This window comes from Ensifer adhaerens, assembly GCF_002940685.1.
Classification (GTDB): domain Bacteria; phylum Pseudomonadota; class Alphaproteobacteria; order Rhizobiales; family Rhizobiaceae; genus Ensifer; species Ensifer adhaerens_E.
This window is the reverse complement of record NZ_PNFP01000013.1, coordinates 1-56,105: the sequence shown is the minus strand read 5'-3', so window position 1 is coordinate 56,105 and position 56,105 is coordinate 1. Positions and strand designations below refer to the sequence as shown.

Here is a 56,105-nt window from a genome sequence, read left to right as displayed (position 1 = left end):
CGCAAGCCTCTGCGAATTCGACGCCTTTGCATCGCTGGAAGAGACAAAAGCGACGGTGCGCGATTGCGTGAAGGAGAGCGAAACCGATTGGGTGGTCGGCTCCGGCGTCAGCATGACCAACCTGCTCGACGAAACCGACGATCCCGTCGGTGTGCTCGACAAGATTTCCAGCGACCAGCCGATCCTGATCCTCGACGATATCGGTCACGGCGCCTGGGCCAACAGCGCAGCACTTGAGGCCGCCGGCTACGACAAGATCGAAGGCAATCCGCCCGGCGGCATCATCCTGCGCGATGAAAAGACCGGTGCGCCCAATGGCATCGTGCTTGAGAACGCCCAGCAGAAACTGCGCAACCTTGCCTTTCCGGATACGCCCGAAAACGTCAAGTTCGCCTATGAAAGCATGCTGCCGACCTTAAAGACGATGGCCGAAAACGGCATCACCACCGTCAGCGATGCCGGCGGTTTTTGGCCGCAAGGGCACCTGAAGGCCTGGCAGATGGCCGAAAAGAACGACACGCTGACGCTGAGAGCCGCCAACGCGCTCTATGTCTATCCCGACCTGCCCTTCGACGAGCAGGTGGAAACGCTCTCGAATTTCTACAGCAACGATCCGAACCGGCTTTTGAAGTTCAACCAGGCGAAGATCTATGTCGACGGCATTCTCGAACAGCGCACCGGCGCTCTGCTCGCGCCCTACAGACAAGGCCCCGGCATCGACCACGGCTTCGACAGCGGATTCCTCTATTTCGACGAGGCGACGCTCGACCGTTACTCCAAGGTGCTCTCTGAGAAGGGCTTCAAGCTGCACTATCATGTGACCGGCGACCGCGGCGCACGCCTTGCGCTCGACGCCATCGCACAGTCGGACCCGGAGCCCGGCCCGCATCGCCTCACACATATCTACCTGCTCGACACATCCGACTATCACAGGTTCAAGGACGAGGGCGTCGTTGCCGATTTTCAGCTGGCGCCGAGTTCGCTCAGCCGCGACTATGACAGCTTCATCCGCAAGTTCATCGGCGAGCGCGCCGACAGCATGATGCCGGCCGGAAGCATCGAGAAGACGGGCGCGACCGTGGTGATGAGCAGCGACTTCGACGCCGACGAGCTCTCGCCGCTGATCAAGATCCAGACAGCGCTTGAGCGGAAGAAGGATGGCGCACCGGACGTGGAAACGGCGGTCAAATGGATGACGATCAACCCGGCGAAACTTCTGAACCAGGAAGACAAGACGGGTACGATCGAGCCCGGCAAGTTCGCCGACCTCGTGGTCATCGACAAGGATATCTTCGACATTCCGGTCAAGGAGATCGGCAAGGCCACGGTCGAGGCGACATTGCTGCAGGGCGATCCGGTTTATGATGCGGAAGGCCTGTTCTCCGGCAACTAAGCTATCCGCTGGCACCTCCGAGCAGGAGCGAGAACAATTCGCCCTGCGAGGAGATCTTGAGCTTGGAATAGATGCGCTTGCGGTGAACCTTCACCGTTTCCGGGCTGTTGCCGAGGATGCGCGCGATGCTCTTGGTCGAATGCCCTTTGAGCATCAGCCGGATGATCTCCCCCTCGCGCGTGCTCACCTTCAACTGCGACAGCGTGGCGAACACCATATCGGCTGCGGGCTCGGTAGCAGTCGATCCGGCAACCGGCTGCGGCCAGTGCTTGCGGCAAAGCTCGGAGACCACCGGCAACAAGCCATCGAGATGGGCGCGGGCCTGCGGACCAGGGCGGCAGTCCTCCGTCCGCTGCCCGAGCGACAACGCGATCGCGGTGCCCTCGGCGCTTGCGACCAGCATGACGATTTCGTCGTAGAGCCCGGTTTCGGCATAGAACATGCGGTAGTATTCGCTCTCGCGAAAATCGTCCGGCGCACAGTCGTCGAGGCTCACCACCCGGTCGCCGGGATCGCTCAGATAGAGGCTGTAGAACGGATCGAGCAGGTAGGCGAAACCGAGATAAGGTCCGATCGTGCGCCTGGTCGCCTCCGGATCAAGGTCGCTGTAGAGCTGTAGCGGTGGCTGGTCGGCGGAAAAGACCGAGACGAACAGGCTGTCGAAGCCGTAGACGTCGAGGCAGAGTTGCCTCAATGCGTCCGGAAAGGCCGGGCTGCCGATCGCAGCCACGGCCTTGCCGATCATTGTCATCTGTTCAAACGGAAATCCCGTCATTCCCCGCCTTGTCGTCAAGTTCCCCTCGACGATCAAAGCGGTTCCTGCTGGGTAATGCAATGGATGCCGCCTCCGCCGATGGCAATGTTGTCGATCCGGACTTCGCGCACCCGTCGATCGGGGAACAGCTCGCGGAACATCTGCCGCACGGCCGTGTCGGTCTCGATGCCATAGCAGGGCATGACCACGCCGCCGTTGACGAGGTAGGAATTGACATAGGAACGGCAGAACTTCGGGTGATCCGACGGCGCGTCGACCGCTTCAGGAACGGTGACGATCCGGATCGGCCGTCCCTTGGCATCGGTCTGGCCCTGCATCGCCTCCAGATTCAGGCGGATGTAGTCGTTCCATTCGTTATCTTCATCGCTTGGGCTCTCCATCAGGACGACGCCGGGCGCGACGAAAACGGCGATGCCATCCACATGGCCGTCGGTTTCGTCTTCGATCGGATTGCCGGGCAGCCAGATCACCTTTTCGCCACCGAGCATGTCGAGAAGCTCGCGCTCGATGTCATCACGGCTCCAGCCGGGATTGCGGTTGCGGTTCGGAAAGCAGGTTTCGGTGGTGATGATCGTGCCCTCACCATCGACGCTGACGCCGCCGCCTTCAGCAATCAGGTTCGACACGAAGCCGGCGACCCCAGCTTTTTCCAGCACCAGACCGGAAAACGCGGCATCGCCGCTGAAGGGGTGATACTTGCCGCCCCAGGCATTGAACTTGAAGCGTGCCCCGGCGCGACGCCCGTCGGCCGCCGTCAGGAAGCAGGGGCCGGCATCGCGCGCCCAGCTGTCGTTGATCTCGGCCTCGACGAGATCGATCGAAGGGTCGAGAATGGCGCGGGCTTCGGCCATGTCTTCCGGCCGCGCAGCCATCGTCACCGGTTCGAACTCGCAGATCGCGTGGGCGACGGCGGCATAGTCGCGGCGGGTGGCGGCAATATCGTCCCAGACCTCGTGACGGCAGGGCCACATCATCCAGGTGCGTTTATGCGGTTCCCATTCGGCCGGCATGCGAAACCCGGCTTCGCGTGGTGTCTGGTTCTTCATGGGTTCGTATCCTTTCACCGGGCTGCACGGCTGTGGCATCGCGGCCGCCGGCAACCGGGCTCTTTCCGTTGTTGTTCGGTTGATAAGATTGGAGACGACAGTCAGGCTATCGCCGTCTGGCCATCGAGGGTGCGGAGGGCGCCGTAGAGATCCGGCCGGCGGTCGCGGTAGATGCCCCAGCTGCGGCGGAATGCGCGGACCGCGTCAAGATCAAAGCGCGCCGTCAAATAGGTCTCGTCCGTCCGGTTGGCCTCGGCAACGATTGCACCCGTATGGTCGGCGATGAAGGACGTGCCGTAGAACAGTGCCTCGTTGCCGCCGGCCGCTTCGCTGCCAACCCGGTTGGAGGCGATGACTGGCACCATGTTGGCGGCCGCATGCCCCTGCATCGTGCGGCGCCAATGGCCGGAACTGTCGATCTCGGCCTTCTGTTCGCTGCCGATCGCCGTCGGGAAGAACAGAAGCTCCGCCCCCTGCAAGGCAAGGGTCCGGGCGGTTTCGGGAAACCACTGGTCCCAGCAGATGCCGCAGCCGATCCGCGCATGTTTCGTGTCGACGGCCCGAAAGCCGGTATCGCCCGGGCTGAAGTAGAACTTCTCCTCGTAGCCCGGCGCCTGCGGGATGTGGGACTTGCGATAATTCCAGACGATCTCGCCGTCAGCATCGATGATCGCGAGCGAGTTGTACTGTGCCGGTCCCGCCTTCTCGTAGTAGGAGATCGGCAGAACCACGCCGATCTCCTTCGCAATCGCCCGGAAATGACGGACCGCTCGATCCTCGCCGAGGCTCGCCGCCAGACCGAGGTGATCGATCGTCTGCTCCAGGCAGAAGTAGGGCGTCTGGAAAAGCTCCTGCAACAGGATGATCTGAGCGCCATCCTCATGGGCAAGCCGCACCAGTTCCTCGGCCTTTTCGATGTTCTCGTCGATGTTCCAGCTGCAGGCCATCTGTGTCGCTGCGACGGTCACTTCGCTCATATCTTGCTCCTCAAGCGCGGGATGCCATGAAGGCGGTGATCGATTCCGACAGGGCGGAAACGATGGTGTCGCACTCGGCCTCCGTGACGATCAAAGGTGGCGATACGATGAGACGATTGCCGACCGGACGGACGATGACGCCGCGAGCGACGCAGCCCTGGAAGATCGTTTCGCTCGCCTTTTCGTGGGCCGGCAGAGGCGTCTTCGTCGCCTTGTCGGCAACGAGATCGATGCCGAGCATCAGGCCGGCGCCGCGCACGTCGCCGACGATGTCGTGGGCGAGAAGGGCTTTTGCCCGGTTCTGCAGATGCGCTCCGGTTTTCGCCGCATGCGGCAACAGCCTTTCCCGTTCCATGATGTCGATGTTGGTCAGCGCCGCCGCGCAGGCGACCGGGTGGCCGAAATAGGTGAGCCCCATCGAGAACACGCCGCCTTCGCATTGCGGACGGCTGATGACCTCGTAGATCTCGTCGGAAATCAGTGTTGCGCCAAGCGGGATGTAGCCGGACGTGATGCCCTTGGCCGAAACCAGGATATCGGGCTGCGTCTCATAGATCGCGTCGGAGGCGAACCATTCACCGAGCCGGCCGAAGCCGGTCACCACCTCGTCCGCGATGTAGAGGATATCGTTGCGGCGGCAGACCGCCTGCATGCGCTTGTGGTAGCCCTTCGGCGCGACCAGCACGCCGCCCGCACCCATGATCGGCTCGGCGATGAAGGCGGCGACATTCTGAGGACCGAGTTGCTCGATGCGCGTTTCGAACTCGCGTACCAAGTGATCGCAATGGGCCTCCTCGTTCATGCCGTCCGGGCGCGCATAACAATCGGCGGCCGAGACGTGATGGATGAAGTCCTCGCCGACCTGGGCAAAGCCGTATTTGGTGCCGTGGATGCCGGTCAGCGCCGCCGCCACGTAGGTGGCGCCATGATAGGCGTTGTTGCGCGAGATGATCTTGCGCTTGCCCGGCTTGCCGCGCATGGCGAAGTAATAGTGCACGATACGAACAGCCGCATCGTTGGCGGTCGAGCCGCCGCAGGTGTAATAGACATGGTTGAGGCTGCCGGGCGCAAGCTCGGCAAGCCGCGCGCCCAACTCGGCCGCAGGTACGTTCCCCGACGCGCCGAAGGGATTGTAGTAGTCCATGTCCATGACCTGGGCGGCGATGGCGTCGGCCATCTCGCGGCGGCCATGGCCAATGTTGACGCACCAGAGGCCGGCAATGCCGTCGAGCAGCCGCCGTCCCGTGCTGTCGACGACATAGGCGCCTTCGGCCTTCTCGATGATCTGGCTGCCGGTCGCAGCAAAGGTCGAGAAATCGGTATAGGGGTGCAGAACGTGATCCCGGTCCTTCTCGAAGGCCGAGCGGTTGTTCGGCCGGTCGGAGCCGACGGCTGCAACGGATTGAACGATGGTCATTTTCTTCTCCAGAATGGCATGAGGCGCGGTTTCCGCGGGGTCAGCGCAGAAGCTTGGTCCAGACGCGGTCATAAAGTTTGGTGACGGCGGGCGTGCAGGCGGTCAGGAACTCCGGCGCCGGCGCACTTTCGGGCGGGCTCAGTTCCGGCGCGCCGGCGAGCGCCTTGTCGACGAAGGCTTCCGAGCCCTTGATGCCGTTGGCGTAGCGGGCGTAGTTGGTGATCATCGCCGCGTTTTCCGGATCCATGATGAAGTTGATCCAGAGCTTGGCGTTCTCGATGTCGGGCGCGCCCTTCGGCACCGCGACATTGTCCATCCAGCCGGTGTAGCCTTCCTTCGGGTAGATGTATTCGATCGACGGCCGCTCGTCGCGGGCGCGCATGGCGTAGCCGTTCCAGCTCATGGAGACGGCGGCCTCGCCCGAAACCAGCAGTTCCTTGGTCTCGGAGTTGTAGCTCTTGACGAACTGCTTTTGCGTCGTGAGCAGGTCGAGCACCGCCTTCAGGTCTTCGGGGTTGTCGTTGCAGCGTGGTTTGCCGAGATAGCGCAGCGCCATGTTGATGACGTCGTTGACGTCGCGCAGCATGTTGATCTTGCCCTTCACCGCGTCATCCGGTTCGAACAGGATCTTCAGCGACGTGTCGTCGCCCTTGACGATGTCGCGATCGACGGCAAGGCCGGTCGAGCCCCAGGCCCAGGGTGCCGAATAGAGGCGCCCTTTGTCCCAGAAGACGTCGCGCCACATCTCGTCGACATGCTGGTAATTCGGCATCGCCGAAACGTTGATCGGCTCGAGCAGCTTCTCGCCGATCAGGATCGTCATCGTATCGTGACCGGGCACGATGATGTCGTAGCCGCCAGCACCGGACTTCAGCTTGGCAAGCATGGTCTCCATGGAATCATAGGTGTCGATATGGACCTTGACCCCATAGGTCTTCTCGAACTTCTCGACCATTTCGGGCGGCGTGTATTCGCCCCAGGTGTAGATGAAGAGGTCGCCGGCTGCGGACGCGGGTACGGCCGAGGTCGAGGCAAGCAGGGCAGCGAAAATGGCACTTTTTTTCATTGTATGTTCCCTTTCTCTTTTTGATTTTCGTAGTTTTTCGCGGGGCTCAGTGCTTGCGGCCCGCCTGTCCAAGCAGCCCGGAAATCAGCACCAGCACGGTCGAAGCGGCGAGCATCAGCGTCGAGATCGCATTGACCTCGGGCGTCATGCCGAGCCTGAGCATGCCGTAGATGTGCAGCGGCAGGGTCGTGGCACCGGGACCGGCGACGAGCGCAGTGATGATGAAATCGTCGAGCGAGATGATGAAGGCGAGCAACCAGCCGGAGACGAGACCGGGCACCAGGAGCGGCAGGGTGATGCGCAGGAATGCCTTTGCCGGAGAGGCGTAGAGGTCGGCCGCGGCCGACGGCAGCGTCCCGTCCATGCTTTCGAGCCGCGCCTTGATCGGCAAATAGGCAAAGGGGATGCAGAAGACGATGTGGGCGATCAGGATAGTGGCGAAGCCGAGGCTGATACCGACGGCGACAAAGAAGACCAGCGAGGCGACGGCCGTGACGATTTCCGGCACCATCAGCGGGAAGGTGAGCACGACATAGGCGCCTTCGCCGCCGCCCTTCTTGCGATTGACCGTCGCGATGGCGGCGCCGAGAGCAAAGACCGTGGCGACGGTCGCCGCGATCACGGCGATCACCACCGAATTGATGGCGGCTGTCTGGATGTTCTGATTGGCAAAGACCGTTTGATACCATCGGAAGGAGAAACCTGCCCAACGGGTGACGGACCGGCCGTCGTTGAAGGAGTAGATCGCCAATACGACGATCGGCGCATAGAGGAAGACGACGCAGCCGACGGAGAGAAGACCGAAGCCTGGAAAGACGCGCAGGTCGCGCAAGCGGGCGGTGGACATGGCGGACCTCTCTCAGTTCATTTGCTGCTGCGCGGCGCGCCGGGCCAGCCAGAAAAGGACGATGAGGGTGATGGTGAGCAGGATCATCGAGAGCGCAGCACCGAACGGCCAGTTGCGCGCCGCCTGGAACTGCGTACCGATCAAATTGCCGATCATCAGCGTCTTGCCGCCGCCGAGAATGTCGGGCGCGAGATAGGAGCCGACGGAGGGGATGAACACGAGCAGGCTGCCGGCGATCAGCCCCGGCCGCATGACCGGCAGCACGATGCGGAAGAAGGCCACCCTGCGGCTGGCATAGAGATCGTAGGCTGCTTCCAGCAGCCGGAAATCGAACCGTTCAAAGGCCGAATAGAGCGGCAGCACCATGAACGGCAGGAAGGAGTAGATCAGCCCGAGCGAGATGGCGAAGCCGTTATAGCTCAGCGCCAGCGGCTGTCCGATGACGCCGACGTCGATCAAGGCGCTGTTGATCGGGCCGTCGTCACGCAGCACGAAGAGCAGCGCGATGGTGCGGATCAGAAGGTTCACCCAGTAGGGGATGGTGATCAGGAACAGCCAGATGTTCTTCACCCGGTCGGGCCGGGTCGCGATGTAATAGGCGGTCGGCACGCTGATCACGAGGCAGAGAAGCGTCGCGACCGTCGCCTGCAACAGCGAGCGCGCGACGATGATCAGATAGTCGGGCGTAAACGTCAGGCTGTCGTCGAGGAAATCACGCTCGAACAGGATCTGCTCGTACGCGGCCGTGGAGAACGTCCACTCGACGCCGCCATAGGCGCCGGGAACAAGGAACGAATAGGTGAGCATGATCGCGATTGGCGCGACCATGAACGCCAGGATGACGCCCAGCGACGGCCACAGCAGGCCGGCATGGGCGACCCTGGCCGGGATGCGCGAGGACAGAGCGAGTGGCCGGGCGCTCATGACAGGAGCACCTTGATGGAGCCGGGTTCGAAACCGACGCTGACGACGTCGCCGGGTGCGAAGTCCTGCCGGCCGCGCAGGCCGCCGCGCGGCGAGCGGGCGGTGAGCGCGTGTTCTCCAACGTGCAGGTGGTATTCGACGGCGTTGCCGAGATAGGTGCGATCCGTGACCTTTGCGCGTTCCTGTCCGTCGCCGGACCCAAGAACCAGCCGTTCCGGGCGGATCGAGAGCCAGACCTTTTGTCCGTCCTCGACGCGCTCGGCAACCGGCGCATGGACCTTACCAAAGCCCTCGATATCGAGCGACGCCTCGCCGCCGGTGACACCCGCGACCTTCGCCTCGATCAGGTTCGATTCGCCGATGAAATCGGCAACGAAGCGGCTCTGGGGCTGCTCGTAGATATCCTCGGGCGTGCCCACTTGCTGCAGATGGCCATTGCTGATGACAGCGACGCGGTCGCTCATCGCCAGCGCTTCTTCCTGGTCATGAGTGACGAAGATGAAGGTGATGCCGGTCTCGCGCTGCAGCGACTTCAGTTCCAGCCGCATCTTCTGCCGGAGCTTCAGGTCGAGCGCCGACAGCGGCTCATCGAGCAAGAGCAGCTTCGGTTGCGGTGCGAGCGCGCGGGCAAGGGCGACGCGCTGGCGCTGGCCGCCCGACATCGTGTCCGGTCGGCGATCGGCGTAGTCGGTCATGTGTACGAGATCGAGCATACGCTCGACGGTGCTTTCGACCTCGGCACGCGGCTTGCCGAGCATCTCCAGCCCGAAAGCGATGTTGCGGCGGACCGTCATGTGCGGAAACAGCGCATATTGCTGGAACACGGTATTGACCGGCCGCGCCTCAGGCGGCAGGCGGCTGACGTCCTCGCCGAAAATGCGGCACGTGCCGGATGTCAGCATCTCGAAGCCGCCGAGAATGCGCAGCAACGTCGTCTTGCCGCAGCCGGAGGGACCGAGCAGCGTGAAGAACTCGTTGGCGCGAATGGAAAGGTCGACGTCCTTAAGCGCTTCGTGGGCATGCGGCGTGCCGGCATTGTAGGTCTTGCGAAGGTTTCGCACCTCGGCAGCCACGCTGTTTGGATGCCGGACCGGATCGGAACCAGCCATCGGCACGATGTTGCTTTCGGCCCGCGGCCTTGGATCGGGGTGTTTGATGGCGCGCTGCATGGTTCTCCTCCACTCGGGCCGGCGGGAGCGACACACCGCTCGGCATGGAGAAACTATGCGTGGCACCGACCAAGGGCGTTAGTCCCCCAGAGGGGGTACCAGTGCCGGGCAACGCGGGACCGCTCTGGAAACGCAAAAAGGCGGCCCTGTGGGCCGCCCTCGCCAAAGCGACACCAACGGGCGCCGCCAGCCTCTGCCGATCAAGGCTCAAGACATTGATTTGGCAAAGTGATCGAGCCGCACCTTGCCGGTTGGCTTCATGTTTCGGACTTGCGCAACAGGATAACCAGGGTGGTCGCCAGGATCATGATCACCGAGATGGCGGCAACCGCCGGATCAAGGTCCAGGCGTAGGTTGTCCCATATGCGCTTCGGCAACGTGATGACGTTGACGCCGCTGACAAACAGGGTGACCGAGCTTTCTTCCCAGGACATGACGAGGCTGACGAACCAGGCAGCAAAGAGACCGAAGCGAATGTTCGGCAGGATGACCATGATGATCGATTGCATCTGGCTCGCTCCGAGATTTCGGGCAGCAAGCTCCAGGTTCCTGTCCAGCCGACTGAGTGCCCCAAGGATGGCGATGACGGCGAACGGCACGATCATCACCACATGGGAAAGCACCAGCCCCGGGACCGTGTCGAGCAAGCCGATCTGCGCCAGGAGGAAGTAGAGCGCGACCGCCGAGGTGACGGGCGGGACGATGATCGGCAACAGGACAAGGCCAATCAGGAAACGCCCGCTTGCCGGTCGGCGCAACCAGATGCCTATGCCGAAGGCCGCGGCGAGCGCCGTTGCAATCACGCTCGACAGCAGCGCGACAAGCGTGCTTGTGCCGATGCTTGCGAGCCAGGTGTCCGGATCGAAGATCGCGACGTAGTGCCGGAGCGAATATTCCCCGTCCGGCATGGACAGAAAGCGCTTGGCGGTGAAGGAAAAGGGAATGACGGCGACGAGCGGCAGGAGCAGGAAGAGCCCGGATGCACCGGCAAGAAAACCGCCAAGACGTGATTTGCCAAACATATCTGCCCTACCGCGACATGAGTTGTTCGATGCGCATGACGCGCTGCGACAGCCAGAGGATGGCAAAGACGGCGACGAGCAGCACGACGCCGAGCGCGGCGCCAAGCCCCCAGTTTGCCGTCTGGAACATCTGCACGAAGACGGTTTCCGCCGTCAGCACCACCCGTCCGCCGCCGAGGATCATCGGGGTGACGAAGAAGCCGAGTGAGAAGATGAAGGTCATCGCCAGGGCCGAAAAGACGCCGGGCAGCGACATCGGCAGGTAGATCCGCCAGAAGACGCCGAGCGGCCGGCAACCGAGCCCCAGCGCTGCCAAGAGCACGCGCCTGTCGATCTTGCGCATGACCGACGCCATCGGCAGGACCGCGAAAGGCACCATGAAATGCACCATGCCTGTTATGACCGACCAGACGTTCCGGCCCGTCGAAAGTCCGCCGAGGCCGAAGGCATTGGCGACATCGCTCGCAAGCCCGTTGTTGCGCAGGATGACCACCCAGCCGAAGGCGCGCACCAGCACCGAAATCCAGAACGGGATGAAGATGCAGATTTCGACCAGGCGGCTGCGACGCCCGCTGCCCATCACCCAGTAATAGGCGAGCAGATAGGCGATCGGAATGGTGATCGCGGTGCTCACCAGGCACACCCATGCGGTTCTGAAGAAAATCGCCTGGAAGTCCGCGCCGGTGAAGATGCGGACGTAGTTTTGAAGGCCGAGCTCCGGCCGGGTGACGCTCCAGAGCGTCACACCGGCAAAGGGCAGCACATAGGCAAGCGTCAGGATGACTGGCAATGCCCAGAGCATTGCCAACGATCCGGTTGCGGCGTAGCGCCTGACAGGGGTCGACTGCGCCCGCATCATGACGCGGTCATCGCCAGGTATTTTTCGAGCGCCTGGTCGCCGCGGGCCGAGTACCAGTCCATGTCCATCAGCACCTGCTGCGACATGTTTTCGGCCGAACTGCAGTCAAGCCGCTTCAGCTCCGCCGGCACGAGATCGTGAGCAAGCGGGTTGGTCGGTCCGCAGCCGAGCGTTCGCAGCAGATCGACCTGGCGCGCCGGATCCTGACAATAGCGGATGAAGTCCATCGCCCGGGCGGATCCGGCCGGATTGCCCTTGATCACCGCCCAGCCCGACGGCGCAAGAACACCTTGAGCATAGGTCCAGCTGACGGCGCCACCGGTATCCTTTTCCACGAGATTGGCGCGCGTGTGCCACATCAGCGCCATCGAGGCCTCGCCGTCGCGCATCAGTTGCTGGCTCTCGGCACCCGAATCCCAGAAGCTGACGATATGCGGCTTGATCTCGTTGAGCTTGCGGATCGCCCGTTCCTCGTCGAGCGGGTAGAGCTGATCCATCGGCACGCCGTCGGCAAGAAGTGCCGCCTCCATGCAGCCCGACATCCACTTGTAGAGCGAGCGCTTGCCTGGATATTTCTCGACGTTCCAGAAATCCGCCCAGGATTTCGGCGGATTGTCGCCGAACTGCTTGGCGTCATAGGCGATGACGTAGCTCAGGAAATAGTTGGCGACGCTGTATTCGTAGGCAAAGCCCGCCTGCACCTTCTCGCGGTCGACCACCTTGTAGTCGATCGGCTCGATCATGCCGGCCTCGCCCAAGGACTTCGTCGCGCCCGGATCGGCATCGCAAACGTCCCAGGAGACAGCGCCGCTCTCGAACTGCGCCTTCATCGCGCCCTTGGTCGGGCCGGAGCCGTCGATCTTGACCGCAATGCCCTGCTGTTCGGCGTAGCTGCCGGTCAGCGCCGTCTCGAAGGCGCCGACGGCGTCGCCACCCCAGTTGGTGACGACAAGCTGACCATCCGCAGCGCGCGCCGATCGGGGCCCAAGATGTGGCGCGACGCCGAGCAGGACGAGGCCCGTCAGGAACGTCCTCCGGTCGATGCGGCCGGCAAGGTGACTATCCTTCAGGAGTTCGAGGCATTCCGTCTTCAGGTCATTATTCACAGCATTTCCCCTTTTTGTTGTTTGGTTCTCATGCATTTGAAACGTCGTCAGCCGGCGAGCACCCGCCCGTCGAGGTGACCCCAGCGCACCCAGAGCTGTTCGCCGCGCGAGGGTGGATTTCCGAGCGCATCGCGCGCCGTCGTCAGCGTCAGGCTGGCGCCCTCGGGCGCGCTGCCTTTGACGATGGTGGTCCCGCCCTGGAAGATGACGCCGTCGATGGTCATCGGCAAAAGATTGTAGTCGGCCTTCGGTCGCTCGCGGCAAAGCGTCAGCTTTTCCGGGCGGATCGCCAGCACGGCTGGCTTACCCGCCAACTGCTCGGCGTCAGGCAGCATTGCCCGCACACCGAACTCGCCGACATGCGCATGCAGCTCGCCTGCGACCGCCCGTTGCCGAGAGACCGGCAACGTGTTCATCGTGCCGAGAAACTCGGCGACGAAACGTGAGTTGGGCTCGTCGTAGAGCACGTTCGGCCGGTCGAGCTGAACGATGCGGCCGCGATCGAAGATCGCGATGCGATCGGACATGGCCATCGCTTCCATCTGGTCGTGGGTGACGAACAGGAAGGTCGTGCCGGTCTTGCGGTGGATATCAACCAGTTCGTCCTGTAACTGCTCGCGCAGGTTCTTGTCGAGCGCCGACAGCGGCTCGTCGAGGAGCAAAAGCTCCGGCTCGAACACCAGCGCGCGGGCGAGTGCGACGCGCTGCTGCTGTCCGCCTGACAGCGCCGAGGGGCGTTTGTGCTCATGTCCCCTCAGGCCCACGAGGTCGACCATGCGGGCCACACGCCCTTCCACTTCGGTCCGCGCCACCTTCCGCACGCGGAGCGAAAAGCCGATGTTTTCGACAACGGTCAGATGCGGGAAGAGCGCATAGCCCTGAAACACCATGCCGAAGTTGCGCCTGTCGGCCGGCGTCGCGCCGATGTCCTCGCCATTTTTCAAGATCGCGCCCGACGACAGTGGTTCGAAGCCGGCAATCGCGTTCAGAAGCGTCGACTTGCCCGATCCGGACGGGCCGAGAAAGGTGAGGAACTCCCCCTTCTCGATGTCGAGCGAGACGTTTCTCAGAGCCTCGAAACTCCCGAAGGACTTGCAGGCTTTGCGAATGGAAATATGGGCTGGCATGGCTGCCTCCGATCAATCGACGCTGTCGCGGATTAGCGGACTCGTCGAGCAATGGATACCGCCGCCGTTAAGTTGCACCTTGTCGTAGTCGATCTCGATCACGGTGACATTGTTGCGGGCCAGCGCCTCGCGGGTGCGGTCCGAAAGCCCGCGAGGCATGATCACCCGGCCGGGCGCGATCGCCAGGCCATTGACGATCCACGGGTTGTCGTCCTCGTTCATCTCGATCGTGCGGATGCCGAGCTGGCGCAGCTTTTCGAGGAAGACGAAGGAGAGGCCGCGCGGCCAGATCAGCGCAAGGTCGACGTCGATCATCAGGAAATGCCCGTCGATATGGATGTCGTAGCCGCAGAGGTCGACCACCAGCAGTTCGACGCCCTGATAGCGCAGGACCTCGGCGATCTGGCTGATGCCATCGTCGTTGATGCGGATGCCGCGGCCGATGACGGCGGTGCGGCTGTTGAGCCAGGCAAAGCTTCCCCCTTCGGCCATGGCGGTTCCATGCAGGGTGCGAAGCACGGGCATGCCGAGCTTTGCCAGCGTCCGCGTCACCGGCAACTCCTCGCCGTGGCGCATGCGCGGCGCCAGCCGCGGAACGATCGCGCCGCCCTTGACGGCGATGCAGGAGTCACGGGTATAGACGGACTTGAACCGGCCGCGATCGACGCCCTCGACATAGACGACCTCGACGCCTTCGGCGCGCAGCAAATCGGCAAGACCGTCATGCTGGGCCTGCAGCTCTTCGAGCGTCGGAATGCTGTCGCTCTGCCAGTACCAGCCGGTTTCGAGGTCGCCGTAGGTGCCGATCTCCTCAATGCGCTTGCTGCGGTCGATGATTGAGAACTCGTCGCCGGGACGGTGCATCAAGACGCTGCGCAGCGTCCCGACATCGTTGTCGCATCCCCAGTTGCGCCCCCAAAGGCGGGCGAGCCGCTCCGGCGCTTCGAAGGCCGGATCGGGAACGGAGCCGAAATACTTGATCGTCGCGGAATAGAGATCCTTTTTCTTGGGCGGTGCGGCGTTCACGTCTGGTCCCCCTATGCGAGCCGGTAGCGGCAATCGGCCCGGCCTGTTTCGATAAAGGAGATGCTAACGTATCGTTTTCCTCCCTCATATCGAATTGATTTCCAGTCATACTTGAGGTTTTCTCAAGAAGGAGGTTCGATCGGAGGGGACCAGATGTCGAGATTGCCGCCACTCAATGCCCTACGCGCCTTCGAGGCGAGCGCTCGCAACAGAAGCCTGACAAAGGCTGCCAACGAATTGCACGTGACGCCCGGCGCGGTCAGCAAGCAGTTCCGGCAGTTGGAGGAACATTTTGGTTTCGCCCTGGCGACGAAATCGCGCGACAGCTTCGTGCTCACGCCGCAGGGGCAAGAGCTTTTTGCGAAGCTCACCCAATCGTTCGAGACGCTCAACGACGCCGTGCTCGGGCTGCAACGGAACCCGATCGCAGGAAGGCTTGCCGTACGCTGCATGCCCGCCTTCGCGACACGCTGGCTGGTGCCGCGACTGGGGAGGTTCTACGAGCGCTACGAGCGCGTCGAACTGCAGGTTTTGTCCATGCCGGAATGGGGCGAGCCGTTTCCTGACAGCCAGGCGGATCTCGCCATTATGTTCGGCGATCCTGCTGCCGCCAAAGGCGATGCGACGCCGCTCAAGCAGATGGAGTTCTTTCCGGTCTGCAGCCCCATCCTCCTCAACCGCGACGGCGACATCAAACGCACCAGGGACCTGACGCGCCACGTCCTTCTTGACGGCGTTGGCTCGACGCACTGGAACGACTGGTTTCGCCATCACGGTCAGGAGATCCCGGCAACGGTGCGGCGCCTGAGCTTCGAGGACTTCAACCAGAATCTGGCGGCCGCGCGCTGCGGCATCGGAATTGCCATGGGCGACAACATCACGGCGGGTGAAGAGCTTGCTCAGGGCGCACTGGTGCGCCTCCTCAAAGGCGCCATCAAGTCGGAGACCAAGGGCTACTACGTCATAACGCAGAGACACCGCGAACGCTCGCCGCTCGCCAAAGTGTTCATCGACTGGGTCGTCAACGAGGCAAAGGCAACCGTCGAATTCGTTTGATGCAGCGCCGGCCTCAGGGACCAGATACTTTACCTCAAACTTCTGATCGTCGGGCGCTGAGGTTCAAGTCTTTGCGCTGTGGTCACCAGCCCGCAAACTGCGCGATGGCCGTGTCCGGAACCGTCGGGACTTCGGCAAAGGCTTGCTCCAGAACGTTCAGTGCCTGGTGGATTTCGGCGTCCGAGATGGTCAAGGGCGGGGTCATTTCCAGAACGTTTGCGTTCATCCCGACATAGTAGAGGACGAGGCCGAGTTCATAGGCGCGATAGATGAGCTTCGCCGTCTCCGCGCGTGCGGGAGCCCGTGTCTGTCGATCCAGCACGAGCTCGACACCGCAGGCAAGGCCTCGGCCACGGATATCGCCAATCAGCTGGTATCGTTCGGCGAGCATTGCCAGGCCGTCGCGCAGAATTTTGCCCTTGCGATCCGCCTCCTGCGCAAGTTCTTCGCGCTCGATCGTGTCGAGAACGGCAAGACCGGCAGAGGCGCAGATCGGGTTGCCATGCAGCGTCTGCATGGCAAAGGCGCTGGCGCAATCCAATATGCGGGTTGGACCGATCGCGGCGGAGAGCGGCAGGCCGCCGCCGAGGCCCTTGCCAATGGTCAGGATGTCGGGGACGAAATCCTCATGTTCGAAACAATGCAGCCGCCCGCTGCGGCCAAGCCCGACCTTCACCTCGTCGCAGACGACGAGCACGCCGTATTCACGGCAGATCTCGGCAAAGGCCCTGAAGAAGCCGGCTGGCGGCACGATCACGCCGCCGTCGGACTGGATCGGCTCGATGAAGGCGGCGGCGAACCGTTCCGGCGCCGCTTCCAGGTGTTGGCGCAGTTCGGCGAGGATCGCGCCCCCGGTCGGGTCCTCGCGGTAGGGTCGGTAGGGATCGGGGTAGGGGAGCAGGAGCAGGCCGTCGGCCTTGGCAGCGCCGGCCTGGACGCTATGACCTGAAAAGGCCATCGAACCGGTGGTGCAGCCGTGATAGGCGCCGACGAAGGCGATGACGCCGCTGCGGCCCGTCGCCCTGGTGACGGCGCGAAAGACGGCCTCGTTGGCGTCGGAACCGGAATGACCGAACCAGACCCTGTTGTCGCCCGACCCCGGAAAGGCCGCGAGCAGTTTTTCGGCAAGGGCCGTCGCCGGGCCATTGGCGGCAGACAGTACGCTCGCACCCGCGGGGTTCGTTGCAGCCGCTGAGATCGCCTCGACAAGCGCCGGGTGGCCATAGCCGAGGCTCGCTGCACCCCAGGCACCGGAGAGGTCGATCAACTCTCGGCCATCTTCCTCCACGAGCCGCGCGCCGCGTCCACCGACAACGGCGAGCGGGAAGAAGCGCAGCTTCTGCAGGTTGGCGATCGCCGCCTTGTCTCGCTCATAGAGCCCGCTCACGGTTGCTGCCCCCCGATGCTGGCCTTCAGGCACCGGGTGAGCCTCTTGCCCCACGCGGCGACGCCCGCATCCGTGTCGATCAGATCATGCCGCACCTCGACCAGCACGCCCGGAAGGCCGCGGGCGTCGGCATGCACGGGCACGGTGTAGTCCTCATCCGGATGGATGTTGTAGGGCTCGTTGTCGCCGATCGTCAGCTGCGTTTCGCTTGCCAGCTCCCGGATCAGCGAATGGGCGAAATCGACCGCATCGCCATAGAGAATGCCAGCCTGCCAGGGCCGCGGCTTGCCGAAGTAGACGGGCGTGAAGCTGTGGATGCCGACAACGAAGGGTCGTTTGCCTTGGTCCTGAAGACGGTCGAGGCGGCGGGAGACAGCATTTGCAAAGGGCGAAAACAGCGTGTCGACCCGCTGCTGCCGCTCCGCTTCGCTCAAGCCTCGGTTGGCCGGGATTTCCGTCGTCTCGCTGATCTCGGGGATCATCGAAGGCGCGGAAAGCGGCCGGTTGCAATCGATCACCAGCCGCGAGTAGTTGGTGAAGAACAGGGGCGCGTCGAGGCTGAGGCTCACGTGCTGGGCGAGCGCCATGGCGCCGATATCCCAGGCGATGTGGCGCTGACGCTCCTGATCGGGCAGCCCCATGTCGCCAAGCGCGCGTGGCATGCGGTTGGACGCATGCTCGCACAGAAGCAGGACCGGCGAAGCGCCATCCGGATTGAACACCGCATAGGGCGGCAGTTCGTCGATGGAAAGCAGCGGCGCGCTCGCGTCGTGTCGCGCGCCCTGCTGTGGGCTCTTGATGGCGGTTGTCGAGGTCATGGGTTGCCCATCCGTCAATCAGTAGACCGCCGCATAGCGGGTGCAGAGTTCGTCCGGCGAAAGCCCGTCGACGATCTCGATCTCCTTGCGCTTCATCGCCATGTAGCAGGCAAGGAAATCCTTCGAGAACCAGCCGGTGACGACGGGGTCGGCTGCGAGCGTGTCGAGTGCTTCCGGCAGGCTTGCGGGCAGGCGGCGGATTCCGAGTTTCTTCTGGTCTTCGTCCGAAAAATCGGACGGATCGGTGTTGATCAGCGGCGGCTGCTCGAGCCCGGTCCTGATGCCTTCGAGCCCGGCCTTCAGGAGCACGGCCAGTGACAGATGCGGGCTGGCGCAGGCGTCGGCGGCGCGATATTCCATGTTGAACTGCCTGGCCGGATTGCTGCCGGGCAGGTCGAGCGTCGGGCAGATCCGGAGCGTCGCCTCTCGGTTCTTTTCGCCGAGGCAGGTGTAGGCGGCGCTCCAGTGGTGCGGCACGAGCCGCCTATAGGAGAGCACCGAAGGCGCGGTGAAGGCGGTTAGCGCCGGCAGATGCCTGATGACGCCAGCGGCAAACGAGCCGGCAACCTTGGAAAGCCTGCCCGGGCGAGACGCGTCGAACGTGACCGGATTTCCGTCGAGGTCTGTGAAGCTCACATGCAGATGCACGCCGTTGCCGACACCATTGGCGGATGTCTTCGGGGCAAAGCTGGCGTTCCAGCCGAAGAGGGCGGCGACTTCCTTGGTGATCGCCCGGATCGTCGCGCCGCGGTCGGCCGCCGTCAGCGCGTCGGCGGGCCGGCAGGTGATCTCGAACTGGTCCTTGCCATATTCCGGCAGGAACATTTCCGGTTCGGCACCCGCTTCCTTCAGCGCGGTCATCAAGAGCGAGCCGAAGGGCTCGGCGCGACGCTGAGCACGCAGGCCGAAGGAGGGGGCGTCCGGCCAATCGACGCCGAGAAGCTGGAACTCCTGTTCGACGGCCGAGATCACCTTGAGGCCGACGTCCTCATATTCCTTCAGCGTCCGCTTCAGGAAACTGCGCACGCAGCAGTCCCAGGCATTGCCCTGAAGATCGGTGATGTCGGAATGGTAGAAATGCAGCGGCGTTTCGTCCGGCAGGCAGGTGACACGTGCCTTGCTGTCGGGGTCGGCCATCAGCCGGAGGTCGCCCGCCGAACCCCAGGGATTGTTCTCGGCAATCAGGTCGAAAGGCGTCAGCGCCAGGTTGGCCGGCACCCAGCCGACACCCTTGCGCAGGTAGCTGTCGATCTCGGTCGCGGCGAAGCTGCGGCCACGGGTGATGCCGGCGATATCGGTCGTGACGAAGGTGGCGAGTTCCGTCAGTTCGGCGGCCGCCTTGCCATTGTTGGTTTCGGTCATGGGTTCCCCTCCAATCTTGTTCTTTTCAGGCGGACTAGGCCTGGCTGAGGCCGTTCAGGCGGCTGACGACGGTGTCCGTGCCGGTTGTCCAGCAATAGCCGGCGTAGGCGCGAAGGGCCGCCTCATGGCGCTCCTGGCTGTAAGTGGCGCAAGCATCGTTGACGACGGTGACGAGGTAGCCGCGGTCGGCCGCATCCCGCACGGCCATGTCGACGCACTGGTCGGTGATGACGCCGGCGATGATCAGGTAGCGGGTGTTGAGGTTGCGCAGGATGTAGTCGATGTTGGTCGAGTTGAAGACGCCCGACGACGTCTTCGGCAGCACGATCTCGTTGTCGATGGGGGCGAGTTCCGGAATGACCTGGCCTTCGGGTGAGCCCTTCGGCACGTGCATGTCGGAGAGCTTGTGGTCGAGCGAGCGGTCGCGGCCGTCGAGCGTCAGGCTCTCGATGATCGTGTGCAGTACTTCGCAGCCGGCCTTGCGCGCCGCTTCCAGGATGCGGACCTGATTGGGGATGACCGTCTGGCGCAGGCGCCTGTGATAGTAGCTGTCGGCATCCTGCGGATGGGTCGGGTCGAGGTTGGGCTCGCACCAGATGCGCTGCATGTCGACGAACAGCAACGAGGTGCGGCCCGCCTCATAGGCGCTGTCGCGCCGCAAGAGATCGTCGCCAACCTTTACAGTGACTGCACTCATTCGAATTCTCCTCGGTTTGACTGGCTCGCCGTGACGGCAAAAGGGTTTAACGGTCGTCCTCGACCTGTGGATTGAAGGCGTCCTCGGTAATCGCGTAGCCGCGGCGCAGTTCCTCCATGCGCTCGATGCGGCCGCGCGACTGGGTGGCAAGACGGGCGGTGAGGGCTGCGATCACCGCCTCCGTCTGCGCGATCGCCGGCACCATCGTGTCGTAAGGCGAAACGGTATCGACGGGCGCCGTCAGCGTGACGGTCGCAAAATCGGCGATCGGCGACAGCCAGCGGTCGGTGAAAAGCACGATGCGCGCACCCTGCGCGGCGGCCTGCCGGGCAAAGCGGATCGTGTCGTTCTGGTAACGGCGATAGTCGTAGACGAAGAGCACGTCGCGCTTGCCGAGATCGACGAGCTGGTCGACCTGGTCGGCCTGGCTGCCGTTGATCCAGCGGGTGTCGCCGCGCAGCTGCTTCATGTGCGACCAGAGCAGGCCTGCAAGAAAGCCGCTGAAACGGCCGCCCAGGCAATGGATGCGAGCGCCCATGTCGGCGGCCGCATCGACGGCGGCCTCGAAATCCTCCGAAGGCAGCATCTGCATCGAGGATTCCAGCGCATGGATGCTGGCGCGCAGGAAGTACTGGTAGAAGTTTTCCTGCTCCAGCGACGGGCGCCTCTCGTCGAGCATAGACAGAGGCGAGCTCATGCGCTCCTGCACCTCGCTGAGCAGCGCCTTCTGGAACTCCGGATAGCCCTCGAAGCCCAGCGTGTTGGCAAAGCGCACCACAGTCGGATTGCTGACGCCGGCGGCGGCGGCGAGATGCGCGACGGTGTTCAGCCCCGCTGCCGGATAGTTCGACAGCAGTTGCCTGACGATCTTCAGTTCAGAGCGCGTGAAGGTGATGGCGCCGTCGGTCAGTCGGTCCCGGATTGCCACGATTTCTGCCTCCCAAAAATGATGGCGTGAATCCCGTTTTCTAATTTTTGTTACATAATTGCTAGCAGAGAATGTTTTTTGAAACAAGATTGACATTTGGTCGATCTGCGTTAACGTTCATTTCGGGAACGGGCCCGAGCCAAAAACACGAGGCGGGCTAAAATCTGGGGGAATGCGGATGGTTCGCGTCAGGCGAGAAACCGTCGTTGGTATCCTTGTGACGTCGCTGCCGCTTCTGGCAGCCGCTGCCGTCGCCGCGTTGTTCTTTCCGGGCAGCGGCGAGCGTCTGGTGACGCTCTACATGATCAACGTCATCGCCGTGCTCGGCATCGGCATCTACGCCGGCAATTCCGGCATCGTTTCCTTCGGTCATGTCGGCTTCATGGCGATCGGCGCCTATGCGTCCGGCCTGTTGACGCTGAACCCGATCATCCAGAAGACGGCGCTGCCGCACCTGCCGGAATGGTTGGCGGGCATCGGCATGCCCTTCCTGCCGGCGCTTGCCATCGCCCTTGTTGTCGTTGCTCTGGTGGCGGTGCTGATCGGCATTCCGGTCGCGCGTCTCGGCGGCTCGTCGGCGTCGATCGCGACCCTCGGCTTTCTCGTGATCGTGCACGTCGTGCTTGTCGCCTCGACCGACATTACCCGCGGCAGCCAGACGTTCTTCGGCATTCCGCGCGCCGTCAATCTCTGGGTGGCGTTGCCTTTTGCCATTGCGGCCGTGGCGGTCGCCCGCCTCTACCGGGATTCGAGCGCCGGTCTGAAGCTCCGCGCCTCGCGCGAGGACGAGATCGCGTCCACCGCCGTTGGCGTCAACGTCAAGCTGCACCGCTTCTTCGGTTGGGTTCTCGGCGCGGTGCTTGCCGGTGCTGCGGGTGCGCTGCTTGCGCATTTCCTTGGCGCCTTTTCGCCCAAGGACTTCTATTTCAACCTGACCTTCATGCTCCTGGCCATGTTGATCCTCGGCGGCATCACCACGGTCTCGGGCGCCGTCGGTGGCGCTGCCGTGATCATGCTGATCGTCGAACTCCTGCGGAAGCTCGAAGGCGGCGTCGATCTCGGGTTCCTGAAACTGCCGACGGTATTCGGTCTCACCGACATCGGCATTGGCGTTGCAATTCTGGTGGTGATGTACCGCCTGCAGGACGGCCTCTTCGGCGTGCGCGAACTCGACGAACGCTTCGGCTGGTTCAAGCGCATTGCGGGGAAGGGCGACGCTGCAGGGCGCGCCGCGCCGGCAGCCGCCGGCACCTCGTCCGGTCAAGGTACGCTCCGGGTGGAAAATCTCGGAAAGAAGTTTGCCGGTCTCGTCGCGCTCGAAAATGCCAACTTCGAAATCAAGCCCGGCCTCGTCACCGGTCTCATCGGCCCGAATGGGGCTGGCAAGTCGACGCTGATCAACAGCGTGTCCGGCGTTGTGCCGCCGTCGACGGGCCGTGTGCTGATCGACGGCCAGGACGTGGCCGATCTGCCGGTTTACGCCGTTCCGGTTGCGGGGCTTGCCCGCACCTTCCAGAACATTCGCCTGTTCAAGAACCTCACGGTTCTTGAAAATGTCACGGTCGCGGCAAGCGCGTTGAAGGCCAGTGGTGAGGATCCGGCGGCCCGCGCTCTGAGCGTGCTGGCCGAAGTCGGGCTTGCGGAGTTTGCCGACCGGCTGGCCGGCACGCTTTCCTACGGCGCACAGCGACGGCTCGAAATCGCCCGCGCACTGGCGCTGAAGCCGCGCTACCTGTTGCTCGACGAACCGGCCGCCGGCATGAATCCGGCCGAGACCGAGGAACTGATGCATGTGCTCGACCGCATCCGCTTGAAACACCGGCTCGGCCTGCTCGTCGTCGAGCACGACCTGAAGCTGATCATGCGGCTCTGCGACGTCGTCGTCGTGCTCAACAAGGGCCAACAGATTGCGATCGGCACCCCGGCGGAGATTCAAGCCAATCCCGCCGTCATCGAGGCCTATATCGGTCGCCGCCGGTCAACGACTCAGGCGCAGACCGAGACTGCCGCAACGTCCGAATTTCCGTCCGGTGCGCCGGGCCTGCACAAACCTGCATAATCAAAAGAGGGAGCTTTCCGGATGAAAAACAACGTCAAGGCCCTGTGCCTTACCACCATTCTTTCTGGCATCGCGCTGTCGCCGTTGCCGGCTCTGGCCGAGGATCTGGTCATCGGCCTTGCCACCGCGCAGACCGGCGGGCTTGCGCCCTATGACCAGCCGTCGCTGAAGGGCCTGGAAATGGCCGTCGAGGAAATCAACGCAGCCGGCGGTGCGGCCGGCAAGTTCCCGATCAAGCTCGTTGCCAAGGACACCCGCTCGGATGCGGCCCAGACGGCGTTGGTGGCGCAGGAACTGGTCGACGAGGGCGTCAAGATCGTGATTACGCCCTGCGACGCCGATCCGTCGATCGCCGCCGGCCAGGTAACCCAGGCCGCCCAGATCCCGGCCTTTTCCTTCTGCGCCACGACCCCGACGATGCCGCTCGCCGTCGGCGATTACATGTTCGGCAACTATCCGGCCGACAACGTCCAGGCGTCCGTACTTGCGACCTACGCCACCGAGAAGGGTTACAAGAAGGCCTATATCCTGAAGTCGCCGGATAGCGCCTATACCCTGAAGCTGCCGGAGTATTTCGCCATCGCCTTCAAGGCCAAGGGCGGCGAGCTCTTGGGCGAAGGCACCTACAGCATGGGCCAGCAGGACTTCGGCGCCGAGGTTACGAAGATCAAGGCGATGAACCCGGCGCCCGACGTGATCATGACCGCAGCCTACGAGCCCGACTTCCCGGCCTTCATCCGCCAGCTGCGCGGCGCCGGCGTCACCATCCCGATCCTCGGCAGCGACGGCATCGACTCGCCGACGACCTTCGGCCTGGGAGCAACGGTCGACGGCGTCGTCTTCACCACAGCCGGCTTTGCCAGCGAAGGCAGCCCGCTCGCCGATTTCAACGTGAAGTACAAGGAGAAGTTCGGCCAGGTGCCGGACACGGTCTACATCGCCAACGGCTATGATCTTGGCAAGGTGATCGATGCGGCGGTAACCGAAGCCAACAGCATCGACCCGGTCGCCATCCGCAACGCGATCGCCTCGCTCGAAAACGTCAAGGGTGTCACCGGCCCGATCACCTATGCCGGTACGCAAGGCATGCCGCTGCGCTCGGTGTCGCTGGTGCAGATCGAAGGCGGCAATCGCCAGCTGATCAGCCAGGGCGTTCCGGCAGCCGCCGACATCCCTGCACCCTGATCGACCCGATGTGGCGGTCCTCGGCTTTGCCGGGGATCGCTTCCGCGGCTGCTCAATTGCAATCCACGGCAAGGACTTTGCCCCGATGATGATGCGTGAAACTCCCGTTCCGAAGCCGCTTTTGGAAGTGAGCGGCCTGAAGGTCGCCTATGGCGCGGTCGAGGCGCTGAAGGGCGTCGACCTCACCGTCGGCAAGGGGCAGATCGTGACCCTTCTCGGTGCCAACGGTGCCGGCAAGAGTTCGACCCTGAATTCGCTTGTCGGCCTCGCACCGAAAAAGGCGGGACGTGTCGCGTTCAACGGTCAGGACATTTCGGGGCTCGCACCTGAACAGATCGTCCGGCTCGGCATGACGCTGACGCCGGAGGGGCGTCGGATCTTTCCAAGTCTCACGGTCGACGAACACCTGCTGCTCGGCGGCGCCATGCATAAAGCGCGCGGCGTGATATCGGACGTGCGCGAGGACATGCTGTCGCGCTTCCCGATCCTGAAGGAGCGTCTCACCCAGAGGGCCGGTTCGCTCTCCGGCGGCGAACAGCAGATGCTGGCGATCGCCCGCTCGATGATGTCGTCGCCGGACCTGCTTCTGCTCGACGAGCCTTCGCTCGGCCTTGCGCCGCAGATCGTCGACCTGATCTTCGATCTCATCGCCGGCCTCAGGCAAAAGGGCCTGACGATCCTGCTTGTCGAACAGAACGTGTCGCTGTCGCTCGAGATCGCCGATGCCGGCTATGTCATGGCCAATGGCCGGATCGTGCTTTCGGGCACGGCTGCCGAATTGCGCAATTCAACTGAAATCCAGGGCGCTTATCTCGGTGCTTGAGGCCGGGGCGTAGAGGTCAAAACGATGGACATGTTCCTGCAGCAGCTCGTCAACGCGCTCAGCCTCGGCGGCACCTATGCGCTTCTGGCGCTCGGCCTTGCGGTCGTCTTCTCGATCATGGGGCTCATCAATTTCGCCCATGGCGAGCTGATGACGGCGGCGGGCTACGGTCTCTGCTTCGCGCTTCTCCTCGGCCTGCCGTTTCCGCTTGCCGTCTGCGCGGCGCTGATGATCGCGATCGTGCTCGCCATGCTAATGGAACGCATCGCCTTCAGGCCGGTACGCGGTGCCAGCGGCACGACGCTGCTTCTGACGAGTTTCGCCGTCAGCGCCATCCTGCGCGTCATCTTCCAGAACTTCATTTCGGCAAGGCCCAAGCCGGTTCCAATGCCCGAGAGTTTCTCCGGCACGATCGAGATCGGCGGCCTGCATCTCGGCCTCATCCAGGGCACCTCGATCCTCGTGACGATCATCATGCTCGTCGGCCTCAACCTCTTCCTGCGCACGACCGTGCTTGGCCGCGCCATGCGCGCGGCTTCGGAAGATTTCGCCATCGTGCGGCTGATGGGCATCCGCGCCAATGCGGTCGTCGCCACCGCCTTTGCGATCTCCGGCCTGCTGGCCGGTGTCGCCGGTATCCTCTGGGTGGCGCAACGCGGCAGCGTCGATCCGCTGATGGGCTTCCTGCCCGTGCTCAAGGCCTTCATCGCCGCGATCATCGGCGGTCTCGGCAGCCTGTCGGGCGCGGTCGCCGGCGGCTTCCTGCTCGGTTTCATCGAGGTGTTCCTGCAGGCCTATCTGCCGGAAAGCCTGCTCAGCTATCGCGACGCCTTCACTATCCTGCTCGTCATCGGCGTGCTGCTGTTTGCGCCGCAGGGCCTGCTTGCAAAGAAGACCGTCATCAAGCTTTGAGAGCGGCGAAGAGCGCTGGATGTCGGGACGATTTGCTGTCTTGTCGGCTTGGCGGATCATCTCGTCAGATTGACTAATGTGCTACTGAGTAGCAAATTGGGCTCAAAGGAGCTAAACCGATGAGTGTCAAATCCTCGATCTCGCTGACCGACCAGCAGGATGCGTTTGCCCGTTCGCTGGTGGAGAGCGGTCGGTACTCCAGCATGAGTTCCGTTCTCCAGCAGGGCCTGGAACTGCTTCGTCAGAAGACGGAAACTGAGGACGTCGAAACGGCAGCGCTTCGCGAATTGGTTCAGCGGCGATTGAACGGACCGACAATTTCTGCAACCGAGATGGAAAGCCGCGTTGCGGCAATGATTGAGCGGAAGCGACGGGGGGTTCGTGTGGACCCTTGAATACTCTGAGGATGCCGCGCGCGATATCGAGCTGATCTTCGATCATCTGTTCGGCGTCTATGTCGAACTTGGGGACACGCCCGACGAGGCTGTGGAGCGTACCGCCGAGCGGATCCGCAAACTGCGTGTCGAAATCGATCGTCTCGTCGATACGCCCTATATCGGGACCCTGCGTCCCGATGTTCACCCCGGAATCCGGTTTCTTCGGCGGGACAAGGCGGCTATCTGGTTTCTGTCGATAGAACATAGCCGCACGATCATTGTCGCGGCAATTTTCTACGGCGCGCAGGACCACATCAGAAACATGCTCGCACGGATGCTGGCGGGGTAAGATCTACAGCCCCGGGGCCTTCGTCCCCAGCTTGCGCCTTCGCCTGTACCAGAACCCTGAAACGGACGGGCGGGCACACGAGTTCGCCGAGAGCATGGCAGACGGCGCAGTTAACGGTGCTGAGACAGCCTGAAGATGTTGTTGGTTGCCGCCCTCGCAAACCGTCCAGGAACCGGCTGTCGTTCCGGTTCCTGGACCAAGGGGTTAATCCGCGAAATGCGTGAGCCAGTGGCGCGGCTTGTTGTCCGCCAGCTGCGCGACTTTGTCGATCTTGTTGGTCATCACCCAGGCCATGGGCTGCTGGTGCAATGGCAGCATGATCATCTCGTCCTTGACCATCTGGAGCGCCTTGGTCTGCAGCTCGAGCCGCTTCGCGCGATCCATTTCGGTCGATGCCTGGGTGATCAGCTTGTCAATGTCCGGATAGCTCCAGCCACCCCAGTTGAAGACGCCTGCCTTGTCGCTCCGCGTCGCGATCATCTGGAGCAGGATCGAGTAGCTGTCGAGCATGGGCTCGTTGGCCCAGCCGATGATGTAGACGTCAGACAGGCCACCGGTGCGCTTGGGCGCCTGCGCGGCCGTCGGGCCGATGTCGAGCTGCGGCTTGAAACCGGCGCGGCTCAGCATGTTGACGATGCTCTGGCAAAGCTCCTCCTCGTTGACATAGGCCTCGTTCGTGCAGACGAGGGTGAACGGAAGATCGCTTGCGCCGGCTTCGGCGAGCAGCTTCTTCGAGAGTTCGGGATCGAACGGAACCACCGTGTCCAGCGCCTCGACATAGCCCGGAATCTCCGGCGCAATGATCGCGCCCGCCATCCGCGACTTGCCGCGCATGACCCGCTTCTGGATGAGGTCCTTGTCGAGCGCGTGGGCGACCGCCTGGCGGACACGCAGGTCGTTGAACTTGTTGTCGACGCCGTCGGCCAGCTTCGGTTTGCGGTTGAAGCCCATCATGATGGTGCGCAGGTCGGTACGCTCCATGACCTTCAGGTCCGGCTGCGCAAGAAGGCGCGGGAGATCCTGAGCGGGCGCATTCTCGGTGAAGTCGATCTCGCCCGACAACAGGGCGGCCACGCGCGTCGCGGCCGAGACGATCGGCGTGAACTCGATGCGGTCTATGTTGGACTGCGCTTTGTCCCACCACTGGGCGTTCTTGACGAGAATGGTCTTGCTGTCGGGCGTGCGGCTCTCCAGCTTGAACGGGCCCGTGCCGTTGGTGTGGTAGGTCGCGTATCCTTCGATCTTCTTGCCGACGTCCGTCGGCTTCAGCGAGTTGTTGTCGGCAAGCCAGGTCGCGTCGAAAATGTGGATGTTCGTCAGGTCGTTCAGGAGCAGCGGATAGGGTCCGACAAGTTCGATATCGACGGTGTGGTCGTCGACCTTCTTTGCCGACTTGTAGGCCGGAAGATTGCCGCGCAACGGAGACGCCGGATCGCTGACGCGGGTGAGGGAGGCGATCACGTCGTCTGCAGTGAAATCGGCGCCATCGTGGAACTTGACGTCCTTGCGCAGGTGGAAGCGCCAGACCGTATCCGATACGGTTTCCCAGGAGGATGCCAGCGCCGGCTCGATCTTCAGTTCGGCGTCGTAGCGCACCAGGCCTTCGTAGACGTGGTTCAGGAAAGAGAGGGTATAGCTGTCGCCATAGGAATAGGGGTCAAGCGAATAGATGTCGCGCGAAGCGCCCCATTTGAGCGTTTCGGCATGCCCCGCCGCGGAAAGCACAGCCGCGATGGCGGCCGCGAGGGTCAATTTCTTGAGCATTCTGCAGTTCTCCCTGGTTGAGGTTACCTATCCCGTCGAACGGGAATCTTCTTCTTGAAGGCTCACAGGCCTTCCGCCTGGTCGTCGATACGGGTGAGCCAGTGGCGCGCCTGTTCTGCGCGCACACGACGTGCCCGATCTTTTCGTTCAGTGCACCACATGCCGGCCGCCGTTGCGGCGGGGTTCATGGTCGGCGCGTCGTTCCAATCGCGGACGCCTCAAGACGTCAGCGTGGAAACGCAGGCGTGCGAAACGGACGTCTTGCGTCAACGCCGGATCGTGTTGCTGCCTGTCGGTCGCCCGCGGGCGTCTGCCTCGAACGCGGCGCGCGAGGTCAGATGCGGGCGTGGCAATGGTGGATGTCGTGAGAAACTGTCTCGCTCGACGGACTGGGTACCGGCGCGGATGACCACCGCCGGGAATCCCGGCAACAGGGTCTTTCAAAGACTTGCATCACACTGCTCCTCCCCAGGTCGTGTCTGCTGATCGGGAGCATTGCATATCGACGAAGTTTGTCAACGTATTTGTCGACAATAGTGAATACGATAATTTGCGAGTTTGTTGACAACATATCGTTGGCGCAAGACGGCAGCGGTTCAGCGGGGTACCCAAGCGTTCTGGAAAGCTCGATCACCCTCGCAGGCACGGCCGAGACAGGCGCCCCAGATGCCGATTGTGGATTGAAGGCGATGCGGTGATCAGATGATCGGGGGGAAACGTCCGCTTCGCGGCGGTCCGTGGCCGGCGCTGCGACCCGGCTTAGCAGCGTGACCGTCGATCACGCCTTGTGCTCCGAATGTGCGATGAGTTCATCGGTGTTTGCCAGAAGTCGCCGCACCGCATTGCGGGCCGCGTTCGGACGTCGGAGGCGAATACTCTTTTCGATGTTCTCGTGAAGCTTCAGTGCATAGACGAAACTGTCGTCGTTGCGGGTCACCAGCAGGAAGAGGTGGTTGAGTGCAGATTCGATCAATGTCCCGAGCGGAACCAAGAGATCGTTTCCGGAAGCATGCAGGATTGCGAGATGAAAGCGGGTGTCAGCCTGGGTGCGGCCCTGCAGCGTTGTCGCTTGCCCCATGTCTCTCAATGCCGCGCTGATTTCGACCATCTGTTCTTCGCTGCGGCGGGTCGCAGCAAGAGCCGTGGCTTCCGGCTCTATGATGTGGCGAAATTCCTGCACGGTCTTCAGAAACTGGAGCCGGTCCGGTGAGAGCGCGTACCAGCTGAGCACGTCGCGATCGAGCAGGTTCCAGCGCTCCTTCGGCTCCACCCAGCTGCCGATTTTCGGACGCGAGGCGAGCAACCCCTTGGCCATCAGTATCTTGATCGCTTCTCGCACCGCGGTGCGACTGACGTCGAAGATTTCCGTCCATTTCGCCTCGTTCGGCAGGATCGTTCCGGGCGGGTAGTCGCCCCGCACGATCCTGAGTCCGATGTCATCGGCAACCGACATGTGAACGCTCGGCCCCGACATGCGCGGTGCATCGAGCCGGCGGGTCGCACGCGCCCCTTCCGCCGTGGCTGGCCCGGCGGTACCTTTTCCTGATCGTTGTTCAGTCATTTCCTTATTTCTCGCAATCTGTGCCGCTCATCCGCGCTTTGCGTCAGCTGATGTCGACATACTTCCGCCAGCTGTGCTCAGGCTGAAAACCGAGCATCGCGCGCGCTTTGCGATTGGATAAAAGCGTCTCGTATTCGCCGAGTTGCCCCTTGACCGGAACGCCGGGGTAGAAGCGGTCGATCAGTTCTCGCGTCGGAATGTCGGCGGAGGTGTCGTCGCTCGCAGCGTTGAAGACCTGGAACCCGAGGCCATCCGTCTCCACGGCGCGCAACGTGATCTGGCCGAGGTCGCGCGCATCGATGTAACTCCAGGCGATGCGCTTGCGGAACCCCGGATCGGCAAACCAGCCGGGGAAGAGATGGTATTCACTGGGCTCGATGACATTGCCGATGCGCAAGGCATAGATGTCGGCGCCGCTTCTGAGCGCAAAGGCGCGCGCCGTCTTTTCATTGACGACCTTGGAGAGCGCATAGCTGTCCATCGGGTCGACGTCATAGTCCTCGTCGAGCGGGAAATAGCTGGGATTGCGGGGCTCGTTTGCGAAGACGAGGCCGTAGGTCGTCTCGCTCGACGCGATGACGATCTTGCGGATGCCAAGCTTCACCGCCGCTTCGATGACATTGTAGGTACCCATCGCGTTGACGCGGAAGAGTTCGTTGTCTGGTGCGATCAGGATGCGCGGAATTGCGGCAAAGTGGACGACTGCATCGATCGGCTGGGGCGCAAGCGACGGGTCGAATTCGTGCAGGCCCGTGTAGCTCGAAAGCGCGTTGAACACCTGGCCGCTGTCCGTGATGTCGGTAATGAGCGTGCGCACCTTCGGGTTGTCGAGCGGCCTTGTGTCCAGGTTGAGGACCTGGTGGCCGTGCTCGACGAGGTATTCAACGACATGGCGGCCCGCCTTGCCGCTGCCTCCGGTGAAGATGATCCGCTTGGTCATTGCGTTCTCCATGTCTGCAAATCAGGGGATGATTCCCATCGATGATAGTTCGTCGGAGGGATCTTCCAAGCAGGGTCGTCACGAGGATGCCGCGGCCAGCCCGCAAAACTGCTTGCTGACCACGGTCGCTGGAAACAGCGGCGGGGCCGCCGGGATACGCGTCAAGGCGCGGCCACTGGCTTACTTCTGGATGCAGGTGTCCGCTGTGTCCTTCGTGCATTCGTCGAGACCCGTGAACACCGGATCGTCCACCGGTTTGCCGGCGATCAGGTCCAGCATGACCGAAGGCGCCTTGTAGCCCATTTCGAAGGGGCGCTGGCCGACGAGCGCGGTGACCAGGCCTTCCTTGGCAATCGCCACCTCTTCACCGATCGTGTCTGCCGCACCGATGACGAACTCGTTCTTGGCAATCTTGTCGGCCATCGGCTTGAACAGATCGCGATAGGGTTGCGGTGCGCCGAAGAGCGGCCAGCCGCCCATGATGCCGAAGGCGTCGAGATCGGGATTGGCGGCGAGAATATCCGTCATCGCCTGTACGCCTTTGGCCCCGTCGTCATTGGTGAAGACCGGGCAGCCCGCAACCTCGGTCCAGCCGCCTTCACCCTTCAGTTCGGCCAGCCCCTCCTTCCCGGTCAGCACGTCGCGCATGCCCTGCGCACGCCTTAAGATGTTGTCGGCACCGGGGTTGCCCTCGATCGTGCAGATCTTGCCGCCATTCGGCTTGGCCTTCTTGATGTAATCTGCGATCCGCGCGCCCATCGTATAGTTGTCTGTGCCGAGATAGGTCTTGCGCAGCCCCGCATCCTCCTTGGCAAGATCGGCATCGAGCGTCATGACCGGGACCGTCGGGTTGGCGGTCTTCAGCGTCTGGGCAATGAGCTTGGCGTTGGATGGCGAAATGGCGATCGCAGCCGTGCTGGGTTTGCCGAGCATGTCCTGGACGATCTGCGCCTCGCCGGCTTCGTCCGAGGTCGACGCCGGGCCGGTGTAGAAGCACTCATATTCCGAGCTGGTGTTTTCCTTGTTCCACTTCTGACAGCCCTGGTTGATGGCTTCGAAGAACGGATTGTCGAGGCCCTTGACGACAATGACGAGCTGCTTCTTCTCCTGGGCGTTGGCGGGGCCGGTGGCCAGCGCGAGCGCCGCGACTGCAAGCACCAATGCTTTCCTCATTTTTTCCTCCCGTTAGACAAGCGGACAGCCTTTGTCCGCGGCACAAATCAACCGGGGTACCAGACGATGCGAGGATCACTTGGTGGACGCTCGTATTGCCAGGCCTGGTCGATAAGCTTTTCGAGGTCGTATTCTGGCTGCCAATCCAGCAGGTATTTTGCCTTGCTGTTGTCCAACCAGGTTGAGTGGAAATGGCTTGGAACGTCGACGGACGGCAGGCCGCGCGTGCGCTTGAGATAGCTTGCGACCTCGCCATAGTCGACCGGGCGGTCCATGGAAATGTTGAAGCGCTGGCGCTCCGCACGCGGATTGTCGATCGTGCTCAGAATTGCCGACACGAGGTCGCTGACATGAACGAAATTACGCTTGACCGGCCTGCCGCCGCCATCGCGTAGCAGAGGCACGGCTTGCGCTTCCGCATAGCGCCTCGCTTCGTCGGGAGCGAAGAACGTTTTCCAGTCGGGCCCGCCGAAGACGTCATCGCCGAAGGAAAGCGAGTGCTTGAAGTCGTCCTTTTCCATGATCCATGGCGCGCGCAGGCAACAGGCGTTCATCCCGTACTGGATTGCGTATTGCTCGATCATTACTTCCTCGAGCACCTTCGAGAGCGCGTAGCAGCCAGGATAGGCGCGATGCGGTGTCGCCTCTGTTATCGGTTCCTCGCGGGGATAGAAGAAATGGCCGACCGCGGCGTCGCCGCCGATCAGAATGAACTGCCGGGCAGTCGGGCTCGTTCTGAAGGCTTCGAGCAGCCAGAACAGGCCCTTGACGGTCACATCCATGACGTCGGCCGGCGTTTCCTTGCAGGTCGCGAGATGCACGACGTGGCTCACGCCGGCTATCGCGCTTTCTGCCACGGTGCGATCGGCGATGGACCCCTTGAGGATGGTCAGCCGTTCGGTCGGATCGAGCACACGGTTGTGGCAGAGCGCGCGTATGCGCGCTTGCGAAAAACGTGGCCGGTCAAGCAGCGCTGTAATGAGGTGCCGCCCGACCTTGCCCGTTGCCCCGGTGACAAGGATAAGCATGCTTATCTCCCAGCAATAGCTAATATGCGATCGCGTCTCCCGTCAACGGTTAATTGTCATACAAAACAGGTTTATCGGACGAGAGATTGTTGACGGATTCGCGGAGATTTGCGTAAATAAGCCGTCGCTCACTTATGGGGCGAACTTGCCGTATCACGCCTTGGCGAGGCGGATTGCGCGTCTTGGGAAGGCTGGTCGTGCTGCTAGAGCTCAGCAATATTTCCAAGCACTTCGGGGCCATACAGGCGGTCAACGATATTTCGCTGTCGTTTGAGGCCGGCCAGGTTGTTGGGCTGATGGGTGACAACGGCGCCGGCAAGTCGACGCTCGTCAAAATGATTGCCGGAAATTACCGCCCAAGCCACGGCACCATGCGCATCAACGGCAACGATATCGTGCTGCATCGCCCCATTGAGGCGCGGCAGTTCGGTATCGAGATCGTGCACCAGGATCTGGCTCTTTGTGACAATCTCTCCGCAGCGGCGAATGTCTTTCTCGGCAGAGAGCTGAGGCGCGGCATCGGCCCCTTCCGCGTCCTGGATTACAAGGCCATGTACCGAAGGGCGGGAGAGATCTTCAAGGAGCTTCGCTCCGAGACCAGGGCACGCGATCTGGTAAAACAGATGTCGGGCGGGCAGCGACAGGCGGTGGCGATTGCGCGCACGATGATTTCAGAGGCGAAGATCGTGCTGATGGACGAGCCCACAGCCGCCATATCCGTGCGTCAGGTCGCCGAGGTGCTGCACCTGATCCGGGAGCTTCGTGCCCGCGGCATCCTCGTCGTCCTCATCAGTCATCGCATGCCCGACGTCTTCGATGTCGCCGATCGTGTCGTCGTCATGCGCCGGGGCCGCAAGGTGGCGGACAAACCTATTGCTCAGACCTCGCCGGAGGAGGTGACGGGGCTTATTACTGGTGCCATCGAGGGTGGATGAGGGGCGCGCAAACTCAATCTTCTGCACAGGAGGGAATGGGAGGAACGATGGCAACCACGCTGGACCAGACGATCGCCCGCAGGCAGCGTACGCTTGGAGGAGCTATCCTGGGTAGCCAGACCTTCTGGGTTCTGGTCGCCGTCATCCTCGCATGCCTTTTCTTGTCCTTCGCCACTGACAGCTTCGCCACGGCAAAGAACCTTTACAACATTACCCGCAACGTTACCTTCGTCGCGATCATCGCGCTCGGCATGACGCTCGTCATCATCACCGGTGGGATCGACCTCTCGGTGGGTTCGGTACTTTGCCTGTGCAGCATGGTGCTCGCGGTCACGATGCACGCGGGATACGGCATCGGGACAGGCATTGCCGTCTCGGTCGCAACCGCGCTGGTGATCGGCGCGTTCAATGGCATCCTGATTGCCTATCTCGGCTTTCCGCCCTTCGTCGTGACACTTGGCATGCTCTCGGTTGCCCGAAGCCTGGCGATGGTCGCGTCCAACAACACGGTGGTCTTCGAGTTTGGCCCCGATCACGACAAGCTGCTGGCGCTCGGCGGCGGGTCGACCTTTGGCGTCGCCAACCCTGTGATCTACATGGTCGTCCTCGCGCTCCTGACCGGTTTCGTGCTGCGGTGGACGCGCATCGGCCGCTACATCTACGCCATCGGCGGTAACGAGCAGGCGGCCATGGCCACTGGCCTCCCCGTGCGCCCCATCAAGGTCTGCGTCTACATGATCTCGGCGCTTTCGGCTGGCGTTGCCGGCATCATCCAGACCGGCTGGCTGGGTGCGGTGACGACCAATATCGGCGCCGGCATGGAGTTGCAGGTCATCGCCGCGGCAGTGATCGGCGGTGCCAATCTCGCGGGCGGCGCAGGCACGGCCTTCGGGGCACTGGTCGGTGCGGCGCTGATCGAAGTCATCCGCAACAGCCTCGGCTTGCTTGGCATCAATGCCTTCTGGCAGGGCACGTTTATCGGCAGCGCGACGATTCTCGCGGTTCTTTTTGATCGCATTCGCAATTTCCGCCGAAGCGAATAGCCTCAAGCTCCATGTCCGGTTCGCTGATCGCAAGGCAACGGCCTTGGCTGACGCCGCGCGCCGTGTGTCTTGGTAGGCGGCAGACTGAATTTGCATTCGGCATGCCCAACACGATGCCGAGATACGGGCGCTGCAAGCCATCGAGGAAAACAAGTCGCATAGGATATCGTCGGGAATGTCGAGGATGCTCGCAGTCGATAGGCTGCGAACGCCCGACGGCTCGATCGAAACGACGAAGAACCCATCGCGCCATACAATTACGCAAGTGGTGCGGCATGGCGCCGGCCCGCGGCTCGTGATCCAAGTTGGAACGCGATGAAGTCCGCGAAGGGCCCGCAGTCGCGAAGCGTTAAGGTTTCGACCACTGCACCCGGTTTCCCCCCTTTTTTGTCCTATAGCAAAAGTCGCGCAGCACCCTCTAATGCAATCATAGAGGGCGTTGTGGTCTGATTGAAAAAGTATCTGACGGTTTAGTGCGTCTAACGGATGGGCAACGCGCAAATTGCTAGTTTCCACTTTTCAACAACGGGGGTCGATTCCCCCTTTGACGCGTGGCAATCCCTTCTGAATGTTCTCTTCGACAGCCTGCCCCCGAAAGCGTCTCCAGCGCGTGCGTTTGAAGCCAATCTTAAAGTCTATCACTTCGACACATTTCTCTTGTGCCGAAGCGTCGCCGTCGGCGGCCGGTATCGACGCACCGAAGCGCGGCTTGCCAGGGATGATCTCGACCATATCGTCATTTCGTGCCTCCTGCGCGGCGGCATAGCGCTGCCCAGCCCGGCCGCCCGACGATTGCGGGCAGGAGACGTGGTGGTGCTCGATCTGTCGGCCCCGACGGCTTTCGCCATGTCGGCTGCGGACGGCATGCACCTCATCATGCCGCGCACCTTGCTGCCGGCCGCGATGGCGCCGGTGCAGCCCATGACCGGTCGCATCCTGGCCCAGGATAGCGCGATGGCGATTTTTATCCGCGGCATTCTCGAGGCGCTGAGCGAGGCGGCGATGCGCCTCAGCCCGGGCGAGGTGATCGCGCTCGGGTCGTCGGTCCCCGATCTGCTCGCTTCCTGCCTCGGACCCGCGGGTGAGCCCCCTTCGGCAGGGGCCAGGGGCGACCTCGGACGGCGCCTGCGGCGGCATATCGAGGAGAACCTGCATCGCAGCGATCTCACTCCGTCCCGGCTGACACACGATCTCCGCGTTTCTCGCAGTCAGCTCTACCGCCAGTTCGAGAGCAGCGGCGGCGTCGAAGCCTACATTCGTCGTCGCCGTCTCCGGCGCTGCCTGCTCACCCTCTGCGACTCGCGTCACGCAGACCGACGTATCGGTGACATCGCCTACGAGATGGGCTTTTCCGACGAGGCCCACTTCAGCCGATTGTTCCGGCGCGCTTTCGGGGTCTCGCCCAGGGGCGCCCGTGCGGGTGTCCGCCAGGACGGCATCGACCTGGGTGGCCTGTTCCGACCCTCCCTCGATGGCGCCTCGTTCGGCGACTGGCTGACTGCGCTCTACACCAACTGAAGCCGCCATCTTGGGACGGTCGTCCAAGTTTTTGAAACGCTGGCCCAGAGACAACCATAGGGGGCAAACGTATCCTTCACTACACATAAGGCGAGAAATTCAAGCCGGACCTCGAAAGGAAAGATGGATGCCGACCTCCACGAAGACCAGCCCCGAGCCCGCGACCAGCAGCCCGCCGCCAGCAGCCGCTGTGCCTTTCGAATTGGCCGTCACGAATGGTTCGACCGTGGCCGGACGGCAGTGTTTCAACATCTTCCCCCCTCCGTTGAACAAGCCGTCTCAAAATCAGCAGACAATCACCGCCCTGGTGTCGGATCCGATGGGACAGGGCGACACGAAACCGCTGACATGGAATGGCGGAAGCGGCGCGCTGGCCTTGTTTGCGTTCGTCAAAGGCGCGAGCCTCGATGCGGCCGAAAGGACGCCGGTCGCGCTGGGAGATACTGTTGCCGTCGCCTGGGCCGACGGGGCGTTCACCGTCACCCCCGCAGCCGGTGGGCCTGCCGGCGCGATCGAGGCAACCTTCGCAGGCGGCGTCCCGGCGGGCAGCCAGATCGGGCTGGTGGTCGGCCCTGCACCGATCCTCGTCCCTGTCCCGGCGGGATTATCGTCGCTAACGCTCGAGCCTGACCTTTCGCAGACCGTGACGGTCGTCTTCGGCACGGCGTTCCAGTTTCCCGAACCCGACGAATGGGACCGCAGCCAGGCGGCAACCGTAACTTTCAAACAGGACACGGCCGCGACCAGCCCAACCGCCGTCGCAAAGATCGTAGCCAACCTGGACAACAAGATCGTCCAGACCGGCTGATCCTTCAACAAGCTTGCCCGGCACCCGCCTTCCCTGGCCGGGCATTCCCTCGCCGTTAGACACCTCCCATGGACGGCGAGGGCGGCCCGGCACCGTTTCAGCCCCGGAGGCGGTGCCGGCCATCATTTCGCAATTCCGGGTGCGATCCCCCAACGAAAGGCACGCTAAGATGACGACCTACTCCCTGACATGCCTCAACAACTCTCAACTGCACGGCAGCTTTGCCGTGTTCCAGAAGGCCCCGCCGATGACCGTTCCCGGAAACGTGTTTTCACTGGCCTGGTTTGCCCGGCCGGCAGCACCGGGAAGTCGTGTGACCTTCACCTGGAACCTCGACTACAGCTTCGTCTGGTCGGAGACCGGATTGCTTCAGCCCGGCATCAACTTCTCGGCGACGCAGGTGATCGGGGCAGATCCGAACGGCCAGAACCTCGTCCAGCTCACGCAGGACAGCTGGGGTGCGACGACCTTTGCCAATCCGAGCGTCACCGGCGCCCTGGGCTCGCTGACCATCCAGCAGCTGTCCAATGTCGTGCCCAACCGTACCTCCGTCGGTATCGGCATGGCCGGTTCGGGAACTTTCGCCGTGCAGGCAGCACCGAACATGACTGCCGTCTTCACGCCGCATCCGAACTACTGGGTGCTGTTCGGCAATCTGGAGACGGGTGACGTCATCGACGTCGAGGATGTGACCGGCTCCGTCGAGGTCACCTATGGCGGCGCACTGACGTCGCGGACCGCAACACTCGGCCTCGACAACCTGATCTCGGTCGCCTGACGTCGCGGACGGCGGCGACAGCCGCCGCCGTCCCCCTCTCTCCAACACGACAGGAGACTGCAATGCCGGAGTACAGACTGACCTGCGTCAACAACTCAAAGCTGCATGGCAATTTTGCACTTTTCCAAGTTCCGCCCCAGGCGCCAGCGCCGACGCGCCTGACCAGCGTCGCCTGGCTCGCCCGGCCGGCTGCGCCCGGCACCCAGGTACGCTTCTCCTGGTCCACGGAAGTCGGCTTTATCTGGGGCGAACGCGGCACCTTCGGCGGGCGCTCGACGTTCACGGCATACCAGTACGTCCCCGCCGACGCCGACCGCGAAAATCTCATCGACTTCACAGCCGACAGTTTCGGAGCGCCGGCGCTCCAGAATCTGCGCACGGGCGGTGCGCAAGGAAGCCTAAGCATCCGGCAGCTCAGCGGCACGTTCGATTTTCCGATTCATCTCGGTATCGCGATCGGTAGATCGCCAATCTACACCGTTGATTTCACTCCGAATGTCTTGAGCATCTTCACCCCGCATTGTCATCGCTGCTGGGTCGTGTTCGGTAACTACGCCGTCGGCGAGACGATCGACGTGGAAGCGCTCACCAACACGCAGGTCGTTGATTTCAGCACGACCTCACCCTCGCAACGCGTCGCGCTGACACCGGAAAACATCCTGCAGCAGGTCGCGGGGCAGCAGGGCGATCCGCCTTTCTGTTGAAAGCCGGGGGCGGTCTGCAGGACGCCCACACCGCACCACAGACATGGCGGGCGGCGTGATTTCGTCCACCGCCAAGACAGGTCCGGCGACATGCGTCACCGGTCAGCGCTCCTTGCATGCGCGGGAAAGCGCTCCCCCAATGAGAAAGGAAATCATCATGGAAGAAGACGTTGCCAATCCTCCGGTCTTGGTCGCACAGGAAACCGGCGCGTGGTGTTTCGCCGCCGCCGAGGTCATGGTTCGCGCCTATCGCAACCTCTCGGCGATGTCACAATATGCCATTGCCCGCCGCAACACACTGTCGCTTGCGGCGCTGGACCCCAACGTGCAGGAAGAATGGGCGTTGGCGCAAACCCTCGACGCCTCGGTGACACCGCCGCAGCGGGAAGACGACGGAGCCAATCTGGCCAGCCAGGCCGTACAAATGGTGCGAACGCAGTGGAATGCGTTCGACATGGTTTCGACGGGCGGTCGGTTCGTCGAAAATCTCACAGCAGATCTCGTGCGTGGCGAGATCGACCACGACCGGATCTTCGTCATCGGCACGGCGATCCACTACTACGTCGTCTACGGATACTCCGACAATGGCAACACCATGAAGCTCCTCGATCCCTGGCCAGTCGGCAAGGGTGGGCTGACCGGTACGAAGACGTTGCAGAGCTTTCTAGCTCTGGACGGACACGTCACGATTTTCTTCTAGCCGAGACCAGCGCCGGTTGCCGTCGATCGCTCGGATCCTTGCGATATCCCTGAGCGCTGACGACTGCGAAGGCAAGTTCAGACGCAACTGACTTGATCCGCCGCAGGACTGGCCCGGGCGAGACGGCCTGAATGGCCGCGGCGTCCACCTTCCAACACTCCCAACACGGCACACGGCGCGACTACGCCGAGCCACAGCAGGTCCGGCGGCATGCGCCTCCGGTCACCGCTCTCCGCTTGTCGCGAGAGACGTTCCCCCATAGCGAAAGGAAAGCCATCATGCAGTTTCCCAAACTTCACTCAGGCATCCATGCGGCAAAGCTCGCTATCGTTGCGATCTTCGTCGCCATAGGTCCCGCGCATGCCTATTCGGTCTATCGCGCTGTCGACGCGGACCCCAGCGGGGTGGTGGTATGGACCAAAGTCAACTTCGGTGTAAGCGGAAAGCCGATTTCGACCCTCTCTTTCTTCCACTACGCCAGCGACGAAGAGGCAGCCAAGAATGCGAAGACGGGTAAAGGCTTACCCGCACAATGCCTCGTCAAGGTCGACCTCGGCGAAATTGACCCGTCCAAGGGAGACGAGGCGCAAGTTGGCAATGCCGATGTCAAATTCGAGGCTGCTTCCACCGATCTGCCAAAGCCCTTCCCCTGGACGATCGTTTTCGACGACAACCCGCCAGGCCATTGGAGCATCGCACGGGCAGAGATGACGTCTTCGAGTTCCAACACTGCGGCAAGCAGAGTGGCTGCTGCTGGGTTCAAGGCTCTCGCGATCACGGCCGACACCGGCGTTACCGTCATCAACGGCACGCTCAACAACTGCCGAGCGCAATAGACGGTCGGTAGTAAAGCCCTTAAATTGACGAGCAGAAACAGCTTCCGCCGCCGGTCTCCATGTCCGGCGGCTTTTCGTGGGAGAATGACATGGCGGTGCTTCATCACGCCTTTCGCTGCCCTATCACACCCGCCTTCGAGGAGGCGGTGCAGGATGTGCTGTCAGCCTGGGAGGCAGGCCATCCGGAAACCCTTTCGGCGATAGCGCTTGACCGATATGGGGCGCTCGGTGAGCGGGAAGACCTCCACGCCGCCTTCCACCTCGGGCCCGAGGGTGCCGCGCTCTCCTGGCTGCAGCCGCAGTTCATCAGCCCGGGGTTCGCCGCCCTTGTCGTGCTCGCCGAACACTTCGTACCCCTGCCGACATTGAGCGCCAGCAATGATACGAACCACTACCGGCTCTCCACGCACCTCCCGACCCTTGGCTGGACGACCGTCGAGATAGACAGCCTGATCCACGGGCAGCCGATCGAGGCGATGCTGCAGGAATATGCTGACCCTGCAGTTCACTTGGCGCAAGGAGGCTTCCGCCACACCGGCGGATGGACCGCCGGGCGGATTGGGCGAACACTGGCCCCGCGTCTCGATCAGCTTGCCCTCAATCCACCTCCCCAGGCCGACGGCGTGGCACACGAAGCGTGGCGCTTGCTCAACGAAACCGATGCATTCAACGATGCGCGCGCGATGCTGGCCGCGGTGCGTGAAGACGACTGGCTCGTCATGGCGATCACCCATTGACGATGAAGCCGGATCTCGATGAATTTGGGTCGGATCGACACAAAGCAAATAGATGAGTGGCGCCAAGTCCGCAGACCGGCTTCGCGACTCGAAAATGTCGGATCTGTCCGAGGTCCACCGGTGGCACACCGGGGCCTCGCAGAATTTCCGATTTTCCACCAAGCGGAAGATGGTCGCAACGAAGCCGACACTGGGCCGCACCGCAGGTGCGCTGACGTCGCCTTCGTTGTTACATCCTACTCATAGTGATAATCCCCGAGCAGCCGCTGCCCGCCCCGGTCCCTCTAAACCGGCCGGAGCCTTTGCCTCCTTTTATCATTCCCGTCACGGTGTTACCGCCTTTTCTTCCCTTATGGATGAAGGTGTGGGCAATGTTGACGGTTCCGTTGCTGGAGATTTTTCCGGAGAAACCAGAACTCGACGACACAACGCCATTTCTTATGTAGAGGGTCGTCGAGAGTTCGCGCCAGTCGCCGCAATCCGTCTTTGCGCGCCGTATCAGGTTCCATCTGCCGTCGAAGGCACTCAGGCCGGGCGCCACGCAGCGGTTGTCGCGAGCCTCCATCCCGTTGCCGCAGACGAGCGGGCAGACACGATTGCCGATCGCTCTCAACCCGTTCAAAAGCTCCTCGGTCGGTGCGAGCGAGGCAAGCTTGAGTCCCTTGTGCGCGGCATATGTTTGCAGGGCTTTCCGGCTGCTGTCGCCCCATTTGCCGTCGACCCGGGCAAGGCATCCGATGCGCGCGAGTTCCCTTTGGGTGGCGAGTGCAAGTTCGCCGGCAGGCATGTTGCCGGCTGTCGAACCTGATGCCTGTGCCCTGTTGGCCGGTTCAAGCGCCGCGACATCGGTTTGGCTGGCGCTGCCTTCGCCGGTTACGGCCTGCTGGGCATCCGGCTTCTGCTGCAGCGCTGGCTTGCTTTGCTTCTCGCGCTCCGCGATTGCCGCGATTTTCAACTTCGCGAGCGTTCCGAACGCCCCATTGGGGTATTCCTGGAGGTAGGCCTCAAAGAAGCTACTTGCGGTCAAATCCTTGATCGAGTTCCAGTACGCAAGCTCCACGGTTCTGTCCGTATCTGCCGTCGCCGCCGGGCTCGCTGCGGTTTCCGCAGCGAGCGATGGATTTAGAACGACGGGACCCGTGAGGGATGAGCTGTCCCAGGGAACCTGCTTGCCGTCCGTGGCCTTCAAGACGGTGCGGCGCACTGCAATCAGGTCATCCGTTATGCTCTGCCCAGGTGTGCCGAGGTGTCTCAGCAACGCCGTCGTGAACGGCGAGTTTCTGTCGGCTCCGTCAAGCGCAACGTTTCCGGGCTGGGTTGCGAACGCTATCAGCGAACCTACGCCGGTATCGAGTTTCGCCAACCCCCGACCAACGACCACGGATCGGGTTCCCATGGAGCGGGCCAATGTCGCAGCAAGTGGATTGTCGCGACAGGCGTCCAGGAACACCAGGTTGACCTTGGCGTTGCGCTCCATGGCGGAAAGCACAAGCTCGACCGGCAAAGCCTCGAAATCCAAGTCGTTGTTTGAACGAAGCTGCGCGTCGACGGGGATCATGTAGTTGCCGCCGTTTACCTGCAACCCGTGACCGGCATAGAAAAAGAGCGCCACGTCTGCGCCTTCGACCTTGCCGACAAACTCACGGATCGACCGACGCATTCCCGTGAGGTCGAGGTCCCGGCCCGTTACAACAACGAACCCCAGGCCCGTCAATTTCGACGCCATGTCGCTGGCATCATTCTGAGGATTGGCAAGCTGCGGCGCATGCTGATAGGCCGCGTTTCCGATGACCAGCGCGACGCGCTTTTCAGCCCAGGCGTAGGAGCTTAGAAAAAGGAGCGAGAGCACAACGGCCGCACGAAGGTAATGCATGGGAACCAGCCCGTTACCGCCATTTCGGTGTGCGCTGCGCATTGTTCAGGAGTTCGCGGGCCGTGGCGAACATACCAAACAGGCTTGTGAGGCGACGTTCCTCATCCTCGCAAAGGCGGTACCGTTGGCAGAAGTCATGGACGGACCAGACTTTCATGGCAGCGTCGGTTTCGAGCTTTTCGGCGAAGCGTTCCATGCTTACCTCCCTGCGCGCTCTCATGTTACTAAAGTCTAATGTAATTGAAAATAAACTGGGACATAGCCCAATCCGGCTAAAGCCATCCGCGGCGCTCATCCCTCGCGACGGTTGATCGTGGGTAAGGCATGGAGTCGAGCTGGGCCGAAATCGCTGTCCAGTTCTCTTTCGCTTGAGACTTTGGGATGTCTCGACGTCGTTCTCACCCGACCCTGGCTGATCGGCTGCCTTCGCCACGATATCGGCAGCGCACGAATGGCGACGCTTCGGCGAAAGCTTGCGCGGGAGGACTTCGGGACTGCCAAAATTGCCACAAGCAATCCGGCGGCACGGGCTTCGTGAGGGGAGGCGGCGGCCGCCAACGTCCTTTGGCGGTTCGCGCAGTTTTGACTTTACAATATACATACGTATGTATATTTATATTGGGGACCTGATACCCCACCGCGAGGCGAGATGAAGACGAACGACAAGAGGAAAGAGCGCGGCGACCGCGCCCGGGCGAACATTCTGCATCATGCCACCCAGATCGCCTCGGTGGAGGGGCTGGAAGGGCTGACTTTCGGACGGGTCGCTGCCGATGCCGGGGTGGCGAAAGGCAACGTTCAGGTGCTTTTTGGCGATCGGGAGGCCCTGCAACTGGCGACGATCGAGAACGGTGTCGCGCTCTATTTCGAAACGGTTGTCGGCCCCGCCATGGCGCGGCCGGCGGCGATCGAGCGGCTGATCGCGCTGGTCGAGGGATGGTACACATTCGTGGAGCAAAGAACATTGCCCGGCGGTTGCCTGGTTCATGCGCTCAGCAGTGAATACCGAACCCGTCCTGGCGAGATCCGCGACCGGGTCGAGCATCACCGGGCCGAGGCGAGGCAACGTATCGTCGACGTGGCGAGCGAGGCCGTGGGAGCAGGCGACCTTCAAGCCGGCATCGATGTCGAGCTGCTGGCTTTCGAGCTTACCTCCTACCAGGCGTCGGCCAATGTGGCGGCGCTCATGGGGGATGAAGCGCAGTTCGAACTGGCGCGCCGTGCGTCGAGGCAGCGCCTTGCTGCGGCGCGGGGTCTGTGATGGACGCTGACCCTTTTCACGCTGGAGAACAGGAGCTCCAACGCCTGTTTGCCGTTCGTGACCAGCTGGCGGGATCGCGAGCGATACAGGCAAGCCTGCCGCCCGGCTTTGCGGCCTTCCTTGAGGAGCTGCACTATGTCGTGCTGGCCGTGCCCGACCGGAAGGGACGCATCTGGGTCACGCTGGTCTTCGGCCGCCCCGGTTTCCTGAGCGCGCCAAATGGCCTGCAAATGCGCGTCGATGCACTCCCGGACCCCGCAGACCCGGTGGCCCCCGGCATTGTCGAAGGTGCTCCGATCGCAGTCCTTGCGATCGACCTCGCGACCAGGCGCCGCATCCGGATCAACGGTCGCATAGGCTCCGTGAGTTCAGGTGACTTCGTCGTCGATGTGCGGCAAGCCTTTGGAAACTGCCCGCAATACATTCGTCCAAGGGACGTCGAAAAGACAACCGTAACGACCGGCGCCACGGTCCGCACGGTGGTTGACACGCGCGCGGCCCAGCGCGTCGTCGCGGACGCCGATACGTTCTTCGTCGCCACCCGCTCCTCGTCCGGTGCAGGCGGCGACATGGATGTTTCCCATCGCGGCGGGCCGGCGGGCTTTGTACGGTGGGACGGCGACTGTCTACTGTGGCCGGAGTACCGTGGAAATTTCTACTTCAACACGCTCGGCAACCTTCTCGTGGATCCTGCCTGTGGTCTGTTGTTTCCGGATTTTACGACCGGCGAATTGCTGTTGCTGACCGGGCAGGCCGTGCTCGAAGGTTTCGACGGTCGGCTGAGGCGCTCCCATGACGGCATCCCGATGAACGGATTTGTTCGCTTCAGGCCAGATGTGCTGATGAGCCGCGCCGCGCTGTTGCGCCCGTAGATCGACAAGATCCCAATTCTTCAATCACAACTTGGCGCCGATGAAGACATCGTCGCGCCGGAAAGGTGCCGCTATGGTCAATGCCACGGTGCAAATGCCGCATGAGGTCGACCAGCCGCAGGCCACAAATCAATGGCTTTCGGTGTCGATGCTTGCCTTCGGTGTCTTCGTTGTTGGAACCGGCGAGTTCGTTCTGGCGGGTCTGCTGCCACTCCTCAGCAATTCCCTGCGCATTTCACCATCCGTCGCAGGGCAGGTCATCACGATCTTCGCTCTGACCTGCGCGATTGCGGGCCCGGCGCTGGTCGCCTTGACCGGCCATTGGCGGCGCCGAACCGTTCTCGTCGTCGCGGCCATTGTCTATCTCGCCGGAAGTGCCTGGACCGCGCTTGCGCCGAGCTACGTGCAGGTATTGATCGGCCAGGTCGTGGCCGCGCTTGGCGTAGGCTTGTTCGTGCCGACCGCCACCGTGACAGCGGCCGCGCTGGTCTCGCCCGCGCACAGGGGGCGGGCCATCGCCGTGGTCGTAAGCGGCTTTACTGCAGCGACCGCGCTTGGAGCGCCTCTCGGCACGGCCTTTGGCGGGGTGTTCGGCTGGCGATCGACCATGTGGCTTGCAACCGGGCTGGCCGCGATTGGCGTCATCGGCAGCTTCGTCTTCATCCCAGGGAAAACCAGCGTCGCGGCAGCAACGGGAATAAGGCAGCAGCTGCGGCTGCTGCGCGAGCCGCAGATCGTCGCGGCCCTGGGGGTGACCCTCCTGGCTTTTACGGCCGTCTACATGCCCTACACGTATATGGGCGTCATCTTCGAGAAGGCCACGGAAGGAAACAGCGTCTATCTTGCCGGCCTCATGACGACGCTCGGCGTGGTCGGTACGATCGGCAACCTGGGCGCCGGCATGCTCGCGGATCGGATTGGTGGTCCCAAGGTCGTGGCAATCGCCTTGCTTTGGTTGATTATCAGCATGCTGCTCCTGCCCCTGACGACCGGGAACCTGACCTGGGCGTTTGCAATGATTGCCTTCTACGGGATCGCCGCCTTTGCGATCACGACGCCGCAACAACACCGGTTGATCTCGCTGAAGCCCGATGCAGCCGGCGTTCTGGTCTCGCTCAATCAGGCAATCCTCTACCTTGGCATCGCACTGTCGGGCTCGATCGGCGGCCTTGGAATCGAGTGGGTTGGCTCGGGCAATCTTGGTTTCGTGGCGGCTGCCCTGGCGGCTATGGCGTTTCTGTTGTCGATTGCGAGCGCGTTTCGAGTCGCAAGCAGGCGGCGCTGAGGAGCAGGTTCCAATTGCACGGCAGCCGCGTTCAATCCGGTCGCCGATCCTGTCAGCCTGATTGCAAAACGCAATCAGAATTGATAGATACCGATTGCGTTATGCAATCGGTTATGGGCATTTGAAGTGCGCGAGGATGATCAAATGGAGCAAGTGGTGGACTATGAAATCGGGCATAAGACGCTCGTGTTCGAACGGCATTGCGCGGCTCCGGTGAAGCGGGTGTTCGCAGCCTTTGCGGATCCGGTCATCCGTGCCGGATGGAGCGCACCGTCCGACGGCGCCGTATTTATCTATGACGCGGCCGACTTTCGCGAGGGCGGCGAAGACCGGTTCCGCTGCGGCTCGAAGGAGAACCCGCAATACACCGGACGCACGACCTACATTGCGATTGTTCCGGATGTCCTCCTGGTCAGCAGCGAGGTCGTCGAAGCAGGCGGACGAAAGCTGATGTCGAGCCTGATTACAACCGAGCTTGCGGCCGAAGGCGACGTGACGACAATCAGGATGACGGTGCAGGTGACCTCCCTGTTCGGCGACCAGATGATCGTGGGGACCGAGATCGGAAACAATGCCGCCCTTGATAACTTGGTTGAGCATCTGGTCTGACCGCCTGGTCGATAGGCGCATCCTTCCATCTTCCAGGATTGGCCGCGGGAAGCCGCGGCACGGTTCCGTCTGTCGTTGCTGGAATTAGGTCAAACGCATACTGGACAGTCCACATTAACTTGACTAGTACACTCATGATATTTCATGGCCATTGCCGCTGGATCGGCGGCGTGGCCGGTCAAAGGAGTGATCTATGTCGAGCCGCCTCGGGACCCCTATTGCCTTGGCATTGTCCCTTTCGATATTCGCGCCGGCAGCGGCGCATGCGGAATCCTCGTTCCTCGACCACCGCGGCAAGACGATCACTTTCGCCAAACCGCCGGAGCGCGTCGTCACCATCGTCCGCTCGGCGCCGATCATCTATCGCGCCGTCGATCAGAAGGCCGACAGCATCGTCGGCATGAACAAGGATTCGCTGACGCGCTATTTCACCAAGGGCATCTACGCCGAGATGCTGCCGGAAATGGCCAAGATCAACGCCAGTGCGGCGCAGGACGGCTTCGTGCCGAACGTGGAGGCGATCCTGGCCGAAAAGCCCGATGTGGTGATCCAGTGGGCCCATGACGAAAAGCTGATCGAGCCGCTGGAACGCGTCGGCCTGACCGTCGTCGGCTGGCAATGCTGCTCGGAGCAGGATCGCCTCGACTACGTCACGCTCAGCGGCTACATGACCGGGCGCAACGATCGCGCCCAGGCGATTCTCAAGGCCCAGTCCGAGACCTTGAAGGCGCTCGACGAAAAGGTCGGCAAGCTCGACAAGTCGACGCTTCCCTCGGTCCTTCACATCGACAAGGTGGGCGACCAGATCCAGGTGATCGCCAACGGCTCGCAGGATCTGTCGCTGAGCGGCGTCACCAACCCGGCGGCCGACAATACCGGCGAGTGGTGGCGCACGGTCGACTTCGAGCAGTTGCTCGTCTGGAACCCGGATATCATCATTATCCCGGCCTATGCCACCGACCTCGAGCCCAAGACCTTCTTCGACAATCCGGTCCTTGCCAGCCTGAAGGCGGTGAAGGAAAAACGGGTCTACAAGCAGCCGGTGTTCGCCCGCACCCCCGATGCACCGGAAATCTTCCTGACGTCCGAATGGCTCGCCGCCATCGCCCACGGCGCCGACTTCGCACCGGAATTTTCCAAGCAGATCCTCGACACCTACAAGCTGATCTATGGCGCCGAGCTGACGGCCGACCAGCTCAAGACCATTCTCGAAACCGAAAGCAATGCGCCGGCGAACAAATATGTCGAGCTCTTCCGCTAAGGTTACGGCAAGCAGAACGACGACAGCGGCGGCCGGGCGGAAGCTCGGCTCCGGCTTCGTCCTGCCCGCCCTGATCTGTCTTCTCGTCGCCGTGACCCTCTATTCGGTGACGATCGGGCGATACGATCTGTCGGTCGCAGACGTCACCTATATCCTCATCGACAACATCCATCCGGTCGTCACGCCCAATTGGGACCCGGTGCAGGAGGTCGTGGTCGAGCAGGTCCGGGTGCCGCGCATCCTCGCCGCCATCATCATTGGCTTCGGTCTCTCGATTTCAGGCGCGGCGCTGCAGGGGCTCTTCCGTAATCCGCTGGTCGATCCCGGCATCATCGGCGTTACATCCGGCGCGGGGTTCGGCGGCACGCTGGCGATCCTCCTGGGATTGCAGGGCTATCTGCTTTTGACGATGGCTTTCCTCTTCGGCATTGGCAGCGTCTTTCTCGTCAAGCTGCTATCGACGGTGCGCGGCCGCACGAGCATGTTGACGCTGGTGCTCGCCGGTGTGGTCATATCCGCCTTTTTCTCTGCCGCCATTTCGATTGCAAAGCTGCTCGCCGATCCCTTTCAGAAACTGCCCGCGATCACCTACTGGCTGATGGGCAGCATTGCCTCCAGCAACTATCTGGACGTCCTGCTCGTGGCGGCAGCGGTGATCCCTTCGGCCGTCGCGATCTACCTCCTGCGTTTCCAGATCAACATTCTGTCGCTCGGCGAGGAAAAGGCACGGGCGCTCGGCACCAGGGTGGTTCTGGTGCAATGGATCGTGCTCGTCGCCTCCGCTCTGATTTCGGCCGGCGTTGTCGCGACCTCGGGCATCATCGGCTGGGTCGGCCTGGTGATCCCGCATGTCGCCCGCGCCCTTGTCGGCGCCGATCACCGGCGGCTCCTGCCCGTATCGGGCGTGATGGGCGCCATCTACCTGTTGCTCGTCGACGACCTGGCACGCACGGTGACCACGGCCGAGATCCCGCTCGGCATCATCACCGCACTGATCGGCGTTCCGGTCTTTGCCGTCATCCTGCGACGGCTGCATGCGAAAGGAGGCTGGTCCAGTGATTGAGGCAAGCGACCTCACCGTCGAGCGCGGCGGCAAGACTATCCTTGAGAGCTACAGCCTCAGCCTGGAGCGTGCCCGCATCCTTGCGGTGCTCGGGGCAAACGGCGTCGGCAAGACCACGCTGATCAACACATTGATCGGCATCCTCAAACCGAAATCAGGACGCCTTTCGATCGACGGCCCCGTGGGTTTCGTGCCCCAACTGTTCGAGGTACCGTTCGCCTACTCCGCCCTCGACATCGCCCTGATGGGACGGGCCCGCCATCTCGGGCTTTTTGGCGCACCGGGCCGAAAAGACTATGAGATCGTGCGCCACTACTTCCACCTTCTCGGCATTGAGCATTTCGAGCCGCAAGCCTTCAACGCGTTGAGCGGCGGTCAGCGCCAACTGGTGATGATCGCCCAGGCGCTGGCGTCTGAATGCGAGTTGCTGGTGCTCGACGAGCCGTGCGCGGCCCTCGATTACAAGAACCAGGACAAGGTTCTGGCCCTTCTCGAACACCTCAGGGACGAACACGCCATGACGATCGTGTTTTCAACCCACATGCCGCAGCACGCCGTGGAAATTGCGACCGACGCGCTGCTGATGCTGAGCGGATCGGATTATGTCTGCGGACCGACGGCCGATGCGCTCAGCGCCGAAAATCTGTCGGCACTCTACGATCTGCCGATCGCGCGGGCGGATTTCAAGGGGCTGTCGAAGCACACCTATGCACCGGTGTTCCGCCACGAGGGAGGCCGTCTCATTGGCTGATGCAAAGACATCCCGAAGGGGCATCGCCTATATTCATTGGGGCAACAGCTGGCAGCTCAGAAGCTTCCAGGATTTCCGCCATTACATCGACGACCTCATCTACATCCACGATCTGCCGAAGGTCGATCTCACGTCCTACGCCGCCGTCGTCATGCCGGATGCCATGGACGCAGCCGCAGTCCTTCCGCATGCACCGCAGTTGAATGCCTACTTGAAGCAGGGCGGCTTTCTCATCGTCTTCCTGCAGGGCCATGCCGACTGGCTCGACATTCCCGGCCTTGAATGGTCGCCCGGCAACTGCCGTGACTGGCTGTGGTGGACGAAGGGCGAGAAGCTGGAGATCAGCCTCACCACGCCTGCTCACCCGATTGCGCAGAGCATCCCGCTGTCGCACATGAGCTGGCATTGGGGTGGCTCCTACAACGTTCCGCAGGGCGCTCGCTCCATCGTCGAGATCGATGGCGGGGGCGGCAGCCTATTTCTCGACTTTCCGTCTCTGGCGAACGGCGGGCGGCTGCTGCTGGCAACGCTCGACCCACATTCGCACAACGGCCAGCGCTTCATGCCGGCGACGACCCGCTTTCTGCGGTCCTTCTATCCCTGGCTCAATCGCGAGCTCGACCTAAAAAGGCCCGAAAGAAACCGCTTCACCTATCTGCAGTGCTCGCATGTGCCGTCGGAGTGGCGCCCGGAATGGATCGAGGAGAGCATTGGCGCGGCCGACTTCGAAATCGAGTTCGCCCCCTTGCACGAACTTGGCGCGGAACTGCTCGAGCGCACGGATACGCTCTATATTCCGAGCAGCCACGACGAGTTTTTCCTGAAGAGCAGGGCCGGGGAACTCCTAGCGTTTCTGGCGCGCGGCGGAAACCTGATCATCTGCGCGGAACCGTGCCAGCCGTGGCTCCCCTTCATGACGCCGTTTCACGCCGTCGTTCCGCGTCCCTTCTCAAACATCAAGGTTCGCATCCGCGACGACCGCTTCCAGATCTTCTCCGACCTCGGCGAAGGCTTCGACGGATGGCAGGGAATCTTCGGCCAGTATGCGCGGGGGTGGAGCGATCCGCCACCCGGGGCAATCTGGCTGACCGACGTTGGTCCTGAGAACGATCCGAAACCGGCCGACTGGCTCTGGCAATACCCGACGCCTAATGGACGAGGCGGCTACGTCTTCATGCACAATGGCGACAACATGACCCGCTATCCGGACCATGGTCCGAAAAAGGAGGCGCTCGTCGCCAACATCGCGACAGCACTCAGAAAGCTCTCGACCGGCGAGCTGCTGTTCTAGACGGCGGCATGCCGGAGGCGCCGTTCCATCACGATCACTTCTCGCGCTCCGGCGCTGCCTGATCCAGGCGCATCTGGCGCAGCATGTTCCGCCCGGCGATCAGCACCTCGAACATGAATGCCACGAGCGATCCGATGAGCGAAAGGATCGCACTGCCGAAGAACCAGAAGAGATTGTCTTCGCGAAAGCCGAACTCGAGCGCGCTGGCGAGCAGGTTGATAATGGCGCAGCCGGTGCAGATGGCGGCCAGTGTCCCCAGGGCGACCGCAATCTCCAGGGCGAGCGTGCGCCGGCGCAGGTATTCGAGCTGCATGCGTCTTGCTTCGCTCTGTTCTTCCTTCTCCCCGATCTCGTTCACCCGATCCGAGACCCTGCCCAGACGCGTCGCGTAGACGCTGACGAAGCCTGCCGTACCGGCAAGCAGGAAGACGGGCGCCAGGGAGGTCTGGATGATCGAGGCAAGATCAACGACGTTTGACGGCGGTTCCATGGATACCCTGACCAGCTTCGGTTGTGCGATTGCGGTGGCATTGTAGTAATTTTGGCCGACGCGGGAACAGAGAATTCAGGCCGCTGCTATGACGGGCGCCGCTTTCGGATGCCGTCTCAATGCCAGCCTTTCTTCTAGGACCGAATGGCATCGAGGACGGCCTGTATGAGCCGGCCAGAGGGCAGGTTTTGAGGTCTGAGCAGCCCGATCTCGCGGCACGGGGCGTTGCGCAATGGAAGGCGCGCAACGCGCAGGTTGTCGAACAGGGACGAACGCCAGTCCGGCATCAGCGATACGCCCAGCCCGGCCTCGACCATCACCGATATGGCTTCGAGCGCGTCAAGCTCCAGCCATTCGCGCGGAAGAATGCGCTGGGATTGAAGATAGGTATCGGCGAGCCGACCGCCCCAGTTGCTCCTGTCGTACCGAATGAAGGGTTGTTCGCGAAGCAGGCGATCGGCGGGAATGTGCGCGAGGTCAAGCGGCGCCAGCAGCACGAACGGCTCCGATCGGATCAGCTCCCAGCTCAGCGTCTTGGGAATGGGGAAGGGCGGTTTGACCAGGATCGCCGCGTCGATCTTCTCCTCGACGACGCTGTTATAAAGTTCGGCCGATGTGCCCGGCAGCAGGAAGATGTCGACGCCCGGCGTCCTGTCGAAGACCCGCCGCAAGGCATTCGGAAGCAGGCCGGTCAGAACTGTCGAGATGGCGCCGAGCCGCAGCTCTCCGAACGCCTGGTCATCGTGCGCCAGGCTTTTGAGCTGCCTGACCTCCGCCAGGACGCGCCTGCTCTTTTCCAGGATCGCGACGCCGGCTTCTGTCGGTTTTACCCGCCGTCCCGACCGCGCGAGAAGAGGCAGGCCAACTTCGATCTCCAACGCCTGGATACGCTGTACGATCGCCGCCGGCGTGACGCCGAGGCGCCGTGACGCCTCAGCCAGGGAGCCGTGCTGAACCACGGTCAGGAAAGTTTCGAGAAAGCGCGTTTCCATCGTTAGTTTTACTATCGTTTGAAGGGACAAAAAGGAAGGTTTTTCTTCCGTTTCCGCCTTGCCATAGTGGGCGAAAGCAAAAGGAGGAAGAGTTGGATCTTCAGTTGAACAGCAAGACCGCGCTCGTGTTTGGTGCCGGCGGTGGCCTTGGAGGCGCAATCGCGAGATCGCTTGCGGCCGAAGGCGTTTCCGTCGTCGTTGCCGACATCCATGAAGAAAGCGCCAGGGCGACCGCGGACAAAATCAGGGCCGAGGGTGGCAAGGCCATGCCGCTCACCTGGGATATCGGCGACCTCTCCCTGATTGGCCAGAAGCTTGACGCCATAGAAACCGCCTTCGGACCGGTCGACATCCTCGTCAACAACACCGGCGGGCCGCCGCCGACGCCGGCCGCGGGACAGTCGCCCGACGACTGGTCGAAGTATTTCGACCTCATGGTCCGATCGGTGATCGCGGTCACCGACGCCGTGCTCCCGGGCATGCGCGAGCGTGGATGGGGACGCATCATTACCTCCACGTCTTCGGGCGTCGTCGCGCCGATTGCAAATCTCGGGATATCCAACAGCCTGCGCCTGGCGTTGGTCGGCTGGTCGAAAACCTTGGCGCGCGAGGTCGGGCGCAACGGCATCACTGCAAACATCGTGCTGCCCGGGCGCATCGCCACGGGGCGGATCGTCTTTCTGGACGAGCAGAAGGCCAAGCGCGAAAACCGGCCGGTCGCCGATGTTACCGCTGAGAGCACCGGGTCGATCCCGGTCGGCCGCTACGGCGACCCGAAGGAATATGGCGACACCGTCACCTTCCTTGCGAGCCCCCGCGCATCCTACATCACCGGCTCCGTCATTCGCGTCGATGGCGGCCTGATCAACAGCATCTGATCGGTGCGGGGTCTCCATGACACTTGAGCCTCAAGTTATTGAAATCCTGAAGGGCGTATCGACTGCGACGCTCACGACGGTTCTCCTGAAAAAAGGACTTCGCAATGTCTGGCTGCGTGGCACGAAGCCGCTGAAGCCCGGCCAGGGACGGGTTGTCGGCAAGGCGTTCACGCTGCGCTTCATCCCCGCTCGCGAGGACCTCGCCACGCCGGCGAGCTGGGCATCGCCGATCTCCACCCGGGCGGCGATCGAAGCGATGCCGGAGGGCTGCGTCGCGGTCGCAGATGCGATGGGCGTCAGCGATGCCGGCATCTTCGGCGACATCCTGTGTGCCCGGATGGCGAAACGCAAAGTCGCGGCCCTCGTCACCGACGGCGTCATGCGAGATGCCGAAGGCGTGCTGGCGAGCGGCATGAAGGTGTGGTGCAATGGCGTCGCAGCGCCACCTTCAGTCGCAGGCTTGACCTTCGTTGGATGGCAGGAGCCGATCAATTGCGGCGGCGTTGCCGTTCTTCCTGATGATATTGTCGTCGTCGACGACGACGGCGCAGTCCTTATCCCGGCCGCGCTTCTCGAAGAGGTGCTCGCTGAGGCACCCGAGCAGGAGCGTATGGAAGCCTGGATCATGACCGAAGTGGATCGGGGCGTGCCGCTTCCCGGTCTTTACCCGATGAACGCTGAAACGAAGGCCCGGTACGAGGCCTGGAAGGAAAGCCAGAAATGACGTTCAGCACGCAATCCAAGGGCGTCTACGCCATTGCGACGACACCGTTCTTCGAGGACGGCTCGATCGATTTCAATTCGATCGACAAGTTGACAGACTTTTATGAGGAGAGCGGTTGCACCGGCGTCACGATCCTTGGGATCATGGGCGAAGCCCCGAAGCTCGAACCGGAGGAAAGCCGGGCCATCGTCAAGCGTGTGGTCGCCCGATCCAAGATCCCGGTCATCGTCGGGGTCTCCGCGCCGGGGTTTGCCAGCATGCGCTCCCTGGCGCGCGCCTCGATGGACATGGGCGCTGCCGGCGTGATGATCGCTCCGCCGCCGGCGTTGCGCACCGATGATCAGATCGTCAACTATTTTGCCGGCGCCGTCGAAGCGGTTGGTGAAGATGTGCCGTGGGTTCTGCAGGACTACCCGCTGACCCTTACGGTCGTCATGACACCCGGCGTCATCGCGAAGATCATCAGCAATCATCCGTCCTGCCTGATGCTGAAGCACGAGGACTGGCCCGGTCTGGAGAAAATCTCGAAGCTCAGGGCCATGCAGAAATCGGGTGAGCTTCGCGACTTTTCCGTCCTCTGCGGCAATGGCGGCATGTTCCTCGACTTCGAGCCGGAACGAGGCGCCGATGGTGCGATGACCGGCTATGGTTTCCCGGACATGTTGACCGAACTGATGGATCTGTTTGCGGCCGGGAAGAGGGATGAGGCGCACGATCTCTTCGACGCGCACCTGCCGTTGATCCGCTACGAGCAACAGCTTGGGATCGGCCTTGCTATTCGCAAGCACGTTCTGAAACGTCGCGGCGTCATCAGTTCCGACGCACAGCGCAAGCCCGCCCAGATGCTGACCCCGACAGCGCGGGCGGAAGTGGACTATCTGCTTGCCCGTCTCGCAAAGCATGACAAGCGCGCGGCTCTCTAGGCCGCTTCTTCCGCCTGGGCCCGTCCGTCCCTGATCTACAGCGCCGCGCGTCTATCCGACGCGCAAAGGTCGCTGTAGAACTTTGAATTCCTGCATGTTTTTGTCCTTTAATCGGCTGCGATTAAAGGAAACGTGCAGTAGAGCGGCGGACGGGTTTGCAAGGTCGCCCCCGTTCTGCGACTTTTCATTGCGGTCTGTGCGCGCGCTCGCGCGCCTGATACTCTGGCCTTGCCGATTGTCGAATACGCCTGTTGCAGAACGAGGTTTGACGATGCAGGGCCAGGAAACCTTCCTTGAAAGAACCTTGCGTATCGGCGTGATCGTTGCGGTCGCGATCCTCTTTGCGGTGATCCAGTACGTGGTGTCTTCGCGAGGCCTCGATCCCGTTCTCTGAGAGAAACCCGCAACCTCCTGAGCCGGCGGCTTGGGCAGTTATCCCTGCGGACCTGAGCTATCTATCGAAAAGCCCCGCCGCCCACACCGACATGGATGCTGGACGCCGGGGCGCTTGTCTCACACTTAAGCGAGCGTGTAGGCCGTCTTGACGGTTGTGTAGAATTCGGCGGCGTAGCGTCCCTGCTCGCGTGAGCCGTGGGACGA

56 protein-coding genes (1 of these 56 running past the window's edge) are annotated in these 56,105 nt (G+C 62.4%); 29 read left to right on the top strand and 27 right to left on the bottom strand.

Annotated features, from left to right (window positions below; all coding sequences use genetic code 11):
• A protein-coding gene (locus C1A35_RS23790; protein ID WP_158665139.1) for an amidohydrolase crosses the window boundary here: on the top strand, positions 1–1,393 show its 3' portion. It extends 314 nt beyond the left edge of the window; 1,393 of the gene's 1,707 nt are visible here — the last part of the coding sequence; the start codon falls outside the window, past its left edge; the stop codon is at positions 1,391–1,393.
• A 1-nt stretch (position 1,394) separates the two neighbouring features.
• Here the strand turns inward: C1A35_RS23790 and C1A35_RS23785 are convergent, their stop codons facing one another.
• From C1A35_RS23785 to C1A35_RS23725, 13 genes are all read right to left on the bottom strand, one after another.
• On the bottom strand, positions 1,395–2,168 hold the full coding sequence (locus tag C1A35_RS23785; protein WP_104666743.1) for a helix-turn-helix transcriptional regulator: 774 nt from the start codon (positions 2,166–2,168) through the stop codon (positions 1,395–1,397).
• Between the two features lie 32 nt (positions 2,169–2,200).
• Positions 2,201–3,214, bottom strand: a complete 1,014-nt coding sequence (locus tag C1A35_RS23780) for an agmatine deiminase family protein (protein ID WP_199773008.1) — start codon at positions 3,212–3,214, stop codon at positions 2,201–2,203.
• A gap of 101 nt (positions 3,215–3,315) precedes the next feature.
• Entirely contained in the window at positions 3,316–4,191 is an 876-nt protein-coding gene (aguB, locus tag C1A35_RS23775; protein WP_104666742.1) for an N-carbamoylputrescine amidase, read from the bottom strand.
• 10 nt (positions 4,192–4,201) lie between these two features.
• A complete protein-coding gene (locus C1A35_RS23770; RefSeq protein WP_104666741.1) occupies positions 4,202–5,608 on the bottom strand; it encodes an aminotransferase in 1,407 nt (468 codons plus the stop codon).
• Between the two features lie 40 nt (positions 5,609–5,648).
• A complete protein-coding gene (locus tag C1A35_RS23765; RefSeq protein ID WP_104666740.1) occupies positions 5,649–6,674 on the bottom strand; it encodes an extracellular solute-binding protein in 1,026 nt (341 codons plus the stop codon).
• A 46-nt stretch (positions 6,675–6,720) separates the two neighbouring features.
• Positions 6,721–7,521 (bottom strand): ABC transporter permease, encoded by an 801-nt coding sequence (locus C1A35_RS23760; protein WP_104666739.1) that lies wholly within the window; start codon positions 7,519–7,521, stop codon positions 6,721–6,723.
• A gap of 12 nt (positions 7,522–7,533) precedes the next feature.
• On the bottom strand, positions 7,534–8,445 hold the full coding sequence (locus C1A35_RS23755) for an ABC transporter permease (RefSeq protein WP_104666738.1): 912 nt from the start codon (positions 8,443–8,445) through the stop codon (positions 7,534–7,536).
• Positions 8,442–9,614, bottom strand: a complete 1,173-nt coding sequence (locus C1A35_RS23750) for an ABC transporter ATP-binding protein (protein WP_440271558.1) — start codon at positions 9,612–9,614, stop codon at positions 8,442–8,444. The genes C1A35_RS23755 and C1A35_RS23750 overlap by 4 nt, the downstream gene beginning before the upstream one ends.
• 257 nt (positions 9,615–9,871) lie before the next feature.
• Positions 9,872–10,636 carry an ABC transporter permease gene (locus tag C1A35_RS23745; RefSeq protein WP_104666737.1) on the bottom strand — a complete coding sequence of 255 codons (765 nt, stop codon included), beginning with the start codon at positions 10,634–10,636 and terminating at the stop codon, positions 9,872–9,874.
• A gap of 7 nt (positions 10,637–10,643) precedes the next feature.
• Positions 10,644–11,495, bottom strand: coding sequence for an ABC transporter permease (locus C1A35_RS23740; RefSeq protein WP_234822970.1), 852 nt, complete (start codon positions 11,493–11,495; stop codon positions 10,644–10,646).
• Positions 11,492–12,601 carry an ABC transporter substrate-binding protein gene (locus C1A35_RS23735; RefSeq protein WP_199773007.1) on the bottom strand — a complete coding sequence of 370 codons (1,110 nt, stop codon included), beginning with the start codon at positions 12,599–12,601 and terminating at the stop codon, positions 11,492–11,494. The genes C1A35_RS23740 and C1A35_RS23735 overlap by 4 nt, the downstream gene beginning before the upstream one ends.
• A gap of 47 nt (positions 12,602–12,648) precedes the next feature.
• Positions 12,649–13,728 (bottom strand): ABC transporter ATP-binding protein, encoded by a 1,080-nt coding sequence (locus C1A35_RS23730; RefSeq protein ID WP_104666735.1) that lies wholly within the window; start codon positions 13,726–13,728, stop codon positions 12,649–12,651.
• Positions 13,729–13,740: 12 nt separating this feature from the next.
• Positions 13,741–14,754, bottom strand: a complete 1,014-nt coding sequence (locus C1A35_RS23725; RefSeq protein ID WP_104666734.1) for a dimethylarginine dimethylaminohydrolase family protein — start codon at positions 14,752–14,754, stop codon at positions 13,741–13,743.
• 60 nt (positions 14,755–14,814) lie between these two features.
• On the opposite strand from C1A35_RS23725, the gene C1A35_RS23720 reads away from it, so the two are divergent.
• Positions 14,815–15,810 carry a LysR substrate-binding domain-containing protein gene (locus C1A35_RS23720; protein WP_104666733.1) on the top strand — a complete coding sequence of 332 codons (996 nt, stop codon included), beginning with the start codon at positions 14,815–14,817 and terminating at the stop codon, positions 15,808–15,810.
• An 82-nt stretch (positions 15,811–15,892) separates the two neighbouring features.
• Here C1A35_RS23720 and C1A35_RS23715 read toward each other — a convergent pair whose 3' ends face one another.
• Genes C1A35_RS23715 through C1A35_RS23695 form a run of 5 tightly spaced genes read right to left on the bottom strand, consistent with a single transcriptional unit; the run spans position 15,893 to position 21,002 of the window.
• The gene (locus tag C1A35_RS23715) at positions 15,893–17,197 is read right to left on the bottom strand and encodes an aspartate aminotransferase family protein (RefSeq protein ID WP_104666732.1); all 1,305 of its coding nucleotides are present in this window, start codon (positions 17,195–17,197) and stop codon (positions 15,893–15,895) included.
• A complete protein-coding gene (locus C1A35_RS23710) occupies positions 17,194–18,015 on the bottom strand; it encodes an N-formylglutamate amidohydrolase (RefSeq protein WP_104666731.1) in 822 nt (273 codons plus the stop codon). The genes C1A35_RS23715 and C1A35_RS23710 overlap by 4 nt, the downstream gene beginning before the upstream one ends.
• Positions 18,016–18,033: 18 nt before the next feature.
• On the bottom strand, positions 18,034–19,377 hold the full coding sequence (locus C1A35_RS23705) for a glutamine synthetase family protein (RefSeq protein WP_104666730.1): 1,344 nt from the start codon (positions 19,375–19,377) through the stop codon (positions 18,034–18,036).
• A gap of 34 nt (positions 19,378–19,411) precedes the next feature.
• Positions 19,412–20,074: an isochorismatase family cysteine hydrolase gene (locus tag C1A35_RS23700; RefSeq protein ID WP_104666729.1), complete on the bottom strand. Its 663-nt coding sequence runs from the start codon at positions 20,072–20,074 to the stop codon at positions 19,412–19,414.
• A 46-nt stretch (positions 20,075–20,120) separates the two neighbouring features.
• Positions 20,121–21,002 carry a MurR/RpiR family transcriptional regulator gene (locus C1A35_RS23695; RefSeq protein ID WP_104666728.1) on the bottom strand — a complete coding sequence of 294 codons (882 nt, stop codon included), beginning with the start codon at positions 21,000–21,002 and terminating at the stop codon, positions 20,121–20,123.
• Between the two features lie 178 nt (positions 21,003–21,180).
• Between C1A35_RS23695 and C1A35_RS23690 the strand changes: the two genes are divergently transcribed.
• The 6 genes from C1A35_RS23690 (at position 21,181) to C1A35_RS23665 (ending at position 26,707) form a co-directional block, all read left to right on the top strand.
• Positions 21,181–23,061 carry a branched-chain amino acid ABC transporter ATP-binding protein/permease gene (locus C1A35_RS23690; protein ID WP_104666727.1) on the top strand — a complete coding sequence of 627 codons (1,881 nt, stop codon included), beginning with the start codon at positions 21,181–21,183 and terminating at the stop codon, positions 23,059–23,061.
• Between the two features lie 21 nt (positions 23,062–23,082).
• Entirely contained in the window at positions 23,083–24,246 is a 1,164-nt protein-coding gene (locus tag C1A35_RS23685) for an ABC transporter substrate-binding protein (protein ID WP_104666726.1), read from the top strand.
• 85 nt (positions 24,247–24,331) lie between these two features.
• Positions 24,332–25,069: an ABC transporter ATP-binding protein gene (locus tag C1A35_RS23680; protein WP_234822969.1), complete on the top strand. Its 738-nt coding sequence runs from the start codon at positions 24,332–24,334 to the stop codon at positions 25,067–25,069.
• Between the two features lie 24 nt (positions 25,070–25,093).
• Positions 25,094–25,981, top strand: a complete 888-nt coding sequence (locus C1A35_RS23675; RefSeq protein WP_179119684.1) for a branched-chain amino acid ABC transporter permease — start codon at positions 25,094–25,096, stop codon at positions 25,979–25,981.
• Between the two features lie 119 nt (positions 25,982–26,100).
• Entirely contained in the window at positions 26,101–26,376 is a 276-nt protein-coding gene (locus C1A35_RS23670; protein WP_077966345.1) for a type II toxin-antitoxin system ParD family antitoxin, read from the top strand.
• The gene (locus C1A35_RS23665) at positions 26,363–26,707 is read left to right on the top strand and encodes a type II toxin-antitoxin system RelE/ParE family toxin (protein WP_199773013.1); all 345 of its coding nucleotides are present in this window, start codon (positions 26,363–26,365) and stop codon (positions 26,705–26,707) included. Before C1A35_RS23670 ends, C1A35_RS23665 begins: the two co-directional genes overlap by 14 nt.
• A gap of 204 nt (positions 26,708–26,911) precedes the next feature.
• Here C1A35_RS23665 and C1A35_RS23660 read toward each other — a convergent pair whose 3' ends face one another.
• The 5 genes from C1A35_RS23660 to C1A35_RS23640 form a co-directional block, all read right to left on the bottom strand.
• A complete protein-coding gene (locus tag C1A35_RS23660) occupies positions 26,912–28,471 on the bottom strand; it encodes an ABC transporter substrate-binding protein (protein WP_104666724.1) in 1,560 nt (519 codons plus the stop codon).
• A 778-nt stretch (positions 28,472–29,249) separates the two neighbouring features.
• Positions 29,250–30,032, bottom strand: coding sequence for a FadR/GntR family transcriptional regulator (locus tag C1A35_RS23655; RefSeq protein WP_104666723.1), 783 nt, complete (start codon positions 30,030–30,032; stop codon positions 29,250–29,252).
• A gap of 43 nt (positions 30,033–30,075) precedes the next feature.
• Positions 30,076–30,972, bottom strand: a complete 897-nt coding sequence (locus C1A35_RS23650) for an NAD-dependent epimerase/dehydratase family protein (RefSeq protein ID WP_104666722.1) — start codon at positions 30,970–30,972, stop codon at positions 30,076–30,078.
• A 180-nt stretch (positions 30,973–31,152) separates the two neighbouring features.
• A complete protein-coding gene (locus C1A35_RS23645; RefSeq protein ID WP_077966367.1) occupies positions 31,153–32,145 on the bottom strand; it encodes a sugar-binding protein in 993 nt (330 codons plus the stop codon).
• A 47-nt stretch (positions 32,146–32,192) separates the two neighbouring features.
• Positions 32,193–33,173 (bottom strand): NAD-dependent epimerase/dehydratase family protein, encoded by a 981-nt coding sequence (locus C1A35_RS23640; RefSeq protein ID WP_104666721.1) that lies wholly within the window; start codon positions 33,171–33,173, stop codon positions 32,193–32,195.
• 134 nt (positions 33,174–33,307) lie between these two features.
• Here C1A35_RS23640 and C1A35_RS23635 point away from each other — a divergent pair, with 134 nt between their 5' ends.
• From C1A35_RS23635 to C1A35_RS23595, 9 genes are all read left to right on the top strand, one after another.
• Positions 33,308–34,108: an ATP-binding cassette domain-containing protein gene (locus C1A35_RS23635; protein ID WP_104666720.1), complete on the top strand. Its 801-nt coding sequence runs from the start codon at positions 33,308–33,310 to the stop codon at positions 34,106–34,108.
• A gap of 47 nt (positions 34,109–34,155) precedes the next feature.
• The gene (locus C1A35_RS23630) at positions 34,156–35,151 is read left to right on the top strand and encodes an ABC transporter permease (protein ID WP_104666719.1); all 996 of its coding nucleotides are present in this window, start codon (positions 34,156–34,158) and stop codon (positions 35,149–35,151) included.
• 486 nt (positions 35,152–35,637) lie between these two features.
• Positions 35,638–36,669 carry a helix-turn-helix domain-containing protein gene (locus tag C1A35_RS23625; RefSeq protein WP_104666718.1) on the top strand — a complete coding sequence of 344 codons (1,032 nt, stop codon included), beginning with the start codon at positions 35,638–35,640 and terminating at the stop codon, positions 36,667–36,669.
• Positions 36,670–36,796: 127 nt separating this feature from the next.
• Positions 36,797–37,477 (top strand): hypothetical protein, encoded by a 681-nt coding sequence (locus C1A35_RS23620; protein ID WP_104666717.1) that lies wholly within the window; start codon positions 36,797–36,799, stop codon positions 37,475–37,477.
• A 169-nt stretch (positions 37,478–37,646) separates the two neighbouring features.
• On the top strand, positions 37,647–38,255 hold the full coding sequence (locus tag C1A35_RS23615) for a hypothetical protein (RefSeq protein WP_104666716.1): 609 nt from the start codon (positions 37,647–37,649) through the stop codon (positions 38,253–38,255).
• A 62-nt stretch (positions 38,256–38,317) separates the two neighbouring features.
• Complete coding sequence (locus C1A35_RS23610; RefSeq protein ID WP_104666715.1) at positions 38,318–38,959, top strand: hypothetical protein; 642 nt, start codon at positions 38,318–38,320, stop codon at positions 38,957–38,959.
• Positions 38,960–39,116: 157 nt separating this feature from the next.
• Positions 39,117–39,659 carry a hypothetical protein gene (locus tag C1A35_RS23605; protein WP_234804150.1) on the top strand — a complete coding sequence of 181 codons (543 nt, stop codon included), beginning with the start codon at positions 39,117–39,119 and terminating at the stop codon, positions 39,657–39,659.
• Positions 39,660–39,937: 278 nt separating this feature from the next.
• Positions 39,938–40,495, top strand: coding sequence for a hypothetical protein (locus tag C1A35_RS23600; RefSeq protein WP_104666714.1), 558 nt, complete (start codon positions 39,938–39,940; stop codon positions 40,493–40,495).
• An 89-nt stretch (positions 40,496–40,584) separates the two neighbouring features.
• Positions 40,585–41,232 carry a hypothetical protein gene (locus C1A35_RS23595; RefSeq protein ID WP_104666713.1) on the top strand — a complete coding sequence of 216 codons (648 nt, stop codon included), beginning with the start codon at positions 40,585–40,587 and terminating at the stop codon, positions 41,230–41,232.
• Between the two features lie 229 nt (positions 41,233–41,461).
• Here C1A35_RS23595 and C1A35_RS23590 read toward each other — a convergent pair whose 3' ends face one another.
• Positions 41,462–43,105 (bottom strand): caspase family protein, encoded by a 1,644-nt coding sequence (locus C1A35_RS23590; protein ID WP_158665138.1) that lies wholly within the window; start codon positions 43,103–43,105, stop codon positions 41,462–41,464.
• 13 nt (positions 43,106–43,118) lie between these two features.
• Entirely contained in the window at positions 43,119–43,301 is a 183-nt protein-coding gene (locus C1A35_RS23585; RefSeq protein WP_104666711.1) for a hypothetical protein, read from the bottom strand.
• A gap of 453 nt (positions 43,302–43,754) precedes the next feature.
• On the opposite strand from C1A35_RS23585, the gene C1A35_RS23580 reads away from it, so the two are divergent.
• From C1A35_RS23580 to C1A35_RS23545, 8 genes are all read left to right on the top strand, one after another.
• Entirely contained in the window at positions 43,755–44,366 is a 612-nt protein-coding gene (locus tag C1A35_RS23580; RefSeq protein ID WP_104666710.1) for a TetR/AcrR family transcriptional regulator, read from the top strand.
• Entirely contained in the window at positions 44,366–45,238 is an 873-nt protein-coding gene (locus C1A35_RS23575) for a pyridoxamine 5'-phosphate oxidase family protein (RefSeq protein WP_104666709.1), read from the top strand. Before C1A35_RS23580 ends, C1A35_RS23575 begins: the two co-directional genes overlap by 1 nt.
• Positions 45,239–45,311: 73 nt before the next feature.
• Positions 45,312–46,523 (top strand): MFS transporter, encoded by a 1,212-nt coding sequence (locus C1A35_RS23570; protein WP_104666708.1) that lies wholly within the window; start codon positions 45,312–45,314, stop codon positions 46,521–46,523.
• Positions 46,524–46,667: 144 nt separating this feature from the next.
• Complete coding sequence (locus tag C1A35_RS23565) at positions 46,668–47,132, top strand: SRPBCC domain-containing protein (RefSeq protein ID WP_104666707.1); 465 nt, start codon at positions 46,668–46,670, stop codon at positions 47,130–47,132.
• Between the two features lie 193 nt (positions 47,133–47,325).
• Positions 47,326–48,393, top strand: coding sequence for an ABC transporter substrate-binding protein (locus tag C1A35_RS23560; RefSeq protein ID WP_104666706.1), 1,068 nt, complete (start codon positions 47,326–47,328; stop codon positions 48,391–48,393).
• Entirely contained in the window at positions 48,374–49,456 is a 1,083-nt protein-coding gene (locus tag C1A35_RS23555) for a FecCD family ABC transporter permease (RefSeq protein ID WP_104666705.1), read from the top strand. Before C1A35_RS23560 ends, C1A35_RS23555 begins: the two co-directional genes overlap by 20 nt.
• Positions 49,449–50,207: an ABC transporter ATP-binding protein gene (locus tag C1A35_RS23550; RefSeq protein WP_104666704.1), complete on the top strand. Its 759-nt coding sequence runs from the start codon at positions 49,449–49,451 to the stop codon at positions 50,205–50,207. The genes C1A35_RS23555 and C1A35_RS23550 overlap by 8 nt, the downstream gene beginning before the upstream one ends.
• Complete coding sequence (locus C1A35_RS23545; protein ID WP_104666703.1) at positions 50,200–51,498, top strand: hypothetical protein; 1,299 nt, start codon at positions 50,200–50,202, stop codon at positions 51,496–51,498. The genes C1A35_RS23550 and C1A35_RS23545 overlap by 8 nt, the downstream gene beginning before the upstream one ends.
• A gap of 34 nt (positions 51,499–51,532) precedes the next feature.
• Here C1A35_RS23545 and C1A35_RS23540 read toward each other — a convergent pair whose 3' ends face one another.
• Together C1A35_RS23540 and C1A35_RS23535 are read right to left on the bottom strand one after the other, a co-directional pair.
• The gene (locus C1A35_RS23540) at positions 51,533–51,988 is read right to left on the bottom strand and encodes a DUF2721 domain-containing protein (protein ID WP_104666702.1); all 456 of its coding nucleotides are present in this window, start codon (positions 51,986–51,988) and stop codon (positions 51,533–51,535) included.
• A 134-nt stretch (positions 51,989–52,122) separates the two neighbouring features.
• Positions 52,123–52,980: a LysR family transcriptional regulator gene (locus C1A35_RS23535; RefSeq protein WP_104666701.1), complete on the bottom strand. Its 858-nt coding sequence runs from the start codon at positions 52,978–52,980 to the stop codon at positions 52,123–52,125.
• Positions 52,981–53,072: 92 nt separating this feature from the next.
• On the opposite strand from C1A35_RS23535, the gene C1A35_RS23530 reads away from it, so the two are divergent.
• The 4 genes from C1A35_RS23530 to C1A35_RS37110 all read left to right on the top strand — a co-directional run bounded on the left by C1A35_RS23530 (position 53,073) and on the right by C1A35_RS37110 (position 55,899).
• Entirely contained in the window at positions 53,073–53,858 is a 786-nt protein-coding gene (locus tag C1A35_RS23530) for an SDR family oxidoreductase (RefSeq protein WP_104666700.1), read from the top strand.
• A 16-nt stretch (positions 53,859–53,874) separates the two neighbouring features.
• Complete coding sequence (locus tag C1A35_RS23525; protein ID WP_104666699.1) at positions 53,875–54,582, top strand: ribonuclease activity regulator RraA; 708 nt, start codon at positions 53,875–53,877, stop codon at positions 54,580–54,582.
• Positions 54,579–55,505 (top strand): dihydrodipicolinate synthase family protein, encoded by a 927-nt coding sequence (locus tag C1A35_RS23520; protein ID WP_104666698.1) that lies wholly within the window; start codon positions 54,579–54,581, stop codon positions 55,503–55,505. The genes C1A35_RS23525 and C1A35_RS23520 overlap by 4 nt, the downstream gene beginning before the upstream one ends.
• A gap of 271 nt (positions 55,506–55,776) precedes the next feature.
• Positions 55,777–55,899, top strand: a complete 123-nt coding sequence (locus C1A35_RS37110; protein WP_272939266.1) for a hypothetical protein — start codon at positions 55,777–55,779, stop codon at positions 55,897–55,899.
• Positions 55,900–56,105 lie beyond the last annotated feature (206 nt).

Coding starts and splice junctions, on each gene's coding strand:
- C1A35_RS23755 (WP_104666738.1), bottom strand. CDS start 8,445: ATGAGCGCCCGGCCACTCGCTCTGTCCTCGCGCATCCCGGCCAGGGTC.
- aguB (WP_104666742.1), bottom strand. CDS start 4,191: ATGAGCGAAGTGACCGTCGCAGCGACACAGATGGCCTGCAGCTGGAAC.
- C1A35_RS23745 (WP_104666737.1), bottom strand. CDS start 10,636: ATGTTTGGCAAATCACGTCTTGGCGGTTTTCTTGCCGGTGCATCCGGG.
- C1A35_RS23600 (WP_104666714.1), top strand. CDS start 39,938: ATGCAGTTTCCCAAACTTCACTCAGGCATCCATGCGGCAAAGCTCGCT.
- C1A35_RS23760 (WP_104666739.1), bottom strand. CDS start 7,521: ATGTCCACCGCCCGCTTGCGCGACCTGCGCGTCTTTCCAGGCTTCGGT.
- C1A35_RS23595 (WP_104666713.1), top strand. CDS start 40,585: ATGGCGGTGCTTCATCACGCCTTTCGCTGCCCTATCACACCCGCCTTC.
- C1A35_RS23730 (WP_104666735.1), bottom strand. CDS start 13,728: ATGCCAGCCCATATTTCCATTCGCAAAGCCTGCAAGTCCTTCGGGAGT.
- C1A35_RS37110 (WP_272939266.1), top strand. CDS start 55,777: ATGCAGGGCCAGGAAACCTTCCTTGAAAGAACCTTGCGTATCGGCGTG.
- C1A35_RS23670 (WP_077966345.1), top strand. CDS start 26,101: ATGAGTGTCAAATCCTCGATCTCGCTGACCGACCAGCAGGATGCGTTT.
- C1A35_RS23590 (WP_158665138.1), bottom strand. CDS start 43,105: ATGCATTACCTTCGTGCGGCCGTTGTGCTCTCGCTCCTTTTTCTAAGC.
- C1A35_RS23690 (WP_104666727.1), top strand. CDS start 21,181: ATGGTTCGCGTCAGGCGAGAAACCGTCGTTGGTATCCTTGTGACGTCG.
- C1A35_RS23580 (WP_104666710.1), top strand. CDS start 43,755: ATGAAGACGAACGACAAGAGGAAAGAGCGCGGCGACCGCGCCCGGGCG.
- C1A35_RS23645 (WP_077966367.1), bottom strand. CDS start 32,145: ATGAGGAAAGCATTGGTGCTTGCAGTCGCGGCGCTCGCGCTGGCCACC.
- C1A35_RS23750 (WP_440271558.1), bottom strand. CDS start 9,614: ATGCAGCGCGCCATCAAACACCCCGATCCAAGGCCGCGGGCCGAAAGC.
- C1A35_RS23770 (WP_104666741.1), bottom strand. CDS start 5,608: ATGACCATCGTTCAATCCGTTGCAGCCGTCGGCTCCGACCGGCCGAAC.
- C1A35_RS23630 (WP_104666719.1), top strand. CDS start 34,156: ATGGCAACCACGCTGGACCAGACGATCGCCCGCAGGCAGCGTACGCTT.
- C1A35_RS23635 (WP_104666720.1), top strand. CDS start 33,308: ATGGGGCGAACTTGCCGTATCACGCCTTGGCGAGGCGGATTGCGCGTC.
- C1A35_RS23565 (WP_104666707.1), top strand. CDS start 46,668: ATGGAGCAAGTGGTGGACTATGAAATCGGGCATAAGACGCTCGTGTTC.
- C1A35_RS23605 (WP_234804150.1), top strand. CDS start 39,117: ATGGAAGAAGACGTTGCCAATCCTCCGGTCTTGGTCGCACAGGAAACC.
- C1A35_RS23655 (WP_104666723.1), bottom strand. CDS start 30,032: ATGACTGAACAACGATCAGGAAAAGGTACCGCCGGGCCAGCCACGGCG.
- C1A35_RS23785 (WP_104666743.1), bottom strand. CDS start 2,168: ATGACGGGATTTCCGTTTGAACAGATGACAATGATCGGCAAGGCCGTG.
- C1A35_RS23625 (WP_104666718.1), top strand. CDS start 35,638: ATGGGCAACGCGCAAATTGCTAGTTTCCACTTTTCAACAACGGGGGTC.
- C1A35_RS23555 (WP_104666705.1), top strand. CDS start 48,374: ATGTCGAGCTCTTCCGCTAAGGTTACGGCAAGCAGAACGACGACAGCG.
- C1A35_RS23575 (WP_104666709.1), top strand. CDS start 44,366: ATGGACGCTGACCCTTTTCACGCTGGAGAACAGGAGCTCCAACGCCTG.
- C1A35_RS23535 (WP_104666701.1), bottom strand. CDS start 52,980: ATGGAAACGCGCTTTCTCGAAACTTTCCTGACCGTGGTTCAGCACGGC.
- C1A35_RS23720 (WP_104666733.1), top strand. CDS start 14,815: ATGCTAACGTATCGTTTTCCTCCCTCATATCGAATTGATTTCCAGTCA.
- C1A35_RS23620 (WP_104666717.1), top strand. CDS start 36,797: ATGCCGACCTCCACGAAGACCAGCCCCGAGCCCGCGACCAGCAGCCCG.
- C1A35_RS23780 (WP_199773008.1), bottom strand. CDS start 3,214: ATGAAGAACCAGACACCACGCGAAGCCGGGTTTCGCATGCCGGCCGAA.
- C1A35_RS23650 (WP_104666722.1), bottom strand. CDS start 30,972: ATGACCAAGCGGATCATCTTCACCGGAGGCAGCGGCAAGGCGGGCCGC.
- C1A35_RS23675 (WP_179119684.1), top strand. CDS start 25,094: ATGGACATGTTCCTGCAGCAGCTCGTCAACGCGCTCAGCCTCGGCGGC.
- C1A35_RS23585 (WP_104666711.1), bottom strand. CDS start 43,301: ATGGAACGCTTCGCCGAAAAGCTCGAAACCGACGCTGCCATGAAAGTC.
- C1A35_RS23640 (WP_104666721.1), bottom strand. CDS start 33,173: ATGCTTATCCTTGTCACCGGGGCAACGGGCAAGGTCGGGCGGCACCTC.
- C1A35_RS23660 (WP_104666724.1), bottom strand. CDS start 28,471: ATGCTCAAGAAATTGACCCTCGCGGCCGCCATCGCGGCTGTGCTTTCC.
- C1A35_RS23700 (WP_104666729.1), bottom strand. CDS start 20,074: ATGAGTGCAGTCACTGTAAAGGTTGGCGACGATCTCTTGCGGCGCGAC.
- C1A35_RS23520 (WP_104666698.1), top strand. CDS start 54,579: ATGACGTTCAGCACGCAATCCAAGGGCGTCTACGCCATTGCGACGACA.
- C1A35_RS23765 (WP_104666740.1), bottom strand. CDS start 6,674: ATGAAAAAAAGTGCCATTTTCGCTGCCCTGCTTGCCTCGACCTCGGCC.
- C1A35_RS23685 (WP_104666726.1), top strand. CDS start 23,083: ATGAAAAACAACGTCAAGGCCCTGTGCCTTACCACCATTCTTTCTGGC.
- C1A35_RS23570 (WP_104666708.1), top strand. CDS start 45,312: ATGGTCAATGCCACGGTGCAAATGCCGCATGAGGTCGACCAGCCGCAG.
- C1A35_RS23740 (WP_234822970.1), bottom strand. CDS start 11,495: ATGATGCGGGCGCAGTCGACCCCTGTCAGGCGCTACGCCGCAACCGGA.
- C1A35_RS23680 (WP_234822969.1), top strand. CDS start 24,332: ATGATGATGCGTGAAACTCCCGTTCCGAAGCCGCTTTTGGAAGTGAGC.
- C1A35_RS23540 (WP_104666702.1), bottom strand. CDS start 51,988: ATGGAACCGCCGTCAAACGTCGTTGATCTTGCCTCGATCATCCAGACC.
- C1A35_RS23615 (WP_104666716.1), top strand. CDS start 37,647: ATGACGACCTACTCCCTGACATGCCTCAACAACTCTCAACTGCACGGC.
- C1A35_RS23705 (WP_104666730.1), bottom strand. CDS start 19,377: ATGACCGAAACCAACAATGGCAAGGCGGCCGCCGAACTGACGGAACTC.
- C1A35_RS23710 (WP_104666731.1), bottom strand. CDS start 18,015: ATGACCTCGACAACCGCCATCAAGAGCCCACAGCAGGGCGCGCGACAC.
- C1A35_RS23525 (WP_104666699.1), top strand. CDS start 53,875: ATGACACTTGAGCCTCAAGTTATTGAAATCCTGAAGGGCGTATCGACT.
- C1A35_RS23610 (WP_104666715.1), top strand. CDS start 38,318: ATGCCGGAGTACAGACTGACCTGCGTCAACAACTCAAAGCTGCATGGC.
- C1A35_RS23560 (WP_104666706.1), top strand. CDS start 47,326: ATGTCGAGCCGCCTCGGGACCCCTATTGCCTTGGCATTGTCCCTTTCG.